The sequence below is a fragment of the Corynebacterium ihumii genome (assembly GCF_028609825.1).
In the GTDB taxonomy this organism is placed as follows: Bacteria; Actinomycetota; Actinomycetes; order Mycobacteriales; family Mycobacteriaceae; genus Corynebacterium; species Corynebacterium afermentans.
In genome coordinates, this window is the sequence record NZ_CP063190.1 from 2,206,700 (window position 1) to 2,264,370 (window position 57,671).

The 57,671-nt window shown below is 63.4% G+C and carries 45 protein-coding genes and 3 pseudogenes (2 of these 48 running past the window's edge); 18 read left to right on the top strand and 30 right to left on the bottom strand.

Annotated features, from left to right (window positions below; translation table 11 throughout):
• The 4 genes from CIHUM_RS10700 to CIHUM_RS10715 all read right to left on the bottom strand — a co-directional run.
• Positions 1-111 carry the 5' portion of an amino acid permease gene (locus CIHUM_RS10700; protein ID WP_074431949.1) on the bottom strand. 1,209 nt of this gene lie to the left of the window's left edge, so only the first 111 of its 1,320 coding nucleotides appear in the window; it begins with the start codon at positions 109-111; the stop codon falls past the left edge of the window.
• A 76-nt stretch (positions 112-187) separates the two neighbouring features.
• Positions 188-328, bottom strand: coding sequence for a hypothetical protein (locus CIHUM_RS10705; RefSeq protein WP_158293354.1), 141 nt, complete (start codon positions 326-328; stop codon positions 188-190).
• Positions 329-389: 61 nt separating this feature from the next.
• Positions 390-2,675, bottom strand: a complete 2,286-nt coding sequence (locus CIHUM_RS10710) for a LamG-like jellyroll fold domain-containing protein (protein WP_034996586.1) — start codon at positions 2,673-2,675, stop codon at positions 390-392.
• A gap of 261 nt (positions 2,676-2,936) precedes the next feature.
• Entirely contained in the window at positions 2,937-4,298 is a 1,362-nt protein-coding gene (locus CIHUM_RS10715; RefSeq protein ID WP_273680218.1) for an SLC5/6 family protein, read from the bottom strand.
• Between the two features lie 299 nt (positions 4,299-4,597).
• Here CIHUM_RS10715 and CIHUM_RS10720 point away from each other — a divergent pair, with 299 nt between their 5' ends.
• The gene (locus CIHUM_RS10720; RefSeq protein ID WP_034996591.1) at positions 4,598-5,233 is read left to right on the top strand and encodes a hypothetical protein; all 636 of its coding nucleotides are present in this window, start codon (positions 4,598-4,600) and stop codon (positions 5,231-5,233) included.
• Between the two features lie 26 nt (positions 5,234-5,259).
• Here CIHUM_RS10720 and CIHUM_RS10725 read toward each other — a convergent pair whose 3' ends face one another.
• Both CIHUM_RS10725 and CIHUM_RS10730 read right to left on the bottom strand, forming a co-directional pair.
• Positions 5,260-5,520 carry a helix-turn-helix transcriptional regulator gene (locus CIHUM_RS10725; protein ID WP_034996593.1) on the bottom strand — a complete coding sequence of 87 codons (261 nt, stop codon included), beginning with the start codon at positions 5,518-5,520 and terminating at the stop codon, positions 5,260-5,262.
• A gap of 108 nt (positions 5,521-5,628) precedes the next feature.
• Positions 5,629-6,435 (bottom strand): hypothetical protein, encoded by an 807-nt coding sequence (locus tag CIHUM_RS10730; RefSeq protein ID WP_148363807.1) that lies wholly within the window; start codon positions 6,433-6,435, stop codon positions 5,629-5,631.
• A 299-nt stretch (positions 6,436-6,734) separates the two neighbouring features.
• Here CIHUM_RS10730 and CIHUM_RS10735 point away from each other — a divergent pair, with 299 nt between their 5' ends.
• Entirely contained in the window at positions 6,735-7,352 is a 618-nt protein-coding gene (locus CIHUM_RS10735) for a LysE family translocator (RefSeq protein WP_262360341.1), read from the top strand.
• A gap of 297 nt (positions 7,353-7,649) precedes the next feature.
• On the opposite strand, the gene CIHUM_RS10740 is transcribed toward CIHUM_RS10735, so the two are convergent.
• The 4 genes from CIHUM_RS10740 to CIHUM_RS10755 form a co-directional block, all read right to left on the bottom strand.
• Positions 7,650-8,294, bottom strand: coding sequence for a hypothetical protein (locus CIHUM_RS10740; protein WP_034996600.1), 645 nt, complete (start codon positions 8,292-8,294; stop codon positions 7,650-7,652).
• Between the two features lie 306 nt (positions 8,295-8,600).
• Positions 8,601-8,795, bottom strand: a complete 195-nt coding sequence (locus tag CIHUM_RS10745) for a hypothetical protein (protein ID WP_148363808.1) — start codon at positions 8,793-8,795, stop codon at positions 8,601-8,603.
• 129 nt (positions 8,796-8,924) lie between these two features.
• Positions 8,925-9,149 carry a helix-turn-helix transcriptional regulator gene (locus tag CIHUM_RS10750; RefSeq protein WP_034996602.1) on the bottom strand — a complete coding sequence of 75 codons (225 nt, stop codon included), beginning with the start codon at positions 9,147-9,149 and terminating at the stop codon, positions 8,925-8,927.
• 223 nt (positions 9,150-9,372) lie between these two features.
• The gene (locus tag CIHUM_RS10755; RefSeq protein WP_034996604.1) at positions 9,373-9,759 is read right to left on the bottom strand and encodes a hypothetical protein; all 387 of its coding nucleotides are present in this window, start codon (positions 9,757-9,759) and stop codon (positions 9,373-9,375) included.
• A gap of 191 nt (positions 9,760-9,950) precedes the next feature.
• Between CIHUM_RS10755 and CIHUM_RS10760 the strand changes: the two genes are divergently transcribed.
• Both CIHUM_RS10760 and CIHUM_RS10765 read left to right on the top strand, forming a co-directional pair.
• The gene (locus tag CIHUM_RS10760) at positions 9,951-10,889 is read left to right on the top strand and encodes a GIY-YIG nuclease family protein (protein ID WP_034996605.1); all 939 of its coding nucleotides are present in this window, start codon (positions 9,951-9,953) and stop codon (positions 10,887-10,889) included.
• 132 nt (positions 10,890-11,021) lie between these two features.
• On the top strand, positions 11,022-11,909 hold the full coding sequence (locus CIHUM_RS10765; RefSeq protein ID WP_148363809.1) for a hypothetical protein: 888 nt from the start codon (positions 11,022-11,024) through the stop codon (positions 11,907-11,909).
• Positions 11,910-11,957: 48 nt separating this feature from the next.
• Here the strand turns inward: CIHUM_RS10765 and CIHUM_RS10770 are convergent, their stop codons facing one another.
• Positions 11,958-14,294 (bottom strand): 3'-5' exonuclease, encoded by a 2,337-nt coding sequence (locus tag CIHUM_RS10770; protein WP_034996609.1) that lies wholly within the window; start codon positions 14,292-14,294, stop codon positions 11,958-11,960.
• A gap of 6 nt (positions 14,295-14,300) precedes the next feature.
• Complete coding sequence (locus CIHUM_RS10775) at positions 14,301-20,624, bottom strand: DEAD/DEAH box helicase (protein ID WP_034996611.1); 6,324 nt, start codon at positions 20,622-20,624, stop codon at positions 14,301-14,303.
• A gap of 219 nt (positions 20,625-20,843) precedes the next feature.
• On the opposite strand from CIHUM_RS10775, the gene CIHUM_RS10780 reads away from it, so the two are divergent.
• Entirely contained in the window at positions 20,844-22,004 is a 1,161-nt protein-coding gene (locus CIHUM_RS10780; RefSeq protein WP_051106184.1) for a DUF262 domain-containing protein, read from the top strand.
• Between the two features lie 788 nt (positions 22,005-22,792).
• On the opposite strand, the gene CIHUM_RS10785 is transcribed toward CIHUM_RS10780, so the two are convergent.
• From CIHUM_RS10785 to CIHUM_RS10835, 11 genes are all read right to left on the bottom strand, one after another.
• On the bottom strand, positions 22,793-23,689 hold the full coding sequence (locus CIHUM_RS10785; RefSeq protein WP_148363810.1) for a hypothetical protein: 897 nt from the start codon (positions 23,687-23,689) through the stop codon (positions 22,793-22,795).
• A gap of 706 nt (positions 23,690-24,395) precedes the next feature.
• Positions 24,396-28,964, bottom strand: coding sequence for a DNA methyltransferase (locus CIHUM_RS10790; RefSeq protein ID WP_034996615.1), 4,569 nt, complete (start codon positions 28,962-28,964; stop codon positions 24,396-24,398).
• 4 nt (positions 28,965-28,968) lie between these two features.
• Positions 28,969-31,842 (bottom strand): DEAD/DEAH box helicase, encoded by a 2,874-nt coding sequence (locus CIHUM_RS10795; RefSeq protein ID WP_081634344.1) that lies wholly within the window; start codon positions 31,840-31,842, stop codon positions 28,969-28,971.
• A gap of 116 nt (positions 31,843-31,958) precedes the next feature.
• The gene (locus CIHUM_RS10800; RefSeq protein ID WP_034996617.1) at positions 31,959-32,504 is read right to left on the bottom strand and encodes a hypothetical protein; all 546 of its coding nucleotides are present in this window, start codon (positions 32,502-32,504) and stop codon (positions 31,959-31,961) included.
• Positions 32,505-32,566: 62 nt separating this feature from the next.
• A complete protein-coding gene (locus CIHUM_RS10805; protein ID WP_243427103.1) occupies positions 32,567-33,553 on the bottom strand; it encodes an ImmA/IrrE family metallo-endopeptidase in 987 nt (328 codons plus the stop codon).
• 51 nt (positions 33,554-33,604) lie between these two features.
• Entirely contained in the window at positions 33,605-33,940 is a 336-nt protein-coding gene (locus CIHUM_RS10810) for a type II toxin-antitoxin system HicB family antitoxin (protein WP_034996621.1), read from the bottom strand.
• Positions 33,933-35,099 (bottom strand): DUF3322 domain-containing protein, encoded by a 1,167-nt coding sequence (locus CIHUM_RS10815; protein WP_051106185.1) that lies wholly within the window; start codon positions 35,097-35,099, stop codon positions 33,933-33,935. Before CIHUM_RS10815 ends, CIHUM_RS10810 begins: the two co-directional genes overlap by 8 nt.
• Entirely contained in the window at positions 35,086-38,373 is a 3,288-nt protein-coding gene (locus tag CIHUM_RS10820; protein WP_034996624.1) for an ATP-binding protein, read from the bottom strand. Before CIHUM_RS10820 ends, CIHUM_RS10815 begins: the two co-directional genes overlap by 14 nt.
• Positions 38,370-38,969 (bottom strand): DUF4194 domain-containing protein, encoded by a 600-nt coding sequence (locus CIHUM_RS10825; RefSeq protein ID WP_034996626.1) that lies wholly within the window; start codon positions 38,967-38,969, stop codon positions 38,370-38,372. The genes CIHUM_RS10820 and CIHUM_RS10825 overlap by 4 nt, the downstream gene beginning before the upstream one ends.
• Complete coding sequence (locus tag CIHUM_RS10830) at positions 38,966-40,432, bottom strand: DUF3375 domain-containing protein (protein WP_034996629.1); 1,467 nt, start codon at positions 40,430-40,432, stop codon at positions 38,966-38,968. Before CIHUM_RS10830 ends, CIHUM_RS10825 begins: the two co-directional genes overlap by 4 nt.
• Before the next feature lie 192 nt (positions 40,433-40,624).
• Complete coding sequence (locus CIHUM_RS10835; RefSeq protein WP_074431950.1) at positions 40,625-42,064, bottom strand: hypothetical protein; 1,440 nt, start codon at positions 42,062-42,064, stop codon at positions 40,625-40,627.
• A gap of 103 nt (positions 42,065-42,167) precedes the next feature.
• Between CIHUM_RS10835 and CIHUM_RS10840 the strand changes: the two genes are divergently transcribed.
• Together CIHUM_RS10840 and CIHUM_RS10845 are read left to right on the top strand one after the other, a co-directional pair.
• Positions 42,168-42,623: a hypothetical protein gene (locus tag CIHUM_RS10840; protein ID WP_034996631.1), complete on the top strand. Its 456-nt coding sequence runs from the start codon at positions 42,168-42,170 to the stop codon at positions 42,621-42,623.
• 180 nt (positions 42,624-42,803) lie between these two features.
• Positions 42,804-43,271, top strand: coding sequence for a hypothetical protein (locus CIHUM_RS10845; RefSeq protein WP_051106188.1), 468 nt, complete (start codon positions 42,804-42,806; stop codon positions 43,269-43,271).
• Between the two features lie 64 nt (positions 43,272-43,335).
• Here the strand turns inward: CIHUM_RS10845 and CIHUM_RS10850 are convergent, their stop codons facing one another.
• Both CIHUM_RS10850 and CIHUM_RS10855 read right to left on the bottom strand, forming a co-directional pair.
• The gene (locus CIHUM_RS10850) at positions 43,336-44,043 is read right to left on the bottom strand and encodes a hypothetical protein (protein WP_051106190.1); all 708 of its coding nucleotides are present in this window, start codon (positions 44,041-44,043) and stop codon (positions 43,336-43,338) included.
• A 122-nt stretch (positions 44,044-44,165) separates the two neighbouring features.
• Positions 44,166-45,398: a dicarboxylate/amino acid:cation symporter gene (locus CIHUM_RS10855; RefSeq protein ID WP_034996634.1), complete on the bottom strand. Its 1,233-nt coding sequence runs from the start codon at positions 45,396-45,398 to the stop codon at positions 44,166-44,168.
• Positions 45,399-45,485: 87 nt separating this feature from the next.
• Here CIHUM_RS10855 and CIHUM_RS10860 point away from each other — a divergent pair, with 87 nt between their 5' ends.
• The 10 genes and pseudogenes from CIHUM_RS10860 to CIHUM_RS10905 all read left to right on the top strand — a co-directional run bounded on the left by CIHUM_RS10860 (position 45,486) and on the right by CIHUM_RS10905 (position 52,838).
• Positions 45,486-45,935: an SdpI family protein gene (locus tag CIHUM_RS10860; protein WP_238635415.1), complete on the top strand. Its 450-nt coding sequence runs from the start codon at positions 45,486-45,488 to the stop codon at positions 45,933-45,935.
• Positions 45,936-45,941: 6 nt separating this feature from the next.
• Entirely contained in the window at positions 45,942-46,151 is a 210-nt protein-coding gene (locus CIHUM_RS10865) for a winged helix-turn-helix domain-containing protein (protein ID WP_034996639.1), read from the top strand.
• Between the two features lie 223 nt (positions 46,152-46,374).
• Positions 46,375-46,857: pseudogene (locus CIHUM_RS10870) on the top strand (anthranilate synthase component 1); the annotation flags it as partial.
• Positions 46,858-47,034: 177 nt separating this feature from the next.
• Positions 47,035-47,895: pseudogene (gene trpD / locus CIHUM_RS10875) on the top strand (anthranilate phosphoribosyltransferase); the annotation flags it as partial.
• Entirely contained in the window at positions 47,888-49,192 is a 1,305-nt protein-coding gene (locus CIHUM_RS10880) for a bifunctional indole-3-glycerol phosphate synthase/phosphoribosylanthranilate isomerase (protein ID WP_034996641.1), read from the top strand. The pseudogene trpD and the gene CIHUM_RS10880, both read left to right, overlap by 8 nt.
• Positions 49,193-49,202: 10 nt before the next feature.
• On the top strand, positions 49,203-50,399 hold the full coding sequence (trpB, locus tag CIHUM_RS10885) for a tryptophan synthase subunit beta (protein WP_034996643.1): 1,197 nt from the start codon (positions 49,203-49,205) through the stop codon (positions 50,397-50,399).
• Positions 50,400-51,222: pseudogene (gene trpA / locus CIHUM_RS10890) on the top strand (tryptophan synthase subunit alpha).
• The gene (locus CIHUM_RS10895; RefSeq protein WP_074431951.1) at positions 51,219-51,584 is read left to right on the top strand and encodes a Rieske (2Fe-2S) protein; all 366 of its coding nucleotides are present in this window, start codon (positions 51,219-51,221) and stop codon (positions 51,582-51,584) included. Before trpA ends, CIHUM_RS10895 begins: the two are co-directional and overlap by 4 nt.
• The gene (locus CIHUM_RS10900; protein WP_034996649.1) at positions 51,585-52,526 is read left to right on the top strand and encodes a bile acid:sodium symporter family protein; all 942 of its coding nucleotides are present in this window, start codon (positions 51,585-51,587) and stop codon (positions 52,524-52,526) included.
• Between the two features lie 9 nt (positions 52,527-52,535).
• Positions 52,536-52,838 (top strand): hypothetical protein, encoded by a 303-nt coding sequence (locus tag CIHUM_RS10905; protein WP_034996651.1) that lies wholly within the window; start codon positions 52,536-52,538, stop codon positions 52,836-52,838.
• Positions 52,839-52,957: 119 nt separating this feature from the next.
• Here CIHUM_RS10905 and CIHUM_RS10910 read toward each other — a convergent pair whose 3' ends face one another.
• Entirely contained in the window at positions 52,958-53,212 is a 255-nt protein-coding gene (locus tag CIHUM_RS10910; protein WP_034996652.1) for a hypothetical protein, read from the bottom strand.
• A gap of 333 nt (positions 53,213-53,545) precedes the next feature.
• Between CIHUM_RS10910 and CIHUM_RS10915 the strand changes: the two genes are divergently transcribed.
• On the top strand, positions 53,546-54,808 hold the full coding sequence (locus tag CIHUM_RS10915; protein ID WP_034996654.1) for an HNH endonuclease signature motif containing protein: 1,263 nt from the start codon (positions 53,546-53,548) through the stop codon (positions 54,806-54,808).
• A 3-nt stretch (positions 54,809-54,811) separates the two neighbouring features.
• Here the strand turns inward: CIHUM_RS10915 and CIHUM_RS10920 are convergent, their stop codons facing one another.
• The 4 genes from CIHUM_RS10920 to CIHUM_RS10935 form a co-directional block, all read right to left on the bottom strand.
• Complete coding sequence (locus CIHUM_RS10920) at positions 54,812-55,240, bottom strand: hypothetical protein (RefSeq protein WP_034996657.1); 429 nt, start codon at positions 55,238-55,240, stop codon at positions 54,812-54,814.
• A 196-nt stretch (positions 55,241-55,436) separates the two neighbouring features.
• The gene (locus CIHUM_RS10925; protein ID WP_034996659.1) at positions 55,437-55,700 is read right to left on the bottom strand and encodes a hypothetical protein; all 264 of its coding nucleotides are present in this window, start codon (positions 55,698-55,700) and stop codon (positions 55,437-55,439) included.
• A 137-nt stretch (positions 55,701-55,837) separates the two neighbouring features.
• Positions 55,838-56,443, bottom strand: coding sequence for a YqgE/AlgH family protein (locus CIHUM_RS10930; protein ID WP_034996661.1), 606 nt, complete (start codon positions 56,441-56,443; stop codon positions 55,838-55,840).
• Positions 56,436-57,671: the 3' portion of a CCA tRNA nucleotidyltransferase gene (locus CIHUM_RS10935; RefSeq protein WP_034997715.1), read on the bottom strand. The gene runs 186 nt beyond the window's last position; the window shows 1,236 of its 1,422 coding nt (coding positions 187-1,422); the start codon falls outside the window, past its right edge — the gene reads right to left on this strand; the stop codon is at positions 56,436-56,438. The genes CIHUM_RS10930 and CIHUM_RS10935 overlap by 8 nt, the downstream gene beginning before the upstream one ends.

Genomic DNA, 57,671 nt, shown 5'->3' on the forward strand with positions numbered 1-57,671 from the left:
CCAGGACAGGGTGCCGCCATCGGGGACGGCGCCGGACCGGTTTTCCTCTACCTGCCGCTTGTCGGCGACGGTGAGGTGTTCCAAATTGAACTCTTTGCCCGCAGTGGTCAAAGGTACTCCTTAACACATGAGTGGTATACGCCACACGAATGATAAGGCAACACGACGCGCAGCGATAACCGGGGAGCTAGGCGCGTTGCGCCCACTCCACAACCGGGTCAAGGAGTGCCAGGTCCACACGGTCCGTGTCCCGGCCGTAGCTGTCCACCATCGCTTGTTCGTTTTCGGTGCGCTCGCGCTTGAGCCGCAGCGCAAACGTTTCCATCATCCACCGGTGGGTGGTGGTCAGCTCGTCTCCGTTCCACCGCCCGCTCCGGCATCGCCGGAACCTACATCTGAGGCAGGAACGGGCGCAGCTGATCCAGCAGCCACTGGAGCGAGCCGCCCGCGCCAGCGAGCATTGCTGCAAGCAGGCCAACCACACCCACCAGCACGCCGCCAGCGAAAGCACCGACGCTGCTGCCCACGTTGGAGGAGCCGTCCTGATCCTCCGCCGGCTTCGGCTCGGCGGTGACGGTGGTCGGCACTGCCACGGTGGTGGTGGCGGTGGTCGGCGTTCCGGACACAGTGCTGGTGACGGTGGTCGGCACCGAAACGGTCGTCGTCACCGGAGCAGCGGGAGCGGCCGTGGTGGTCGGCGCGGTCGTCGGGGCCGGGGCCTTGCCGCGGGCGGTCAGCCACTGGTCCGGGCCGATCGGGTGGTCCACCATGCGGATCTCGCCGATGTTGCCGAACCAGCCGTCGACCTTGTCGTTGTCCCAGGCGGAGGTGCCCAGAAGCCACTTGTCGCCGTTGCCGCCCATGCCCAGCGGGCCGTAGCCGTCGCGCAGGATCGGGGAGCCGTCCACGTACATGGTCACGGACTCGTCGGCCGGGTCGTTGACCACGGCGATGTGCATCCACTTGCCCTTCGGCACCTCGTGGGTCCAGTTGGAAAAGCCCTCGCCATTTTCGCCGTAGGAGTACCAGCGCAGCTCACGCAGGCTGGACACGCCGAGCATCTGGATCGGGTCGCCGTCTTCGTTTTCCGGGTGGGTGATGGTGCCGGAGGCGTCGCGGATCAGGGCGTTGGACCACTTGTTGTTGTCGGCGTTCCAGTCCTCGTCGAGTTTGAGGAATGCCTCCACGGTGTAGCCGTCCTTGAATTCCTCGGAGTTGATGTCGGCGCCGGTGGCGGTTTCGAACCAGGCGGTGGAGTGCTTGAACTTCGGGTCCTTCCAGCGCAGGGAGCCGCGGTCCGAAGACAGCGGGTGCTTGTCGTCGGAGAAGGTCACCGCGTCGGCGCCTGCCGCGATGCGGTGGCGTGCACGGGTCATGTCGTCGCCGCCAGCGACGTCGGGGATGACGGCGCCGGCGGGGGCGGCTTCGCCGTCGTTAAGCAATGTGCCCTCGACCTTCGTCTGGCCGGGGCGCCAGTGCACCACGGTGCCGTCCACGTAGGCGTAGTCTTGCTCGTTTTTCGGCTTGTCCTTCTCGGTGACCTCGTAGGCCTTGTAGCCGTCGGTGATGGTCTGCTTCAGCGCCTCGTTGTAGTCCGGGTCGTTCGCGTCGCCGGCCGTAAACGAAGGGGCGAACGCCTTGAAGCGCTCCGCGAAGTCGAAATCGATGGTGTAGGAGTCGCCCTCGCCCTCCATGATCAGGTGGTCGAAGGAGTTGAGCTGCTCGTACTTCTTGGACTTCACCCACGGCGAGTACGCGAGCATCTCGAGCTGGTTGTTGGTCAGGTCGAACTGCAGCTGGCCCATCAGGCCGTTGCCGCCCAGGTAGGCCATCTGGTAATCCTGCAGGATGTTGATCACGTCGTGACCAGCGTCGTTCTTCTCCACGTGGTAGCCCGCACCGTGGTGGTGGCCGGCGATGGTGAGGAAGATCTGGTCGTTTTTACGGATCAGCTTGTCCCAGAGGTGCTCGCCGTACTCCTTGGTGAAGTAGGTGGAGCCGTCGCCGTTGATGCCGGAGATCTCGTGCGCGCTGAGGATCACTGGCAGCTCCGGGTGCTTATCGATGACCTGCTGCGCCCACTCCAGCGTTTCGTCGTTGGCGCGGAAACCGAGCGCAAGCACCAGGTACTTCTGCCCCTCGGCTTCGAAGATGTGGTACTCCGAGTCGACGCTCTGGCCCGGGAAGGCGTAGCCGTCGCCGCCCGCGTGGATCTCCGTGGAGGCGGTGCGGCCCATGTAGGTGGAGTTCTTCTTCGCGCGCTCCTCCGGGAAGTACTCGGTGAACGCGGATTTCCCGTCGAACATGGTCAGGTCGTGGTTGCCCGGCAGCACGGAGTAGTTCACCCCGGCATCCTCGAGCGTTTTCATCGCGCGGTCCGCGATGTCCCAGCTGGCCCGGTCTGCCGGCTGGTCCACCACGTCACCCAGGTGGGTGACAAACTGCGTGCCCAGCTTCTTGTGGTTTTCAGCCAGGAACTCGGTCTGCACATCAAATGGGTTGGTGCCGTAGCGGTCGCCGAAGATGTCGCCGGCGGCCTCGGTGCCGTAACGAGCGTAGAACTGGGTGTCCGGCATGACGCCGAGGGTGAAGCGGGAGGCGAGATCCTCCGCGTTGGCGACGGGAACTGGGGTGAGCAGGGCGAGGGCAGTAATCGCGGCGATGTGCTTGCGCATGGCAGTCCTTCGTTTCTAGAGGGGCGGTAGGCAGTTGGAAACGTAGCGCCCTCAGGTTTCGCTGCGGTGAAATTCAGGTGAAATTTAAGCTTATCGACGCCCACGCGTCGCCCTTACCCATGTTTCCCCAGGGAATTCTTTTTTGACCCATTTTTCGGCTCCGAAAGATATAGCGGGGCGAATGCGGGCCGGAATTCGCTATTTCCCCTGGTCAGCGAATTGTTCCAATATCTTTCTATATCTTTTTGGCCGCGAAAACCCTTACCCCGCAACGATGTTGCGCACCGCCACGCCCATGATCACCAGGCCCACCACCAGCACGAAGATGGTGTCCGGGCGGCGAGCGTAGTGCTTGAACGCCGTGGCCTTGTGAAATAGCAACGACGGCATGATGTACACCAAAAACGCTACGAACACGCCGCCGACCACGGAGATCATGTCCAGAATCGACGGGTTCAACACGGCGACGATCACCGCGGTGACAAAGACGAAGACGTTGACCGCCCATCGAAGCGTGGACGTCGAGAAGCGAGCCGCAAAGTTCGGTGCCACACTGCGCACCAGGTACGCAGTGCCCTCCTCCGTGCCGAGCAAGTGGCCGAAGTAGGAGGTGATGATCGCCGCGATGGCGATGACCGGGCTGATCCAGGCCATAAACGGCGCGTCCGTCTGATTAGCCAAGTACGACAGCACCGGCACGTTTTGCTCGCGCGCGGCGTCCATCCCGTCGGCGCCCAGGGACAGCGCGCACGACCACACGAAGAACATGGTGAAGGTGACCAGCATCGCGGCGGTGATCATCTCCACCTTGGACACCTCGCGCTCCGTGGCGGCGACGTCACCGTCCGTCTTCTTCTGCACATCCAGCGCGAACTGGCTCAGCGCCGCCATGTGGCTGAAGGAAAACACCAGCACCGGAAGGATCAGCAACAGGCCCTGCCACACCGAATAGGAGGATTCGTAGTCGCGGAAGCTGGCGAAGTCCCAGCTCGGGATCAGGTAGAACGACACCGCCGCCAGGGCGATGATCAGCGGATACACCAGCGCGTTGGCCAGCCACAAGGTGAGTTTCTTACCAAAGGCGTACGCGCCCGTCATCAGACCAGCCGAGGCCGTGGCCAGCACCCACCGGCTCACCTCCGGGCCGCCGAGCTGGTTCACAATGAAACTGTCCAGCGTGTTGGTGATGGAGATGGCGTAGATCAGCACCGTGGGGTAGATGCCCAGCCAGTACACCAGCGCCGAGGCGAAGCCCCGCTTGCGGCCGGTCAGCGCCGTGATCACCTGCAGCACGTCCAGCCCCTTCACCGGCGAGGCGGAGACGATGCGCGCGTAGGTGCGGTGGGAGAAAAACACCATCGGACCGATCAGCAGCGTGGCAATCACCAACGGCCAGAACCCGAAGCTGCCTGCATTGATGGGCAGAAACAGGATGCCCGCGCCCACGCCGGTGCCGAACAGCGTGATCACCCAACGCATGAACGAGCCGTCCGGTTTGTCACCCTCGCGCTGCTCCTTGATCTGCTCGATGTCGGCATCCGAGAGGTTCTCCCGGTCGAACTCTTGGCGCGAGAGCTCAAGGTGCTCGTCGCTGTGCTGCTCCGGCAGCTCGGCGTTAGTCATGCTGGTTTAGGTTACGCGTGTTGCTGTAGGGAGCGGTGTTTTGCATTCGCCTATCGACGGGCCTCCGGTTGACCACCTCGCAGTTCACGCCAGCAGCGCCGCCATTCGCGCAGATGGTGAAAGGCTAATGGTGAAAGTCCGATAATTTTCGCGGATTCACCATCCCTCATTCACCATCTGTGCGGTCTACCGTCTGATCGGGAGGATCTGCGGCACCACCACCGGACGTCCAATTGTTTTGGTGATCTAGATTTTTAACTCGTCACCGTTTGGCCTGTGTCCCGAAGGATCGCACCACCATGTCCCGTTCCCGCATCGCAACCGCCACGCTCGCCTGCGCGCTCGCCGTCGGCACTGTTCAAGTCCCCGTCGCTGAGGCGCAGTCGTCAGGGAGTTCGACCAGCACCGTCGACCAGCAAGGATTCGACAAAGCGACCGCAAAGTGGCAGCCGCTTTTTAGCGACGCATCCGCCTCACTCCAACAGGCCGAACGCGACGCCAAAGCAGCGAAGGCGCAGCGCGACGCTACGAACGTCGCCGTGCGAAACGCGGAGGCTGCAGTCGGGGAGGCGGAGGCTGCGCTGACCGCGGCTGAGGCGGAGTTCGCGTGGGCGCAGGCCGCGGACCAGGACGCGCTGGCGGCGGCGGTGGAGTCCGCTCGGGAGCGCCTGGCCGGTGCGGAGCAGGGTGTCGAGGACGCGTACGAGCTTGCCGCCGCCGAGCAGATGACCCTCGACGAGGCCGAAGACTACGTCGCCGAAGCCGAAGCAGAGCTGGCGCAGGTCAACGCGCAGCGCCCGACTCTGGCGCAGTACACCACCACCGAAACCAACACCGCAGCTGTCGTGCTAGGTGTGCTGGCTGCGCTGGCGGTCGTGGGCATCGGCGTGGTGGCGTTGGCGCCGCGCCTCGGCATCGAGCTGCCCTGGCAGTAGCGACTCAGCCCCAGGGCACACCAAACTTATCGACGGCTAAAGTGCTCCCACGCCCGGTACGTGTCCTGGAGATTGAGCCACAGCTCTGCCGAGGTACCAAGTGCTGCCCCGACCAGCTCGGCGGATTCCCGCGTAAGCTCCCGCTCGCCCGAGATGAGCTCTTCAACGAAGCGCGTCGGCCGTCCCATGATCGCGGCGAAATCTGCTTCGCTCCAACCACGTTCTTCCAGTTCCTCCGCGAGGAAATCTCCTACTGGGAACGCCTCTGCCAAGGGTTGAGTAGCCACTGTTCACCTCCGTCAGTGGTAGTCGACCATTTCAATAACAACTGCGATGCGTCCATCTTCGCTAGTTTCAAATCGAATAACAAGGCGATATTGCTTATTCAGCCACCCCTACGCCGGCCGCACGCGCGCCCGCTCTAGCCGGTGCGCCTGCACAACCTTCTCCACCGCGTACACGATCTCCCGCAGCGCGCCGAACCCGGAACGCTTCGTGGACAGATCCACCGTCACTTGCACGCTGCCGACCCACATCTCCAGCACCACGTCCGGCTCCGCCTTGTTGGGTCCGAACAGCGGCAGCGGAAAGTAGATGGTGCTGGGCTCGGGCACGATCTCGACGCCGCGAACTTCTTCACACTCGAAATCCATGCGCATGCCCGCAAGACCTGCGCGCTTCGGGCCTCCAAGTTTCGGAAGCGTCACTTCACTGATTTCGACCCGCATTGCATGGGCTACAGCGCCCAGACGCACCGGCTGGGGCAGAGCCCACGAGATGCTGGTGCACAGCACCGGCATAAATTCCATGATCCCCTGTTCAGCCTGCTCACGTGCCGTGACAGCAAGCGAGTAGATAGCAGCGAACCTCGGCTCAAGAGCCATCGCTTCCCTACATATCTCCGCGAGCATCCCCGCAGCACGCGCCGCCCTGTTCGCAGTCCTCGCGTCGCGCAGCATCATCAACGGGACGCCAGCCATCACGGTGTAGCTGACCAGCTCCTCAGCGCGCTCCCCGGTGACCGGCTGACTATTGTCCACCGTCCGCCACTGCCTCGCCGTGCGGTTCACGGCATCCACAATTTCCTGCCCGAGCGCCCGCGCAGTCGCGTTCAGCTCGCGCCCCGGATTCTCAACAATTACCCGGCCCCCAACGTGCGTTCCCGCCGCCTTGGCCCCAATTTTCCAAGTTTTCATCCCCATGCCGCGCAGCCTACGGGGCAGCCTGCTCAAGCACAGCCCCTCGAGTGCTCATTTCAGTGGACATTTGCCTATCGACGCACCAAAGGTTTCCAACGCCCAACAGTTGGTGCGCACCCAGTTGTCCGCAATGCGGAGTCCGCAAAGCCCTCGGGCAGGTGGCGGATTTCTATATCACAGAACTTATCTGTTTCGCTGCAGGTGAGAGCGCCGTTATAGTGTCATGCGCAAATCCATTAGCAGGGAGGTGTTAGGTGGCTTTTAGCGCCCTAGTGACCCTTATGGGCGTGTGGTTCGCGGCGATGGCGTCGCCGGGCCCAGACGTAATGCAAATCATTCGCTTAGGTGCGCGCTCTACCCGCGCAGCCGTATGGGCGGCGCTGGGTAGTACCACCGGCCTTACCATCTGGACCGTGGCCTCCTTGGCGGGGCTGTCCGCATTGATTTCTGCGCACCCTGGCATCCTCGTGGCAATGCAGGTTCTCGGTGGCAGTTACCTGCTGTGGATGGCCTATACCGCAATTACCGGTGGCATCAAGGAGCGCCGCGCGCCCGCAACTGTAGTGGGTACCGAAACCCGCGCCCCGCAGCCGCGCGGGTTTACACCGGACGGCATCATCAAGGCGGCCACCGCCTTTCGCATGGGATTTATCTGCGATCTTTCGAACCCCAAGGTGGTCATTTTCTTCGGCGCCATCTTTGCCAATTTCATTGATCCCGACATGGGCATCGGTGCCAACCTCATGGTGGGTGCCGTATTGATTCTGGAAAGCCTCGTGCTCTTAGTGGGTGTGGCTTTGGCTACCCGCGCGGTTGCGAAGTGGATGTCTAAGAACTCCGCCTGGGTGGATATTGTCAGCGGTGTGGTCTTCCTTCTGCTGGGTGTGATTATCCTTTTTGAGGGCTTACGTTCTCTTTGAAGGCTTTGACCAACACAATCGAGCCGAGGAAATATGGCTCCTCCGCCCGCCACGCTACCGTCCCGGCCGGAGGCCTCGGCGAACTCGTCGAGCAACGCGAGAACGTCGGGGTAGCGCTACCCACGATGGCGTTTATCCAACTGCGCGGAGGTGACGAGTCCGTCGTCTTCCAGCCTGTCCAGAGCATTTCGGGCAGTGCATACGAGGGCGTCTACCAAACTTATGTAGTTATCTTCGGTGGCTGCTCACGAACACCAAACTTATCGACGGTTAAAGCGGTGCCCGGCTCAGACCCCCTCACGCCGGTCGCACGCGCGCCCGCCCCTGCCGGTGCGCCTGCACAACCTCCTCCACGGCATAGACCATGTCCCGAAGGGCACCGTACCCAGCGAGCTTCGCCTCGAGGTCCACGATCACCTGCAGGCCATCGACCCACATCTCCATAACCACGCGCGGTTCCGCCGTCCCCGGCGCAAACAGCGGTAGCGGGAAGTACGCTGAGCCGGAGTCTTTACCGATTTCGCTGCCATCTACCTCGCTGCATTTGTAGTTCAGGCCCATCTCGGCCAGGCCGTCGCCAGCCAATTCAGCGCTAGGTTCCGGGAACTCAACCTCCCGGATTTCCACCCGCATCGCGCGATCCGCCTCGCCCGCGTGGGAGAGAGGTTTCGGCAACACGCTGGAGATGGTGTCGCAAAACGGCCCCATCATGTCCAGACGGCCGGCGTCGGCGCATTCCCGGGCGGAGATCGCTAGCCCGTATACGCCAGCAAACCGCGGTTCCTGTGTGAGCGCCTCCCCGCTGATCTCCACCATCAACCTGGCCGCCGAGCCCGCTGATTCGACGGTTGTTGCTTGCCGCATCAGCAGCAGCGGCAAGCCAGCCATCAAGGCAATGCCTGCGAGGTGCTCAGCCACCTCACCTGCTTCCGGCTGCTTCATACTGACCGTCCGACACTTTCTGGCCGCCCGATTTAGTCCGGCAACAACCGCTTGCCCAAGCTCCCGCCCAGAAGCGTCAATCTCATCGAAACGGTTCGCAACAATTACCCGGCCCCCAACGTGCGTTCCCGCCGCCTTGGCCCCAATTTTCCAAGTTTTCATCCCCATGCCGCGCAGCCTACGTCGCACCCCGCGCGAGCACAGCCCCTCACGTGCTCATCTCAGTGGACATCCGCCTATCGACGCACCAAAGGTTTCCAACGCCCAACAGTTGGTGCGCACCCAATTGTCCGCAATGCGGAGTTGCTAGAGCCAGTCTGCGCCCTTGTCATCGAGATCGACCAATGGCGGCCCACCGCAGTCGTACGCTGGTAGCTCACCCGCAGCATTTGACCCCGCCGATTCCCCAGACCGCCCCAGCGCCTGACGAAGGTCGCTCTTTACAGCCGCCACCTTGGCTGCCTCGAGAATGTTCGAGGAGAGATTGATGGAGGTGCTCATGCCGAAGAGCCTATTGAGCGTCAACGCTTCAGGCAATAGCTCCATGTCCGGCAGTTTCAAAACTTGGCGGACTCAAACAGTTGGTGCGTACCCACTTGTCCGCAATGTGGAGGCCGCCGAGGGCGACGCTCAAAATCGCCCCAGCTCGTCAGCTCTATGCACGACGGGTTCAAGGTCGTACCCGAGCACGGCAAGAACGTCGATCACCTTGCCAATCTCGGCCGTCGGCTTACCGTGCTCCAGCTCCCGAAGGAACCGGTCCGACACGTCGGCAAGCTCGGCGACCTCCAGTTGGGTCAGCCTCCGCTCCTTACGCTGGGCGCGCACAAAGCTGCCGAGTGCCTCTATGTCCACGTGTCACGTCTCCTCGCTGACCGTATGCTGTTACGGAACGTTCGCACCGAATCTGTTCCTATAGGCCGTGAGGTTAGCGCAAAACAGCGCATTTCGGTGTGTTCGCTCCGACTTGGAGGCACGCGCCCTCAATTTCAGATCGGCACGTTCGTTCCGCCGATGGCAAGCTGGCAGGGTGGTCTCGGCCGCATACACGCAGCGATCTGCCTATCTACGCACCGGCTTAGCCCAGCGGCGCGTAGCCAAAGTCACCGCGCTGCACCTGACTGCGGGCATTCGGGTCGAAGGTTGCGCACAGGGCTGCCGCCACGTAGCGCACACCGCCTGCCGGCGAAGAGGAGCCGACGCGCTCGGCGCAGTTCTCCAGGGCTGGCAGGCCGATACTCTCCCCGGGCGAAGTCATGGAGAAGAAGGACGCGGCCATCATGGTGTTGCCATCGGCGCGCACGTATTCCGAAGAGCCCTTAATAGCTTGCCAAGCAATCGCCCCGACGGGATCGGTGCGGAACTGGTCCCGCTCAGTTGGGGTCAGCTCGGCGTTAGCAGCAGGCGCGGACAGTGTTGTGATGAGTAGTGCTGCTGTTGCAGCAAGGAGAGGAAACTTTTTCATAGGAACACTCTATCTCCCGCGCCACAGTTTTCCTCGGCATTGCCGACCCCGGCTTAACTGATGGCGCTGCGCAACTGTCGAATCTCGGCAGGCCCCACACGGCGCAATGCGGAGTCCGCACGGGATGACGCATCGACGACCTCCGCCACCTCAAGCTGAGTCAGCTTGAGTTTCGGATTACGCTCAACTGCATGGGTTCGCCAAAGACGCTGCAGCTTTTCATGATGGACGGCACCGCTGACGGGCCGATCAAGGCCTCGATTAGAAATTGGGTCGGCCGGGTCTATTCAATCCCGCGCACCGAGCTCAATTCTGAAGAACTCCGAGGGCGTCCGGAGCTGAACCACCCCGCGGTGTATTTCCTTGTTGGCACGAACCCGGAGACGGACAAGCCGCGCATCTACATCGGCCAAACCGCGCCCCGCCAGAACGGCGTCGCATTTGCAAGGGCCGCCGAGCATTCACGCAGCGCGGACAAAGACTTTTTCAACCGCATCATCTACGTGGTTGTGGTTGACGATTCCTGGGGCGCCACCGAGATCACCTTCCTGGAAAACGCGTTCCACCAGCGCGCCATTAGGGCGGACCGTTACGAGGTCGCCAACGGCAACACCCCGTCCGCTGGCAGTGTCAGCGAGGAGACCCAAGCGGAGCTGGACGAGTTCATCGAGAACACCAACCTCATCATCAGCGCTCTGGGCGTTTCCGCTTTCCAGCCGAAGGCAACTTCGTCGAAGACCCGCACCTCGACCAACACGGCTGCAGACCCGGCGCGCCCGAGCGATGATGAGGAACCGGTCTTCGAGCTCACTGTTCTCAGCCAAGGTGTTCAGGGCCTGGGCCAGCGCACCACTTCCGGTTTCCTCGTCCTCGAGGGATCCACGTTGCGCCCGGAGCTGCGTCCGAGCGCCCCGCGAGGGGTCCACGCCACCCGGGAGCGCTACGCGGACCAGATCCAGGACAACACGCTGACCTCTGACTTGGAGTTCACCAGCCCATCCGCCGCAGCGGCGTTCCTGGTGGGCGGTGCCGCAAATGGCAGAACGATGTGGCACCTGCAGGATGAGCCGTCTACCACGCTCGCAGCCTGGGAAGACCGCGAGGGCAAAGAAGCTGATCGGTTCGATTAAGGTCAGCTGTCGGGCACGGCACCGCGTTTTTCCTAAAGCCTGCGAAAGGCTAAGAACGACCGCATATTGCCCCCCTGCTGCAGACCTTTAAAGCTCAGTTCTAAACTAGCGGATCCCTCTACCATTTAGGTCATGAACTATATGGTCTCCCCCGTTTGGCGAGCTTTGATTCTCGAGAACTTAAATGCCAGCAGGATGATCCAGGAAGGCCTACAGCGTCTCTGCTGCGTTTACGTTGAGGAGATTATCGGGCTAAGGCCCGTCGGGTGGGTTAGCCCGCTTTACCTCGGGCTGCTGGATTTCACCGCAGGCCTGGAACGCTTAGCCAAAATCACCATCAGCATCTCTGGACTGCTCCATGGTGACTCCTTCACTCCGGTTCGGAGATACGGTCACAAGATATCCAAACTGTTGGATGCTGTAGAAGCTATTCAGCTCCCTGCTGGATTCAGCTCCGAGCTTTTTGCTCGACCGACTATTAGCCAAGAGGCAAAGTTATTGGAGCTCATCGACAGATTCTCTGTTGGAGCGGGGCGATATGAAAATATCGATTCGCTTACGGTACCGGATAGAACCCCTGAGCTCTATGACGCGTGGTGTGAAATCGCACGAAACGAGCCGGTCCCAAAATTTGTCGAAGACCTAATCATTCTCCGAAAGGTCATCGCTGAACAGACACTCGACGCAGCAACTTCGGGCGATTTCCCAATCGATCTGGAGACCATAATCTTAAACTGGATCGACTTAGAGGATGCCCACCCAGTTTTCGCACCGTCCTCTGCGGTGGCTGTTCAACTCTCTATTTTGACTCGCTGGGTGGCGGATGCGCAGGAGAGAATCAACTTTGTACTATTCCGTGCTAAACCAAGCACCACCGTTAAGATCCCCTATCTTTACGAAGCAACCGTCAATCTGCGGCTAAGCCCTGAGCCCTTTTTCGAGCACGTGGTTATGGAGTACAGCAGCGCTGACGCACTTCTTGACGCGATAGGCAATGAGAACTCTGAGAGTTCAGAGTAAGAATCTTTTCGGTCGAAACCGCCTTTTCCAATAGATCGTGATGCCACCCTAACCCTCCGGCAGCAGCTCCGACCGCTCGCCGACCGTGGTCACCACCAGCGCGTCGCGGGCGCGCGAGGCTGCCACGTAGAGCAGCGAGCGCTCGCGTTGCAGGGCGGCGCGGGCGTCTTCCTCGGAGAGGTTCTTCAGGCGGAAGCGCAGCGGCATGATCTCTTTGCCCACGCCCATGAGGATCACGTGGGTGAACTCCATGCCTTTGGCGCCGTGCATGGTCATCACACTGACCTGCTCGTGGGAGGCCAGTTCGGCGTTTTTGGTCTGGACGGCGTCGATGCCGTGGTCGGCAAGACCGGAGACCACACGCGAGAGCTGCCCTCGGGTGCGGCACATCACGCCGACGCGGACCTCCTTATGCGTGCCCTCCTCGGCCGCACGCTCCGCTTCCTCCAGCCACACGTTGATCAAGCCAGCGGCTACGGCGAATTCTTCGTCCTCGGACGCCGCGGTCACGATCATCGGCGCTGGGCCGGACCTCGCGGAGCGGTATTGCCCGACGGAATCCTTATCACCCTCGGCGTCCAGGAACTCCATGTCGCCGCCGACCAGGATCCGCAGCGCGTAATCCAGGTTTTCCTTGGTGGTGCGGTAGTTCAGCGTCAGGCGCTGAGATGCTCCCCCGCGGGTGGAGATGCCGAAGTGCGACAGAGTCAGCGGATGGCCGTAGATGCGCTGGTGGGAGTCCTCGGCCAAGAATACGTCGTTAGGCCCTTGCGCCACACACGCGCGCAAAAACCGCCAGTGCCCCGCGTTGAAGTCTTGGGCCTCGTCGACCACGACGTGGTCGAACAGCGACCCGCCGCCGCGCTCGTAGCGCACGTTCAAAATCTCCGCGCCCACGGCGGACATGGTGGGCCAGAACAGCTGGCCATCGATGGCCTGGGTCTGCATCAGCGACTCCAGCACGGTCCACACCTGCTTGCGCTGCTTACGGTTCAGGGGCGTGCCGCGACCGGTGCGCGCAACCTTCAGGTACTCCGCCAAAGACACAATCCCATTGGCCAGCACCACGGTCTCGTACTCGGCCTGCAGGAACGCCTCATTAGCAATCTCGCGCGGCAGCTCCTCCGGGGCGGACTCCACCGCGCCCTCCCACACCTGGCGCGCTGCCATGTCGGTGTACGGGCGCACGCGCGGGGCGGTGACGCCGAGCACGCGCCGGGTGGCCTCTTCCGTCTCCTCCACAGAGCCGAGGGAGACCACCTTGCGCACCACGGCATCGATGTTGTCCACCCACACGCCGTCCTCGCCGGGCTCGCCGGCCTCCGGGTAGGAGGGATTCAACGCGTTGAGCTGGGACTTCAACCCCTGCGCCAGACCCTTGGTAAACGTGGTCAGCAGCACGCGCGGGCCGGCTCCCGCAATATGTCCCGCAGCCAGGTTGTTCGCGCGGTGCACCGCCACCACCGTCTTGCCGGTACCCGCGCCGCCGAACACGCGCGCGGACCCGGAGTAGGAGTTCTCCGCCATACGGCGCTGTTCCGGGTGGATGTACACGCGCCATTGGTCGAAATTGCCGGACTCGATCACGCTGCGCAGAGACTCGGTCTCCACGTCGTCCACGTACGCGAACTCCAGCTCCGCAGCCGCCTGCCGCAGGCCCGCCAGCAGGCGCGCATCCTCGGACTCGGCAGCCTCCGCAGCCGAGACCTTGCGCAGCCCCAGCGACTCGCGCGTTTCCTCCACCGAGTACCCCGCCACCAGCGCGAGCACCGCTTCGTGCTCCCACTTCGGCCGGGGCGCAAGCAGCGCGTCCAGCCCGTCCTCGGACTCGAGTGCGAGCACCTGCTCAGTCAGCGCGGGATCAATGCCCAGCTCGTCCCACAGCATCGAAGGCGTGAGCCCTTCCAGCGCCTCACGGGGCGCGGGCGATGGCTTATCCGCGAGCTCCGCAACAACCCCCTGCTGCGCCGCCAGTTCACGCGCGGCCTGGGCTGCAGCTTCCGCCTTCGCCTGCGAGTCCTCGACAGACTGAACACTCTCAACCGCGTCTTCCTTGATCAACGTCGTAATACCGTTGATCGGGTTCACGTCCAGACGTAGTCGCGCGGGGTCCAACCGCTCGGCCTTGAGGTTGCCTTCGTCGTGCGAGTCCACGTCCACAAGCACGAAGTGGTGCGTGTCTTGGTCGCGGATTTCAAAGAGCACCGCCCGGAACTGGTCGTTGATGCGGCCGGTGCGCACGCGCTTGTCCACGGCGTTCGTGAGCGTCTTTATCTTCAGCGACGGGTTCGTCGGGTCCGCAGACAGCTTCTGCAGGAAGTTCATCGTCGGCTTCATCAGTGCGCCGTCGAGGTCCAACCCGCTGTACAGGCTAAACGTCACCATGGTGTCTTACTCCTTACCCAGCAGCGCGGCCGGGATCGTCTCTGGCGAGAGTGTATCGGGGTACAGCAGCGTCCAGCCTTGCTCGCGAAGCTTGGCTTCGGCACCCGCGTAGGAGGCGTCCTGTTCGATCAGCAGCGCGATGCGCAGCTCGGTCCAGGACACGGCGGTGGGGATGGAGCCGATTTCCTCGCCGATCTCCTCGGTCGGTGCCGCTCCCGCGTCCACGAGGGTGCGCAGCGCGCCGGCCACGTCGGCTTCGTCCTCGAACTCCTCGATCGCCTCGGCCCACAGCCCACTCACCGCGGTCTCGACGGCACTTTGCTTCTCGACGACCTCCGGTTGCCCAACCATCTCACCATCACCAACCGCAACAGTGACGGCGTTGTTGGCCAGCCACATGATGTTGGCGAAGCGCAGGAAGTCGCGCCAGTTGTCGGTGGTGATGGAGCCGGGTTCGGTGGCGTCGACGTGCAGGCGGCGCAGAGCCACCGCACCATCCGCCAGGGTTCCGTCGAAATGGACCTCGCTGCGGAAGGTCAGGCGCCCACCACCCGGGATGCGCGAGGGGCGAAGCGACCCGCTCAGCATCCGCAGCAACGCCTCGTCCATAAGCGCGTACGAGGCCCTGTTCGGCTCCGCCAAGTAGGTCAGCAGCTGGGTGATGGGGGAGGCCTTGAGGAAAGCAATCTCGTTGTTGCCGATGCCCTCCATCGCGCGCGTGCGCTTCTCCGCTTTCTCGCTCACCCACGTCGGTGCTGCGGCACCGACCTTCACCTCCTGCGCGAACCAGTCCAGGCCGGCATCGGTGACGTTCCACGGCAAGATCTGCTTATCGGTGTGATGCAGGCTGTTGCGCTTTTGGATGTCCGAGGGGAAGCGGTAGTGCTGCGGGCTGAAGTGGAACGCGGCGCCGTCGGTGTACACGGCCACCGGCCGCACAAGCGGGTTACGGCGGTGCTGGAAGAGGAAGTCCGGGCGGGTGTAGCCGTAGTCGTGCTGTTCGCGCATGGACCACTCCTCACCGGACGAGAACGTGATGTGCCACTCCACACCGCCGGCGTTGGCGATGTCCTTGACGGTGGCGTGGCGCGCCTCCAGAGCCTCGCGCAGCATCTCGCGGAAGCGCACCTCCAGGTTGGAGGACTGATCCAGCTGGGGCGCCTCCGTCTGCGGCTCCCACGTCACCTGCAGGGGATCGGTCTCTGCCGAGGGGTGGTCCTGGTTAGTCAAAATCGCACGCAGCGCGCGTTCCGCGGCGGCGCGGGAGGTGACGTCGATCTGCTGCCAGCGGGTGTACGGCAACAGGCAGTCGGGGCAGGCGAGGCGCTCGTCGTCCTGGCAGGCGCACTCCGCAACCTTCGTGAACGCCTTTTCCAGCAGCCGGCGGACGTCTTCGGGCGAGGCGAACTGGGAGAGGTAACCGGTGCCGCCGGGGACGTTGTCGTGCATGAGCAGCGCCTCCACGGTGCCGCCGCGGTCATCTGGTACGCGAACAGTGACCACACCCAGGTGGTCCGGGTCGCCGCCCAAAACCTCCTTGAAGCCGAGCTTGATCGCGGCGGTCAACGAGGGGATGGTCGCCTTGTCGCCCGCGGTGAGCATCACCGGCACGTGCAGCAGCACGCCCTGGGTCTGCAAGGTGCGAGACAGCGCGACGGTGACGGACTCCTCCTCGCGGGCGTTGCGCTTCGGGCACCAGGGGCGGTGGTCCCACTTGGAGTTCGTGCCCTTCTGCGAGTCCAGGTGCCCGCAGTAGTTGCAGACGGTGAACATGGGCGCATCGATCTCAGTGTTGGCGAAGATGCGCTTCATTGCGGGCCCGCGGCCCAGGTTGAACCAGCTTAGGTTCACGTACCGCAGGTACTCCGCGCCGAAGCCTTGGGAGAGGAACCATTTGCCGCCGTGGCCGCCTTCCGGCACGGAGAAGCTTAAAGCAGTGTGGTAGTTCAGTTCGCGGCGGTCGTCGCGTGAGTCGTCGATAAGCGCATTGCCACGATCCACCTCCGCTGACACGCGGCGCATGCGCACCGTATCCAGCACCTGGCCGTTGTCGGCGAAGGTGTCCGCACCGCAGGAGGGGCACGCGCCGGCGGCCCCTTCGCGCACGGGCTCGGCGTAGGAGCACTCGGGGCACAGGCGCCACCGCTCGATGTCCGCGCCGTTGAAGCCGACCTCGACCGCGTCCACGGTGGCGGCGATGCCGCGGGCGTAGAAGGTGTTGCCCGGCGCGAGCTCGTGAAGCGCGGAGGACACACCGCGGGAGAGCTCGAAGGAGTCCGGGTCGATCTGCATGGTGGTCGGGTTGAGCTGGGAGACCACCACGGACAGCTCCACCGCATCATCCAACAGCGTGAAGTTGGGCAGCAGCCCGTAGCGCTCCATGGAGCTGATCCAGTGTTCGCCGAGCAGGATGTCGTTGAGGTCCTTGGCGGTGCGGTGGTACGCCGCCTTCGTGCTGCGCTTGTCGCGCTCCAGCTCGGCGTCGGCGTTTTCGGTGCCCGCGTTCGGGTCCACCTTGGCGTCCAGGGCACTCAGCTGGTCTTGGAGGGTGCTCAGCCGCGTGGTGAACGCCTTGACCTCGCCGTCCCAGAGTCTGCGGGTGCGCTCCATCTCGCCCGTGAGCGAGTCGGGCCCCTGCCCGCACGCCCACGCGCGCACCCCGTCCACGGTGGCCGCGTCCACGGACCCTGTCACCGTGGCCAAAAACGCGTCCACGCGGTCCTCCACACCGGCCGCGATGTCCTCGCCGAGCACCTCGACCAACGAGACCTTGCGGGTGCTGAACACGTCGCGAGAAAACTTCACATCCAGCCCGCTGTTGCGGAACGACAGTGTGTCCACCAAATACGCCGTGGTCTGCCGGCGCAGGATCTCAGTGGCAGAGAGGAACGCCGCCGGCGGCACCACGGTGCCCGCGATGACGGACAGCGGCTGGTTCAGCTTCGGCAGCATGCTCCCGCGGCCCTGCACGAAGGCGAGCACCAGCGAGTTGCCGGTGAGACGCCCGGCGCGACCCACACGCTGCACGTACGAGGACACGGTGGTGGGCAGCGAGGCGAGCATGACCGTGGACAGGTCGCCGATATCGATGCCCATCTCCAACGTCGGCGTTGCCACCAGCACGTTCGGCGCGTTCGGAGCCTCAGCGCCGCCGCGGAACGCCCGCTCGAGCGCAAGGCGTTCCTCCTTCGGGATCAACCCGGTGTGCTCGCGCGCCACCACCGCGCGCGGGTTGGTGGAGGTGTACAGCTGCGAGTAGTAGTTCGCCTCGATCGGCTCGTCTTCGAGCTCGCCGGGGCAGCCGGGCGTGGGGCACGGCAGGCCCGCGAGCAGCGAGCGCAGTTGCCTATCGACGCCCAACGGTGCATGACACACTCCACACTGCAACATCGCCGGCTCACCTTCACCAGCCACCACCACCTGTTGCGAGGCAATGGCGTACATCGTGCCGCCGGTGTCCGTGGACACGGCCATGAGCACCTCGCGCCGGGCGAGCTCGCGGAACACGTTGGTGAGCACCGTCGCCGCGTCGTGGGTGCCGATCCCCAGCACCTTGGAGGTCCACCGCGCGTAGCGCCCGCGCGGGCTGCCCAGCGGGGTCACGCCGCGGTCTTTGTCATCTACCGCCGGCCCGGAGCGCGGGAACTCCGGCGCGCCGCCCTTGGCAAACCGGCGCATGCCGCGCGCCTTGGCGTAGCGGTTATGCAGGCGCCACGTGTTGCCGTCGTCCTGCAGGTAGGACTTGAACATTGGCGTGTACACGCCGCCGCGTGCGCGAACCTGCTCCAACAGCCCGCGCATCCAGCGCAGCCGCACTTGCGGGTCGGCGGCGTCCACCACCTCGAACAGGCCGCTGTCGATGCTGCGCAGCGCCTCTTCCGCCGCCTCGAGCAGCACTGCGTCATCCGCATCCACCCGCGGTGTGAGTGCACCCGTGGACACCAGGGAACGCGGCAGGTCCGCCTGCTGGCCGAACTCGAGCGCCGCATCCAGCTCAAGGCGCTCCAGCACCGCCGCGGTGGCCGCGCGCCGGGACGCATCGTCAGCGTCCTTCTCCCAGAACGCGCGGAACGTGGGCGTCTCCGCGATCTCCTGGGGCAGCAGCTCAAACCGCGCGCGCAATGGGTCCTCAGCGGCGTCCGCGCGCTCGAGGATCCGCAGTGGCAGCTGCGCCACGGAGACCTCACCTTGTACTCCATTGTCGGAGCTTGCGACGACGCTGCGCATCAGCGCGCGGATGCCAAACGCGCGCGCCCTGGCCTGCACAAACCCCGCACGGTGCGCCGCGTCCTGCACGGAGTCCGCGAACACGAGGGTCTTCTTCTCCTCCTGCTCCAGCTGCGGCATGCCGAACAGGTTGGACAGCCCCACCGACAGCAGCGTGGCCACACGCGAGCCGATGTAGCGGATGGTGTCGGTCTCCCCGCACGACGGGCACACCTGCTCGCGGGCATACTCGCCGGCGTCGAGACCGGCGTAAGTGATCACAGGCACCGACAGGCCCTCCGCCCGCTCCCGCTCGTCCGGCTCACTCGCGGACAGCGTGCGGGTCTGCGTGTGGAACCACATCAGGGCCCGCTTGCCCTCGTCGTCGCCGAACTCTTTCATCTCCTTGCCGTCTTTGAGCGCCCGGCGGTACTCATTGGTGGCATCGATGAGAGGGCGCACGAGCTCAGGCTTATCGACGCTCGCCTTACGGATCTCCCCGCCACCAAGCACCACCGCGTCCGTGCCGGGCTCCAACGCCGTCATCCACCCGGCGCGCCCGCACTCGCGGCAGTAGATGGCTGGCAGCCACACCGAAGCGTCGTCCCCGCCGAGCTGGCCGTCATCCGCGAAGCGAAACACCTCGCCGTCCTCAGTCGGCGTCACCGTGCGCTCGATGCGGGAGACCTCACGCAGCCACAGGTGCGTTTCCACGCCCGGCAAGCGCTTGCCGCCGAAGCCGTACTTCTCGTCCGCCAACGCTCGCGCGTGCGCAACCGCGGTGAGTAAGTGGGTGACAAACTCCCGCGCCGGGCCCTCCTTGAGGCTGCGCACCACAATCTCGCCGAGCACCGCCGCCGGCACCGTCGTTTCCTTCTCACCTTCGCGCTCGATAAGCGGTGCCGCGTTTTTGGCCGCCTCCAGCAGTGCGCGGGTCAGCGGGTGCACCGCGTACGCCGCAATGATCTCTTCCAGCGTCTCGCCGGCGTCCCACAGCTGCGTGCGGAAGACCTCAAGCACCACGTCCGCGTAGTCGCGGTCCGAGGCATCGTCCGCAATCGTGCTGTTGATCTGCTTGATCTGGTCGATGTCCGGCAGCGGAGTAGGGGAGTGGCTTCCGAATGTCTCCGCGATCTCGTCCACCCACTGCTCGTACGTCAGCGTACGTTCGCCGACTAGCGCGTCCGCACTGAACTGCTCCCCGAAAATTGTGCCCGCGAAGTCAAGCACCTTCTGCGTGTCGTCTTTGCCGCCGAGCGTTGCCGATGTCGCCGCCGGCGTGACCCGTCCCAGCGGATTGGATGCGTACTCACCGAGGAACCCCTCCGGCTGGTGGGCTTTGAGCATCAACCCCAACCGACGAAGCAGCAGTGCCACGTCCGTGCCCTGCGCGCCGTCGTACGTGTGAAACTCATCCAGCACCAGGTACTGCAGCGACGTTGCGGACCGCTTCCAGATCTCCCGATCCTCTTCGCGCAGCAGCAGTTGGTCCAGCATCTTGTAGTTGGTGAGCAAGATGTCCGGCGGATCCGCGCGCATCTGGTCACGGTCAGTGATCAGCGAATCCCTCGTGACCTTGCGGACGGTACCCTTCGACTCACCCGTGTAAATACCCGCAGTAACCCCAGCCAACGCCGGCTCGCTGGCGAGCAGCTTGGCCAGGCGGTCCGCCTGGTCGTTCGCCAGCGCGTTCATGGGGTACAGCAGCAGCGCCTTGGTGCCGCGTTGTCCCTCCGCTCGGGCCCGCGCTGCGTGGTCCAACACCGGGTAGAGGAACGACTCTGTTTTACCCGAGCCAGTACCCGTGATCACCAACGTCGGCTCCGGGCGCCGCGCCCCCTGCTCATCCCGGCTGCGCAAGCGCCGGAACGCTTCCGCCTGGTGGTGGTACGGCGTGAACCATTCCGGCATCCAGTCCAGGATCCCGTCCCACCCGATCGCGCGCGCATACGGTAACCGCGTGCGCACGTACGGACCGTGGAACATACCCCGCTCGGTGTCCTCCAGAAACGCCTTCAGCGCGTTAGACGTCTCCGGATTCGCAAGCGAAAACGCGGTGGCCAGATACTCGGAGACGCCCCCGAGGACGTGCTCCGATGCGTGGACGGGGATGAGGGTAGACACGAGCACCTATTTTAGAGACCAATGGATGCAAAGGGCTTTCAAAAGGTTTGCTCAGCCACATGGAACTCAACAGCTAGCCCCTAGTGAAACACCCATAGCCGCGCAGATGCCCGTTGATTCGCCACCCGCCAAAACCGCCATTCGGCGGAGGTACAAATGGTTAAAAGCTTTCTTGTTGTTGACGGGCGGGAACCTGAATGTTGCCTTAGTATCGAGGGTATGCCTGAAAAAATTATCGCAGAGCCAACGGAACCCAAAGCCCCTTCCGCAGCGCCAGATGAGCTCCTCGCCAGAACTCTGACCAGAGAGGAGATCGAAGATCAAACCGATCCGTCAGGTCGGGATATACCGGTCACATTCCAAACCATCGATTATCCGGTCGACGCTCTTGTGAAACGACTCGAACGGGGCACGATGATTATTCCGCAGTTTGATGCCCCTAACGAAAAAGTACAAACCACCCTATTCCAAAGACAGTTTGTGTGGACTAAGAAGCAGATGGATAGATTTATTGAGTCGCTTCTAAGAGGATACCCTGTCCCGGGAATCTTCCTCGTCCGCCAGAACCCAGACAACAAACTTCTAGTTTTGGACGGCCAACAGCGACTAGAAACGCTCAGGCGTTTCTACAGGGGGGTACACAATGAAAAAGTTTTTTCTCTCCAGTATGTCGCGCCTGAGTTTCAAAAACTCACGTATGAGACGCTTCCCGAAGAACTTCAGAACATTCTTGACGATTCTTTCATGCAGGCAACGATCGTCAGTGTGAGCGACGACGATAGTTACGAAGCTGCATACCAAATTTTCGAAAGACTAAATTCAGGGGGAACGCAGCTCACACCCCACGAGGTACGCATTGCCCTTTTCTCCGGTGACCTCATGGGAAGAATTGCCGAATTAAACGATGACTCCGCCTGGCGCTACCTCTACGGTCCCAGGAACTCTCGCCTTCGGGACCACGAACTAATCACTAGAATCTTAGCGCTGGCAGAACGTGAAGAAGAATATCGGCGTCCTCTGAAGACATTCCTCAACGACTTCACACAGGATTTCCGAAACGCCCCGGATCGCCTAGAACCATTATCGGAAGGCTTCCTGGAGACAGCCAAACTATTGGCTGACCAAGTTGGCCCTTCGGCTTTTCGCAGAACCGAGAACGGCCAAGTAAATGGTGCTCAGGCGGAAGCGATCATGGTCGCCTTGATTACCGCCGAAGATCGAAGCGAGTGTGCAAGCGACCTAGCCGAGCGAGTCCAGTTGCTCCAGTCGGACCGCGAGTTCGTGAACGCAACAACAAAAGCAACTGCGGACAACGAAGCTGTAAGGTCGCGGCTTGAACGCGCCCGCGACATCCTCCTCGCCAACGGGGACCAAGAATGAGTCAGACCTGGCCCCCCGTCGCAGTAAGTCAAAACCTCCAACTGCACGCCAATTTAATTGAGCTTGTAAGATCTAACACCAATTTCGAACTGGACGTGCCGTTGGGTCACCACCTCATAATCCGGTCCACGGGTCTAATAGAAACCACCAGGGATACGGTCGCTCGCGATTACGCCCAATCGGTTAGTCATCCACGAGTACATCGCCGAATTAGCAACACATTCGTTAAGGGGCAAGGCTGCGAGCCGAAGCAACTTACGGATTTTATTAAATCGTTCGACGAAGATTGGGCTGACAAATTCGATCAATTCCTACAGGAAGATGATCAGCACCGAGGAAATCAGCTATCTATGATGGTGGGGCAGCGGAAGCGGATCGCCCACGGGTTGGGTGCTGCGGCTAAAGGCAGTCAAGCGCTGCAGTGGAGCGAGACCGCCAGGGACATAACCAAGTGGCTGATCGATTGTTTCGATCCTAGGTAGTTGCGTACGCAGCCCAAGCTAGAACTTGAGCTTATCGAATCTTTTGAAGTGCAGATACATCCTGGAGTATTGGTCCACGCCGTAGCTAGAAGCTAGCTCAACCTCTTACGTCTAGGACTCACCGTCAAAGAAAGTCTATAGGGCGATCTCGTCGACACAGCCCAGGCGACGATCATGGCGACCGCCACCAGCTAACTGCCTAACGAAACCCCGAACTTCATGCCGAACCGAAAGCTCAAACGGCTTCGCCACTACACGGGAGACCCTGTAGGGGATTCTACCTACAACGCTCGCATTCGTACCCCATCAATCGTTTCCGTATTCCGCGAAATCATACGGCCCAGGTTCCTCTATCGTCAGAAATTCCTCATTCAAATTGGATACTTCAACCAGTTCGAATCTGTCGAGTGTGAAATGACATTGGCCACAATAGAAAAGGTCTGGGTAGAAAGTTACCTCGACTACCGGATCTTCCGCATCCCAAATTAACTTCCGGTCAACTTCGTCTTCTGACCCAACACTTCCAGAGGCGCCACAAACGGGACACACGGCATCTGCAATGTATCTGGCATTGGGTATTCCCCAGGATTGCCGACGCAAGTTTTCCATTTCGACCGCAGAAAGACTTCCCGCTTTTATCCTTCGCAGCCGGGTTGCAGCTGCAGCTTCTAACGCTTCATATTCATTTGCAATTCGCCGTTTGTTTCTCTCCAACTCATGTTCAATCAGCGAGACTCTCGTGTGATCGACCAAGTCTTCGAAGCTACGCTGACGCGAAGTCAGGAGGATGTGCATCAACGACCAGTATCTCGGCCACCACGTCTCATCGGGACTGATAACAATGCCTATTCCTGCACCATGTAGATAGTCATTCCTATCTGCAGCAATCCTCGTGGCCTCTTTGAAATCAAAGGGTTTCAAGATGTCAGCACAACGCTGGAAAACCGTGCTAGCTGAAGCGGTGACAGGTCTCGATGTTTCCTTGAGATTCAAAGCGTGAAGCAGTTGGTTGCCCCCATCGTTGACGGGATCGGCTACCAGCGCAGGTGAAATGTCAGCGAGTGCCCATTTCGCTGCTTGCTCCAGCGAAAGTGAAGCCCACAGTCGGGCCTCATCGATCGTGCGATAACCGGTTGGTTCGGTCGCTCTGTTAACGAATAGGACGGCTTTGTTCCAAAAGCCTTCCGGGTCGAATGGGTTCATTGCTCAATCCTTCGTAAGGCGACTCTGTTTAGCACTCTTTCACGGTCTGATCCCGAAACTTGGGATCTGCCATGCAGTACAACTCCGTTACGGATCAGCAAAACGGTATTGGGAGAATCCCACCGGAACTCATGTACTTCGTCCTCTGGAGGATTTAGAAAACGCTCACTCAACAGTTTCGCATAATGATCTAGCGGATTCATACAACCTGGATCGAACCGGTAGTTGCCACGACTGTCACGGACTTGACCAACCCATGCCCGTTTTCCGTCCGTTATCGAGAACATCCCCCGCAACTCTGGTGAGTTAATATCTCTTGGCTTCCAGATGCGAGTAGGTACGTTGTTCGGTTCCTTTGCCCACAATAGGACCAGGTCCGGTGGTTCAAGTTGATGCGCGCCATCTGTATGCAGGGGTTGTTGTCCGAGACCGTACCGGGCGCTTAGGGAGTTTGGGTGCGCCACTGATGAGCGTTTCGGTCGCAAGGTATCCAACGGATCTTGCCCGCTGCGATTCGCCACAAGCTGGTATCTGGCGGTCTCAGCTTGGGCGCGGATGCTGGTTGCCAACTTAGGAAATAGGTTTTCGCTCACGCTTGTTGAACTCCATCCAGCGTCAGCAGATTGATCGACTAATGCTGAAAGTGAAAAGCGACTACGAGCGATTTCAAAAGGGGCATTCCGCCGAAACGAATGGTGAATCATGCTCACTCCCGTACCATCCCCTCAAACCGCGCATACGCCTCCCGCATTTCCGCCTCCCGGTCCAACTGCCTAAACGGATACTCGTACACGTACTCCACACCCGACTGCGGATGCACCCACGTCCGATCCGCCACCGACAACTCAGCACCGTCCTTCAACTTCGCATCAGCCTTCACAATCTCCTTCGGCACCTTCCGACCATTCGCATCAAACCGATCCTCCTGGTCATAACGACGCATCACCGGAAACTGCGTCCGATAAATCATGCACAACTCATCCGCCGTCACACCCAAAGACAACGCCACAATCGCATCAATCTCCACCTGCGCAGCACGCCGCTCCTCATCCTTCCGCAAAGGCGTATCGACGCCCCAAGGTTCCCCCACAACCTCCTCCCACAACGGGGCATAGGCCTCAGTGAGGCAGTTAAGGCGGAGGAAACGAGAGCGTAACAACGTGACGCACCCTGACTCTTCAGTCATCGGTAACCCCTCAAAGCTGCCCGAGCGAAGGTTACTGGCACCTGTCGCTCGAATCATGAAATCGGCGGCAATCGAACTGGAGAAGGCACCCGCGTCCGTGGTCACTTTCACGTCTCTCGTGCTGGCTGCACTCACCACGCCATCGATGTGAGCAGCGCCGGGCGGAATAATTGCAGGATAAAGCGTCCTATATCCCGTTGTCGCAGCAAGCTTCCGCCACGCAACCCGGTAAACAGACCTAATGGGTTGGCTCGTATCACCTTCAATCCAATCGCCGTAGTCAGCATCATAAGTTGCAACGGTGGCACGATCAGGTTGATATGCCGTTGCGGGCATGAAGTCCGCTGGCATGGCCTCGAGATCGACCCCGGACCAATCCTGGTTGTTCTTCAGGGTTGGGTTCGGTTGTTTGATCATCGGGGTGGATACGCCGAGGTGCGGTCCCTGAAGGATGATGTCATCCCAGGAATCCGGGTGGGCCCAACCGGTATCGAAATAGCCTTTTTTCTTGTCGATAGACTCATCCCAACCCCGCGAAAACTGCACGCCAAGTTCACGTATGCGCGGGGCCGATGCTAGCTTTTCCAAAACTGCTGCCGCTTCGGTATTGACGGTGTAGACCAAACGAGATTCGATAAACGGCACCGAGTCATCTTCTAGGATCGAGTGCCATACTTTGAGCACGTTCTCGTCGACAGTTTGGATGCGATCACGGTGGGGCCGCAGATCCCAATTTGCATTGTCGTCCTTCAAGCCCGGCAAACTTCCAGCTCCATTATGGGAGAGCGACTCCTGCACGGTGGAAGGGTGATACAAGGAGGCCGCATGTTGGAAGTCTGGCGAATCCTGCTGTGGTCCGTAGACATGGACCCCATAGCCGACCAGGTGGTGCACATCAAACAGAACAAGCTCGTTGATGAACTGCCAGTGGCGCCTCAACCGCACATATGCGCCTCGACGCAGGGGAGCAGCCTTCTTCTCTGTGAAGTGAGACTCCGGGTGAATGAGCGAGATAGCACCTTCTTCTGAGGTATTGCCCCAGGTGCGGTCCATGAATCCGCGGTAGAGGTCTGGCTGTTGACCGACGAGGTGTGGGTAGCGGGTGATGTCGGTGAGCACTGCGGCGGTTGCGACCGATTCGCCGAGACCTCGGTACACGACTTCCCGAGTCGGCCCATCATCGTTCCACTGTTCCCGGCGTGCCTTCTTTTCCGCTTGCGACGGTTTATGGGCGAGGGAGAACCACGGGTCGGCCTCGGAATAGAGCGCATCCAAGTCGGTACGTGGCCGCACCCACGGCGGGTTGCCCACCTGCAGGTCGAAGCCACCGCGGGCGAAGACGGCGGCGAAGTCGAGGTCCCAGTGGAAGAAGCCCTGGTCGGCGGCGACAGACTGCACCACGCTAAGCCACGGATGGTTCTCCAACACGGTGTCGATCTTGCGGGCGCCGGAAAGGCCGATCTCGGTGCGCTCGAGCTCGACCAGCTCGCCCCAGTTGGTGGCGCTAGCCAGGCGGATCTGGCTGGCGTCGCGGGCTCGGGTGTCTACGCCGAGGAGGTCGATGAGTGTTGCCAGCCACTCGTCGAGGTTGGGGAGAGCATCCACCTCGGTCAGGGGCCAGAAGGTCAGGGCGTTCCAGGCGTCCATGGCGAGGCGCAATCTCAGGTAGGCACCGGAGGCATCGTCAAGCAACTCCCGCTCGATCTGTTCGCGGCGCACATTCTTCGCGGTGTGCTCGGTCTCGCGGCCCCAGATGTCGATGTCGCGGCGGATCTGATCTTCCGCGATGCGCATCTTGGAAAGCGTGATGGCCCACAAGGACTCCACGCGTGCGGCGAGGTTGGTCAGCTTCTTCGCCTGCTCCTTGGTGGGGGCCTTGCCGGTGACGGACCGTCTCCACGCCTTCATGGCCTTGATCTCGTCGACGGCCAGCTTCTTCAGGTCCTTCGCATCCGCTGCCGCGCCCCATGTGGCGGACGGCAGGAGGAACTGGTGGATACGGCCGGCGGCGTTGAGGTCCTTGGTCTCGCCGGCATCGATAGCCTTGGCCAGGTTCTCTACCGGCTCACGGCGGGGGACCGAAGAAAGCCACTCGCGCTTCTTCAGCTGTGCGGAAGAATACGTGGAGCGCAGCGCACCGATGAGCGAGTTGCCGCGGCGCAGGTGCAGGCCGAACCACGGGGCCTTGAGCTGGCTGGTCATGGTGTCCAGCCACAGGGAGATCTCGGCGAGCTCCACGGCGGTGGGGTTGAGGTCCACGCCGTAGACCTGGTGCAGAGCAATGTGGGCCTTGACCTGCTGCAGCTCAACGGCGCGGGTCTCGGGGTCGACCTGGGTGTCTAGCTCGTCCTCGCGCAGCTTCAGGTACAGCTCCGCGAGCTGGCGGACGGCCTCGACGGCGAAGGCGCCGGAGCCCATGGCGGGCTCGCAGATGGTCAAGCTGAGTACGTCCTCGGCCGTTTCGATGCGGCCTTCTTCCTGGAGGACTTCGATAGCCTGGCCGACAGTGAACTCGGTGAGCACCTGCGGGGTGTAGAAGGACGCGGAGCGTTCACGGTCACGGCTGGACTGGCGGAACACGAAGGAGCCGGCCGGGTGCTCGCGGCGCACCTTGGAGGTGCCGCCTTCCTCCATCTGCTTGGTCTCCATGACGAAGCTGTCCTGCGGCACGGTGTCCGCGGCGTGGGTGGGCAAAACCCAGGAGCCCTTGGTGGCGTCGCCCTTCGGTGCGACCTCGTAGAGGTCTTCCTGGGCGATGAAGCCGTGGTAGGACATCAGGCCCTCGTAGACCTGACCGAGCTCGGTCACACCCAGGGTGGCGTACGAGATGAAGCCGCGGTCCTTGCCGGCGGAGACCTTGGACAGCAGCAGGTTCTGCAGGACGTGGGTGAGGGCGTCGTTGGAGAGCTTTACTTCGTCGATGAGCGAGGTGGCTTCACGCTTGAACAGGTCGGCCTCAAGGTTGCGGAAGGTCAGGCCTTCGTTCTGCGCATTCTCGTCGGCACCAGCGACTTCGTGCGGCTCGTGTCCGTCGTTGACCTGGATGAACAGCAGCTGCAGGGAGTCGTAGAGGTGGGTACCCCGGCGCGCCTTGTCGGTCACGGGCGGGTTGAGGATCTGGTCGCGGACGCGGTCCAAGCCGTAGCCCTCCACGTACTCCGGTGCACCGGTGGGCAGGATGGCCAGCTCCGGGGAGGCTTCGGCGAAGAGGAGGAACAGGATCCGGTAGAGGTAGCGCAGGGACTGGTGCGCAAGCTCGTTGCCGTCGACTCCGTCGAGCGAGAGGTTCTGGTCGCGGCGGCGGTCGAGGACGTCGTTACCGATGATCTCGATGGATTCGCGCACCGCGTCGCGCAGGTCGCCGGAAACCTTCACTGCGTGCTGCTGGGATTCCTCCCGGGTTTCGGCCCACCAGGTGGTGCCATCCGCTGCGCGCTCGAGGTTTTCTCGAGCAAGGATCACCGCGACGCGCTCGAGCTCGCCGGCCTTCTTGGTGTCGTTGCGCTCGACGGCGAGTTGCAGGTTCACGGCAAGGTAGCGCCCGAGCGGCCAAGACTCGCGCTCGGCAACGATTGCCCACGCGCCGGCGAGCACCACGATGAACTCCGGTGGTTCTGTGGCGAGGAACAAGTCGCCGACCAGCTTGGACACCTTGGCTTTCTCGGGTTCCTTGCCCTCGGTGGCGATGCCACCGTTGACCGGGAGCGTGGTCAGGTCCTCTTCGGTGGTGTCCTCGTTCGGCTTAGCGCTGATCACCACCAGGGTGCCGGCGTTGCCCACCCAGCCCTGGTAGGCGAACGTGTCCCCGGCGCGGGTGTAACGCTGCGTGGTGGGGGAGCCGTAGCTGAACGCGTCGCGCACGAGAGCGTCGGTGTCGGCTTCGGTGGCGAAGGCCTTCTGCAGCTCGCCGCGCTCGGCCTGGAAGCGCTTGACGGGGGAGGGGGTGTGTGATTCCTGCTCCAGCTGCGCCCACTCCTTGGTGCGGTTTTTCACGCGTTTGGTGAAGGATTCGCCCTTGGTCTCGTCGGTGGTGAAGTAGTGGTCGCTGATCCACTCATCGACGTTGATGATTGAGTCGTAGGTAGCCATTGGTCTACTGCTCCTTCGGCAGGACGAGGACGAGCGGGCGGATAAGTTCACGGTCTGGTTCAAGCGAGGCGATCAGCGCGCGTTCCTCGGCGATGAGGTTCGCGGAGCGGCCCACGCGCACGGTTGTCTGGCTGCCGTCCTTGGCGTGCTGCCACTGATCCGCGCGGTCGATCCAGTACTCGATGCGCTGTGATGCGTGATTGCGGGCCGCGGCCATCATCGGCTGGAGCTGGTTGCCCGCCACCTCCACAGAGGAGGCAACGAGTTCCTGCGCGTTGTCGGGCAGGGTGAGCGTCTCCGGGTTGATGGCGTTTTCAGTCAGCCCGACGCTGCGCAGCCAGGCCACTGGGTCCTCGATGGTCTTGGGCAATACGCCGCTGGCAACGGTGACAAACGCGCGGGAGACCACCTGGCCGCGCTTGTTGGTCAGGGTCGCCATGAGCAGCACGGTGGGCATGCCCACCTCGCCCGCGATAGCGGTGATCTGGCCGGCGGACAGGGACGCCAGAGCACGATCGGCGGCCCAGTCCGTCACCGGGTGCAGGGGGCCTAAGAAGTGGGCCTTGGGCCACGTGGAACCGTCCTGGCCCGTGCGGGCGTTGCGCAGAATCGTGTTGCCCACCGCAGTGTTGGTGGCCAGGAGGAACTTCTCGCGCACCTTGCGGTCTGCCAGGTAGTCCTGCGGCAGGATGTCCAGGCGGCGGCGCAGGTCCTCCGGGGGAGCGAGCTCCGCCACGCCGTTGTTGCCCATCTCGTAGCCCACACCGTTGGCGCCGAGGGGTTTCTCCGGGGCACCGTAGAAAGCCTCTTTCAGAGCGTCTTCGAGGTAGCTGATCTCCGAGGCGTACAGGCTGGTGGTGTGCGCTGGTGTGGCGGTTTGGCCTGGGGCGGGGGTGTCCGAGGGGTCGCTGCTAAGCCCAAAGCCCGACAGCCAGAAATCGATGAGGTCCTCCTCCGACTCCGCGTCGGTGTTGGCGATCTGCTCCGGGGTCTTCACCACATCGTCGAAGCCGGCCTGGTTCTGGATGACCTTGCGGATCTCCTCTTCCTCGCCGTTGATGGTGTGCTTGCCGATGAGGGAGCCGACGTCTCCAAGCAACGCATGCGCCTCGTTCTCACGGTTGATCAGCTTGGCCAGCACGTGCAGCTCGCCCACGTAGCCGCCCTGCTTCGTGTTCAACAGGAGTGCCGCGATCTGCGGGGGTTCCGTCTGCCCGTAGCGGTCCACGCGGCCGTTGCGCTGCTGGATGCGGATCAGCGACCACGGGATGTCGTAGTGGATGAGGTTGTGGCACAGGGTGTGCAGGTTCACGCCTTCCGACGCCACGTCGCCAGTGATGAGGATGCGCAGCTTGGAGTCCTCGCGCTTGAACTCGTCTACAAGCCGCATCTGCTTTTCGTCCGAGAGACCACCGTGCATGACCGCTACCGCAGCTGCCGGCATCTTCAGATCCTTGGTCAGGTGCTCCTTGAGCCAATGCAGCGTGGCCACGCGCTCCGAGAAAACCACCGCGCGGGTTTTCTTGCCCTTGCCCACGCCGATGTCTTGCAGGTAGTTCACCAACGCGGCGTACTTGTTGGAGTTCTGACGGGTGACCTTGGCGTTGAGCTCTGCCAGGCGTTGAAGGGCCTGACGCTGATTGGTGTCAGATTCTGGGACGCGCTTGAGACGGTTGTCGATGGTTTCACCGAGCGCGGCGGGGGAGGACAGGAAAGCCTTGACCAACGTCCAGGGGAACAGGCGGTCCTGCGCCGGGTTGGCGTTCGTGTGGATCCAGGTCTGCTCCAACTCGCCGGCAACGGCGTTTTCCTCCGCGGAGGCTTCCACCGGGATGTTTTCGGGCTCCTTGCGCTCCGCCCACTGCTCGCCGACCACGCTGGCCACCTCGTCGCTGTGGCGATGGCGACGGATGAGCAGGCGGGACACCGCGTCTTTGTCGATCTCGCCGTTGGGTAGCACCGCGGTGGGATCCAGCAGACGCAGGATCTCCTTGAAGCTCTCCGGGTCGCCGTTGTGCGGAGTGGCAGAGGCCAGCAGCAGCGCCTCCGTGGTGGGGGCAAGCGTGCGGGCGAGCTCATTGTTCTGGGTGCCCACGTTGGTGGCGTTGTGAATCTCATCGATCACCACCGCATCCCAACGCACCTTCTCCAGCTGCGCCCGGTACTTCGGGCTCTTCAACGTGTCCATGGACACGATCACACGCGGGAAGTACGTAAACGGGTTGCGGCTAGCCGGGAGCATCTGGCGCACGCGCTGGATGCCTGTGGAGTCCAGGCGCACCAGCGGGATGGCAAAACGGGACCAGAGTTCCTGCTGGAACTGCTCCATGATGTGCTTCGGCGTGACCACCAGGATGCGCTCGCCGCGGCCGCGGCGAATCAGCTCGGAGAGGATCATGCCGATCTCGAGAGTCTTGCCCAGGCCGACGGCATCGGCGATGAGGACTCGGGGGCGGAGGTTGTCGTCGGAAAGCGCCTTGCGTACAGCGGTGAGCTGGTAATCCAGCGGATCCATGAGCATCTGATCCGCCACCGACAGCTGCTCCTGGTACAGCGGCACCGGGGTTTGGCGCAGGGTGGTCTCCAGCCACAGGCGCGTGGTGCGGTAGCCGGGGGAGCGGTCTGGGACGACCTCCACCTTGGCAGGGTCGAAGACCTCCACGTCGTCGATGGCGGTGTAGAAGCTCGCCGTGGTGTCGCGCACGTAATCCGACAGGCCTCGGACCTTGAGCAGGTAGCCGTCCACGGACTGGGTGACGCTGGTGATCAGCCACAACTCGTCGCGGACCTTGACCATGAGGCCCGGCGCGTAGGCGGTGGAGTTCACCGCGTTATCGGTGCGCGCTTCCGGCGCTGCTTCCTGCGTGGGAGAAGACATACTAGGCAGGTTATCCGGCGCGCCCGATGCGGGGGAGGTTTATATCGGACGGGTGTTTGAGCTAGGGATGACGACGGGACGTTTCACGTGAAACTGCGTTGGTGTTGGGGCGCCAGCTAGATGACTGGCTGGTGGGTGTAGCCAGCCTCTGGCGTGTAAATCCACTGCTCATTGAGATGGTCGATGAAGCTGATCTTGTCCACGCGCCACGTGTTGGCGTACACCACGGGCTTGAACCGCTCGTTCTCGTTGATGGAGACGAGGTTGCCCCAGCCATACTTCGTCGTTTTGTGCTCGATGAAGAACTCACCCACGGGCAGTGCGACCATATGGTGCGACTCGTGGCAGGTCCGCTCCTTGTCCTTGCACTTGACCTCCACCCGGAAGTCCTTCACCACCGTCGCACGCGGGCCCTTGTTACTGATCACCACTCCCCACTGGTTGTCGTCCCGCTTCGCCCAGTAGGCGTAAACACTCATCGCAACCGCGTTGCGCCGTTGCTCCTCGTCCTTTTCACGTTCCTCGTCCTTGAACTTCTGGCTGTCGTCGCGGGTCTTCTCCGCTAGCTCGTTGGCCTGCTTCGATGTCTGCAGAGCCATGGCGGCCAAAACTGCTGCGGCGACGGCTGCGATCGCCTCAATGAGTGAAATCAAAATGGTCATGCTGGTGACGGTAAAGGGCAAACGCGGGTGCTGCAGGGTAAGTGCTGGTCCAGAGCACGGCATTACGCACTCACGAGCTTGGAGAGCGTCGCATAAGTACTGACCCCGAGGTGGCGGGACACTTCGCTATCTGCGATTTGCCCATGGCTCCAAGCATGAGTGATCGAGTCGAAGAAACGACTGCCTACGCGCGAGCACACCACTGTGCGAAATGGGGGAGCGCCCCCGCTTTCGTGCTGGTCGGCTGGATGCGCTTCGTGTACCCCGGCCGCATTCGTAGCTTCTTTGCGTGAGGTGAAGGCCAACTCCACTGCCTCCGCCGGAGCGATAACCGCAGCTGCGAACCTGTTGCACCAACGTTCAACGTCCGCATGCTCGGAATGGTCAGAGATACCGGTGCGTCCAAGAACAACGTGGCCCAGTTCGTGGGCCAAACTGAACAACTGGGCAGTTTTGGCGTCTGCGGTGTTAACAAAGACCAAGACGTAGCCGCCGTCTTCGATTGTGAAGCCTCGGAACTCGCCGACGCTGAGCCTTCTCGAAGTTGTGTTCCCGACGATCGAGTTTCTCGCCACCAGGATTCCGTCTTCCTCCATGGCCGCAGCAAGTTCGGCTACGTTGTCGCTTCCCGGGAGTGGTTTGCCTCTCTCGATACCAAGAAGTTCCCTGGTTCGCTCTGCCGTTTCAGCCGGATCCTGCTCGATCGTGGCCGAGGCATACATCGTCGGCGGGGCGATGCCCTCTTCGGCAGCGAAATCGGCGTACCAAGCGAGCCTGTTCTGACTCGAGCTGATAGTTTCCCGCAAGTCGGCACTCACGGTGCACATCGCCTTGTTCCCGACGGTCCGAAAGTCAGTCACACCCACTCGCTCACCCGACGGCTCGTCCAATAGCAATCGGCCAAATGGAATGCGGGCAAGCTTCGCGAGCTCCCTCGCCTGCTTCAGCGTTGGGCGAGTCTCACCCGAGTGCCACTGTGGAAGCTTGGGGAATCGCTTCTCCAATTCAGCTTCCGGCAGGCCAGTGCTATCCAGCGCCCATGCAAGCATGTGAGGCTGGATATTGACCCGGACAACGCTCATCCCGACCGAAGTTCCCGTTTATGCGCTCGCGAGCTTCTGCGTCACCCACGCGTTCAAGGAGACACCTTCTCTCGCGGCGTCCATGGCGAGGCGACGGTGAAGCGAGCTGCTGACGCGCACGTTAAACCGTCCGGAGAAATCACGTTGACCAAACGGCTGGGGGACTGGCTCCCCGGTTTGCTGCATGTCCGCGATTACCTCAGCAACAAGCGACCGGAGCCCGGCACTCGACCGCTGGGCGTCCTCATCGAGCCAGCTCAAGGACGGGAACTCGGCAACGGTGGACACGTACTCACCGTCCTCCTCCGACCAGACGGTTTGGTAGGTGTACTTGTCCGACAAGCGTTCAGTCATCGTCTACTCCTGCGTCGGCAATGGTACCGCCCATGGTACCACCCCACACCGCCGCGAACTCCGGCATCGCCAGCGCCCACTCCAAGGACACGCGCTCCTGCTCCAGGCGCTTCATACCGGAGGCGACCAGGAACCGGCGGGCGCGTTCCTCGTCATCGGTGAGGTGGGGGAGCACCCGGGTTGTGTCGCCGGGGTCGGCAACCGCGAGGTGCAGGAAGCGCTGCACCGTGTCCACGTCCATGGCCACGCTGACCACGGGGACGGAGGCGCCGTCGGCAGCCAGGCGGGTGCGCAGCGCATTCAGGATGGCGTAACCGTCCGCATCCGCGTCGCCCCAGTACAGCACCCGGCGCGCCGCGCGCACCCTCGGCAACTCCGGAAGCGCGCCTGCGGTGTACCCGGAGCCCCACACCAGGACCGCGCCCGACCCGTCGGGGGCTTGGGGCAGCGCCAGGAACGTCTCTTTGTTCTCCACCACGATCACCAACAAACCGTCCGGCAACGCCAACGACCCGAACGGCACGGCCACATCGACCAACCCGGGCGCGGGCGCGAGCGCGCCATCCAGAAACCGCACGCGCATCAGCCGGTCACCCTCGGCAAGGCCCAGGTCAGGCACCCCGAGCAGGCGCTGCAGCAGGCCGCGGTGGGAGGCGATCCACTTCGTGTCCAGGCCCTCGATGGGTACGGCGCGGGCGCGCAGACCGGAGGAAGGTTTCACGTGAAACCATCGCAGAGCAAGGCACAGGCGGGTGAAGTCGTCATCCTCCAACGCCAGCCAGGACGACCACGAGTGCGCCGCCCGCTCCCGAAACTCCGGCCAATCCGGGAACAACCCAACCAACACCGCGAACCGCTCCCGGGCCAGCGCCACCTCCCCGGCGCGGCCCGCCACCTCGGCCACGCGGTCCCACCCGCTCAACGTCACGCGCACAGGCACGTCCTGTTTGCCCAGTCCCGCCCAGGACCGGGTGGCCCACTCCACCTCCTCAGTGGGCTGCCAGGCTTGCCAGGCGCGGACGAACTCGCGGGCACCGGCCTCGTCGGCAAGCACCTGCGCGCGTGTTGGGGGATGCAGTGGCACGGAGACGGCCGAAGGTTCGTCGAGAAGCAGAAGCTCCATGTTGAACTTGACGGGCAACTGGTCAGGCAGGCGCATGAGTATCAATGAGCTCGAAGGTGGAACGCGCGACGGGGTCCTCGGTGTAGTGGACCACGATGGTGCCGTCGACGTAAGGGGAGAGGGTCTTGATCAGCTTCATCGGCGTGGCCAGCACCATGTGGAAGCCGAAGCTTTCAAACACGTCCATGGCGGTGCGGGTGAACACGGGGTCGGCGCGGTCGAAGGCCTCGTCCAGCACCACGGTGGCGTAGCGGGGCACGTCCGCGTCCACGCCCGCAAGGCGGTAGCGAAGCGCCGCGGCGAGGCAGAAGAACACCAGCTTCTGCGCCTGGCCGCCTGACAACGACGCGGAATCCACGTGGGTGTTGTGCACCGTGCCCTCGGCGTCCACCTCGTTGCCCACGAACTTCACATGCCTGCGGGTGTCCAGCACGACGGTGCGCCAACTGCGGTCAGCGCGCTCGGAGGAGCCGAGGCGGTCCATGATCTTGGCCAGGCGGTGGTAGCGCTCGATGGCGGTCTTCTCGTCCGCCTCGCTCAAACTGCCGGCGGTCGCTTCGCGCAGGTCCTGTAGGAAGTCACGCACGACGCGGTCGCGGTTGTCGCGGACCTCAATCTGCAGGTAGCGCCCCTCGGTGTACGGGGAGTGGCGCAGCGATGCGTTGATGGGGCCCAGGTTGGTCTCAATGTCGCTCTTCGCGCGCTGCAGCTCCTTGTAAATCGTGTTCAGGTGCATCACGGACTGGCCGTTGAGCAGGTCCAGGAAGCGGCCGCGGAACTCTGGCAGGCGGTCCGAGCGCAGCATCTCCAACCGCGCGATGGCCTCGCCGGCGAAATCGGCCGTAGCCTGCAGCTCCGCGGACTCCGCGGACCACTGGGACTTGTAGTTGGACAAGATGTTCACGACGGCGTTGCTGGACTCCGTGATCGTCTTCGCCGCCTGCTTCGCCTGCGCGTCCAGCTGCGCGGTGACCTTGAAGGCGCTGTCGCTCAAGTTCTCCGGGGTCAGGCGGCGCGTGGTGGCCGCCAGCATCGCCTCCAGCTGCTCCGCCAGCGCCGGGTCCACCTCCACGTGCTCCGACTCGATCCGCTTCAGCCGCGCCTGATCGTCCTGCAGCGCCCGCGTGGCCACGGCGAGCTCGTCGCGCACCTCGCGCAACTCCTGCTCGGTGGCCTTCAGCGTGTCGACGGCCTCGCGCCACGCCCGCTCCAGCTCCTTCGCTTCGGGGGAGGAGGTGAGCCGTTCAAGCTCGGCGCGCAGGCCAGCCAACTGCTCCTCGACGCTCGCGGTGTCCACGCTGGCCCACTCCATGGCGGCAATATCACGCGCCTTCGCCACATCACTGGCCAGCGCCTTCTGCTTGCGCTGCACCTCCGCCAGACGGTTGTCAGCCGCCGTGGTTGCACGTTTCGCCTCCGCCAGCTCCGCGCGCAGCGCCTCCACCTTTGCATGGTTGGAGGAGCCGAGGCGGTAGTTGCGCCGCTCGCCCAGGCGCAGCCGGTCGTTCTTCACGTACCGGGCGGAGCCGGTCCTATCGGCCGGGTTGCGCTCCAAGCCGTCGATGGTGGCCGCACGCTGGTCTTGCCGCTCCAGCTCGTCCACGGTGCGCACCAGGGCGTAGTCGAAGGTGCTGGCCAGCATGCGCATCAGCCACGGGCGCATCGGGTGCTCCACCACGCGCACCTTATGAAACAGGCTGAGCGGGTTCTTCGGCCCGCGCGGCACCTCCACGCCCTCAGGCACGGTGCGGTACTCAAGTCGCATCCCGAGGTGACGCCCGTTGACCCAACTGCTCACCTCGCGCTCACGCTCCGCCGGCACCAAAAGAGTCGCGGCAAACCCGCCGAGCAGGCGCTGGATCACGGGTTCCCATTCGGCGTGCTCGGGCAGCACGTCGATGAGCTCGCCCACGTACGGCAGCTCACGCACCGTCAGCCCGGTATCCGCGCACAACTGCGCGCGCACCTCCACGTAGCGCTGGTCAATGTTGGAGGAGCGGTTGCCTAACGACGCCAACTCCGCCCCCACCGCCGCCTCCGCGCTAGCAAGCCGATCCCGCTCACTTCTCGCGCCAAACCACTCTTCACGCAGTCGCTCTTCTTGCTCCGGCGCGGCCGCCAGCTCCGCCGACGCCTGGGCTTTCAGCTCCGCGAAACGCTCGGTGTCGAGCGCACCGTCCAGCTGCACTAGGGCCGCCAGTTCGCGCAGCCTCTCGCTCCGTACAGAAAGTTGGTGCTCCTCACGGGCGATGTTGCGCTCAATCTCGCCCAAGCTCTGGCCAGCCACCTGCTCCCGCTGCACCGCGGCGCGCTGCACCGCCTCCTGCTGGACGTCCTTGCGGGCTTCGAGAGATTGCGTCTGCACTTCGAGGGCGGCGAGTTGCGCGGAGCTGACGTCGATACGCTCGCGCAGCTGCTTCGCCTCAATCGCACGCCGCACGTTGGGCAGGGCGGCAGACAGCGCGGCAGTGTTCTCCTGCGTCGCCTGCGCATCCTTGAGTTTGGTGTTCAGCCCCGGCAGGGGAGCGAGCGTCTCAATCTGCTGGTGCACGTCCTCGAGCCGCTCGTACGCTTGGCGCAGATCCTCGTGCGTGGCCACGGCATCTTCCGCGACCTGGAACGTGCCCGGTACGTCCAGCATGTAGTTGCGGAACAGTTCGTCCATGCTGGACAAGGACTTCGCGGACTGCGTGCGGTGCAGCAACATCTGCGCTTCCTCGCTGCCGATACCCAGCTTCGAGCGGAAGCGGTTGGCAAACACGGAGTACTGGTCCGTGAACGTCACGCCAGCAGTCTTGTACTTCGCCTCCAGCTTGCGCTTGTCCAGGGAGTTCTGCAGCAGCGGCACGAACCCGTCCACGTCCACCTCGCTGGGGAAAATGCCGTAGAGCGTTTTCACCTGCGCTTCCTGCTGCTGGCCCGCGTTGAGGCGGTAGATCGCCGCGAGCGTGAGCACCTCGTTCCCGGCGCGGTAGGTCAACGCGACAATGCTGGCAGTCGCGCCTGAGCGCAGGTACTGGCTGCGGATCTCGCCGGTGGCGGGGTCTTCACTACGCCGCCACGCGCCGCGGATGTAGGAAACGCGGCTGCGTCCCTTGTCGCGGCCCGTTTCCTGCTGGGCGGCGGCGTTGAACCGCAGTTTGCCAGGCGGGACTAGTACGGCGGAAAATGCGTCGATAAGTGTGGATTTGCCCGAGCCGGACGCTCCAGTGATCAAAAACCCGCGCTCGCCAACGGGGATGTCGTAGTAGCCGTCGAACGTGCCCCAGTTGACCAGCTGCACGCGCGCGAGACGAAATTGCTCTATCACTGTTCTTCCCCTTCCTGTGCCAGGCGCAGGTACTCCTCGCGCAGCGCGTGGACCGTGTCCGCGTCGAAGATGTGGCGCAGCACGGGGGAGACCTCCCAGCGCCCCTCGGTCTCCGTGTCGGTGAGCAGGCTGTACTTGCGGATGGTGTTCACCGCCGCGGTGAACCGCTTCTTAAACCCGGACTCGTCGCGGTTATCCACCGCGCGGACGTAGCTAATGGCGCCGTACAGCTCGTCTTCGCCCACCACCACACGCTCGCCCGGGGTGGACATGCCCAGCTCGTGGCGCAGCTGCAGCAGGATCGCGGTTTGCAGGTGCGTCAGCGCCTCTGTGCGCAGCACCGGCGGCACCTTCACGTCCTCGTTGTCCGGGCGGACGTGGCGCGTGAACGCGATGCCGGCATCCTCGTCCACCACCAGTTCCAAAAACACGTCGTGCAGCCGCGAGCGCAGAGTCTCCGTGTCGGTGGTGATGGCGTGCCACGTCTCCTTCTTCCGGTCCGCGGTGATCAGCGGGCCTTTGAGCAGGTCCACCAGGGCGCGCCGGGTTTCCTCAGACAGGGTGCCTGTGTCGCCCGTCCACAGCGGTTCCGTCATTGCATCTCCTTTACTGCTGCGGCGTCGAAGTGCCACCGCGGGACCGTCGCTAAGCGAATGCTCCCATCCTCTTCCTCGAAGCGCACCTCTTCGCTGCCGTCTTGCCGCACCCCATGCTTAAGGGCCAGGTAGACAAGGCCCACCACAGACCCCAGGCCCTGGGTGGCGGGGTGGCGCTCGAGCACCTTGCCTATCGACGCCCCTCCGGCCCGCCCAACCGTCTCCCCAACAGCCGCAATCAGCTCCTCCAAATCGATCTCGCTTTCACGTACCGCCTGGTAGAGCGCCTCCGCGTCGCCCTCGCCGGGTTCGAACGCCTCCACCTCTGTGGTGATGACCTCCGCGCCCGGGTCCGCGAGCTTGATCTGCGCCACCGAGGCGATCTGCATCCCGATGCGCTGCAAGGGCGTGTCCATCTTGTGCGTGGCCGAAAGCTCCTCGCGCTCCGCGGCGTCGGCGGCGAGCTTGCGGGTGTCGCGCAACAGCTCGATCATGCGGCGGTCCTCGGCGAACTGCTCGCTGGCCACGTAGTTGCGCAGGTTGCGAGCCAGGCGCGTCATCATGCGGTTAACCTCGTAACCGGCATCCTCCATGTCGCGGAACAGGGTGCGGAACTGCGCACGCTCTTCTGCCGTCATCGCCGTGTTGTCGGTGCGCTCGAGCACCTGCCCGATCCACGTGTCCAGCCACGCGCCGCGCTCCGGGTCCACCACCAGCGAGTAGAACGCGTTGAAGCTTCTGCCCGCGTCGGATTCGCCGATCAGGTCCACGCCGGCAAAGATCTCGTCCAGCACGTCGCCTCGCGAGCCCTCCGGGTCCAGCAGCTGGCGCCGCAGCTGCGTATTCAGCGTTTCCAGCTCGTGTCTCACGCGGGCGAAGTCGCCCGGGATCGCGCTCGCCTGGCCCAAGATGTCGCCCACCCGTTCGCGCACGGTGGAGGGGGAGGGCAACTCAAACTCACCGCGTTCCACCTGCTCAATCTCCGCCTCGATGCGGGCGCGTTCGGCCTCGAGGTGCCTCAGGCGGGAGTCGATGTCCGGGTCCGTGTCCCGCGCGAGCGCTTGCAGGGCATTGCTTATCGACGCCACCCGGCTCGCCGTCACCGCCGACCTCGGTGCACTGACCCTATCCATCATCTGCAGCGCGGTGAGCGCTTGCTCGCTCGGCTCCAGCGTTTCGCCCGTTTCCTTGGTGCCAGATTTGCGCACGAGCCACCCGGCCTTCACCCAGTCGTTGCAGTACGCCTGGGGTGTTTTCGGCAGCTCGAAGGTGCCGCGCAGCACCGCAAAATCGTCCGCCATGAGCTGGTAGAGCTGCTCCGCCGGCCTCGCCTCCGCGCCGCGCGGGAAGTGCTCCGCCACAACCGCGAGCAGCACCGGGGCGTTGTCCGCGTGCAACAGGCGGATCGCGGCCGACTGCTCCTTCTCACGCTTATACGTCAGCGCTCGGGCCTGGATGGTCATGCCAGCTATCTTCCCATAACCCCCTCCCACCTGCTCCGAGAAACTTTTTTGCCCTACATGTAGACACACTGAGGGCGATAGTCTATATTCGCTTTTGGGCCCCTCCGCCCACGGTCCATCCCCCCGAGACCGGTTGAGCACTCACCCACCCCCCCATTTAGAGTGCGAGAAGGCGGAGGGGTTTCCGCTTGCTTAGAAGCTGGAGCTGCCACCTCCGGCGCTAAATCCCGAGGAAGACACGGAGCTGCTGCTCGACGACGCCGCCTGTTCCGCCTGCACGTTGGACTCGTGCCAAGAGTGCATGTGCACGTACGGCACGTACCCGCCGTACCAGAACCCGGACTCGTACACCGCGGGCGCCGTCAGCTTCTCGTGCTCCTTGACGTCGCTGAACTGCTTCTTCTTCACTTGGTCCAGGATCACGCGGTAATCGCCCAGCACGCGCACGAAGTCATCCAGGTAGGTGGGGGAGGAGGGGTTCGCGTCCAGCACCTCGATGCGCTGCATCAGCAGGTCCAGCTCGCGGCGCAGGCCGGAATCCCTCACCTCGCTGCGGGCGCGAAGCACATCCTCGCGGATGGTGCTCAGGTCCGCCCGGCGCGTGGCCGGGTCGCCGTGTTCAACGCCGAAGAGGCGGTCGATGTTGTCCTCGGCGTTGGAGACGTGGTCCACGCTCTCCGCGGCGTCCGCAAGCTGCTTGTGGTGCTTGTACACGTCCTTGTCGTCGTCCATGTTGATGGAGCTGAGTCCCTGCGCGCCGTGCACCAGCTCGTTCATGCTCAGGAAACGGTCGCGCACCTCGGCCCACTGGCGGCGCAGCGTCTCGTCCGCGAACGCCGAGGACAGCGAGTTCGCCCGGACATCCACCTCGTCCAGGCGGCCCGCGAGACGGGTGTACTCGTGGGTGACAAGCTCATAGTCCTCGTGGGCTTTCGCAATTGCTTTACGACGGTAATTCCGCACCGCCACCACACCCGCACCAACCGCCGTGGTAGCGCCGAACCCGCCCAGGGCGGAGCCGAAAACCGCCCCAGAGCGTTCGCCCTGCGCGTCGCTGAACTTCCGGTCCGACAGCCCGTCCGCGTCCATGGCCAAATTCGCCGTGCGGAACAGGCCCGAGGGGATGTTGCCTTCCTTCACGCCGGGTTTCATGGCATCCAGCAGGGATTCGCGATACGTGACGTCGTTAAGCATGAGCTCCTCGGAGACATCGTCGCCGCCGTAAATGGACGCCTGGCGCGGATCCAGGCCCAAGCCCACGATGAGCACTCCGTCGGCGGGGCGGCCATTTTCGCCCTTGGACTGGTCGATCAGCTCGGGGTACTGCGAGCGCAGCAGCTCCTCCACGTCGTCGAGGATGTTCTCGTGGTTGGTTTTGAACACCATGTAGTGGAAATCCGTGACAACATCGGCCGCGTTGATGTTGGCGGTGTCGCGCAACAGGCGCTGCTCGTCTTCGGGGGTGAGGACGTCCTGCGGGTCGTCGATAATCGCGCTCGGCGCGCCGGCTGCCTGCACGGTGAATTGATCGCGCTCCGGGACGTCAATGCTGGTGTAGGCGGCAGCCGCCCCACCTAGGCCGACGAGGGTGGCGACACCAAAGATGGCTGCTATCTCTTTCATCATTCCCATGTGCTCAGGGTAACCCGTGTAACGCGATGTGATGGTTTGGCGATACGCCTTTTACACGTGCCAGATCAGTGTCAGGTACCCGATTCACTAAAAGGAGATTGCCATGAAGCGCATCGCCACCGCTGCCGTTGCAGCAACCCTGTCCCTGTCCGCACTTTCCGCTCCGGCACTCGCAGCCGACGCTGACACCGCTCCGGCCAAGGAGAACCAGGGCAGCTCCGCCCAGGCTGAGGGCGACCAGGCTGCAGGCGAGAAGGTCGGCTCCTCCGAGGTATATAAGCAGTGCAAGGAGGGCAAGAAGGCTGAGTCCGAGCAGGGCAAGGACGCCACCGCCGGTAAGGACGGCGACAAGGCCGAGCCGGGCAAGGAGAAGGGCTCCAACAACGCCACCGGTGAGTGCATTCAGCAGCTCATCGACAACCCGGAGACCAAGCCCGGCATCCTGGGTCTGCTGATCGGCGTGCCGCTCGCCCTCGTTGCACTGCTCGGCGCAGCAGCAGCGTTCTCCGGCTCCATCCCGGGTCTTTCCCTCCCGGCTCTGCCGGGCCTGCCGATGTAATTCGGCTATACAAGCCTTCTTCTAACCCGGTTCCCGCAGCGTGGGGGCCGGGTTATTGTTTTGCTACGTACCAGTACGAGAGTTCTCCCTCCGCTCACAAGGGTTTCGCAGACAGGCTCCGTAGAAAGTTTGTGATCCGGGCGAGACACCCGGGATGAATCCGACACGAGAAGGAGAATTATGTCTGCAAACACTCGTATTGCCGCATCGGCTACCGCACTCGTGCTGGCTGCCGCCGGCCTCACCGCCTGCAATGACAGTGACGGCGACACGGACACCACCGGCGTGAACCCGTCCGGTGCCGTGACCTCCGAGGACCCGGTGTCCGGCGGTTCTTCCTCCGGCGGTTCCATGTCCGACAGCTCCGCTGGTGGCTCTTCCGCGGGCGGTTCCTCTGTCGGCGGTTCCTCCGCAGACGGCTCGGTGTCTGACGGTTCCGCAGGTGGCTCCATGTCCGGTGGTTCTTCCGCGGGCGGCTCCGCATCCGGCGACACCGGCCTCGGCGGCGCGGAGATGACCGATTCCCCGCTGGGCGACGCTGAAATGTCGGACTCCCCGCTGGGCGACGCTGAAATGTCGGACTCCCCGCTGGGTGGCGCTGAGGCCCCGGAGGCGGTTGACCCGCTGAGCCCGCAGGTCACGCCGTAAACACATCGGCCTAATGGCGTCGGCGCGGAGATTCCCTTCCTCCGCACCGGCGCCTTTTTCGCAGTTAGAACGGCTCCTGCACCGCGCGGGTAATCACCACGGCATCGGTATCAATGCGTTCGTGCAACTGCCTATCGACGTCCTCCGGTCCATCCGACGTCAACAACCATCCCGCCCACGCATCCTTGCCGGGGGAGAAGTGCCCGTCGCCTTTACCGATGATGTTTAACGTGGCATCCCTCAACCACAGCGGGCCGACCAACCCCGCATGCTCCGTGCCCTCGAGCGGGGCCACGTACGGCTGGTAGGCGACGGCGTTGAGGTCGGCCACGGTGTCGTCGAAAAGCTTCTGCGCCAGCAGCATGTGCTCGGGCGAGCCGAGGTAGACGATGGTGGTGAGTGACAGGGGGCCCTGCGGCTCGTCGCGAAGTGTGAGGTCCATGAGGCCCCCGAGGCTGGCAGGGAGGTGCGTCGGCGCGTCGTGGTCCTCGAAGAAGAATTTTTCGATGGCGTTGTCGCGGTTGGTGGTGGCGAAATCCACGAGGGCGTTGAGCTCGTACAGCCGCATCTGGTCCGGGGCGGGCAGGTTGTCGTAGGCCGCTTGGCAGCGCAGGTCCCAGAGAGTGAACTCGTCCTCGATAGGGTGGGGGCGAGGGGAAACCGTCGAGATGACAGCGCCGCTCGTCTCAATGCGCTGTCGGTAGAGCGCGTACGCCTCCTCCAGGTCGCGCTCGTGTGCCACAAAATGGGTGGTGACGATCTCGAAGGACATGCGCAAGAGGGTAGTCGATTGTGCAGGGCAAGGAGTGGTGCGGAGATCAGCGATGTTTCACGTGAAACATGGCTAAAAGAAAACCGCCCCGGAGGGCGGTTGAGCGTGATAGTAGGGGACTGCTACACAGCGGTAGAGCCGGTGGCGGGGGAAGCCGAAGGCTCGTCGATAGGCGATTGCTTGTGGATCTTGCCCGACGCGAACTTGTTCACGATGAGCGCGACCGCGCCGTCGCCGGTGACGTTGGCGGCGGTGCCGAAGGAGTCGACCACGATGTAGGACGCGATCATGAGCGAGAGCATCGAGTCGTCGAAGCCCAGGTTGGACTGCAGCAGGCCGGCAGCCGCCATGATGGCGCCGCCCGGCACGCCCGGGGCCGCGATCATCATGATGCCCAGCAGGAGGATGAAGCCGAAGATCTCGCTGCCAGAGACGTCCAGGCTGGCCATGTACACGATGGATAGCGTGTAGAGCATGATCTTCATCATCGAACCGGACAGCTGGATGGTGGCGCATAGCGGGACCACGAAGCCGGCGACGTCCTCGTCCACGTTGTTTTTCAGCGTGGACTCGTAGGTGACCGGGATGCTCGCGGCGGACGACGAGGTGCCCAGGGCGGTGAAGTACGCCGGCAGCATGTTCTTCAGGGCCTTGAACGGGTTCACGCCCGCGACCGCGCCGGCAACCAAGTACTGCATCAGCACGATGGCCACGGTCATGACCACGGACAGCAGCAGCACCACACCCATGGCGGCCATGGTGTCGGCGAAGTTCTCGTTCATGCCCAGGCCCAGGAAGGTGCCGAAGATGTACAGCGGCAGCAGCGGGATCACGAACGTGACCACGACTTTGAGCACGACGTCGTTGAGCTCTTGCAGCACGTTGTGCAGGTTGTCCGACTTCACCGCCGTCATGGCCAGGCCCACCACGAAGGCGAGTAGCAGCGAGGACATAATCGCCAGCGGCGGCGGCATCTCCACAGTGAAGTAGGGGGTCAGGCCACCCTCGTCCGGGTCGGCCACGTTGGTAATCAAGTCCCTGCCGGCCAGCAGCTTCGGGTACAGCGCGGTGCCGGTGCCCCAGGCGATCAGGCCGGAGATGACGGTGGAGCTGAAGGCCACGCCCGCGGTGATGCCCAGCCACTTGCCGGCGCCGCGGCCCAGGCCCGCGATGGCGGGCGCGATGAGCGCGAAGATCAGCACCGGGACGAAGAAGCCGAGGAAGTTGGAGAACAGTCCGTTGAAGGTGATAAAGATGCGAGCAAGCCAGTCCGGGAAGAACAGGCTGCACAAGAACCCGAGGATGATGGCGACAACTACCCAGAAGAGTAGCGACCCTAAAAGCTTACTTTTCATGTGTCCAGAGTAGCCGGTGATTATACAGCAGACTGCATTTTTGGGGGCTTTTCTTTCGTGTCTACCCTCGCCGTATGCTTGGGAGCCATGAGCCCGTTTGAAAATATGAGCACTCTCAACGTCGTCGTCGGCATTATCTTTATCCTGCTGACCCTGCTTCTGCTCATCCCCGGCGCGCTGGCCTCTCTGGGCAACCTGCCGGGCAACAAGTGGTTCGGTCTGCACGTTCCGGCGGTGCGCAAGGACCGCGCGATTTGGGACCAGGCCCACAAGGTTGCCGGCCCGTTCTGGGTGTTGGCGGGTGTGGCGCTGGCGTTCGGCGCGGCGTTTTCCTTCATCGCCTCCGGGTGGATGTGGGTGCTGCCGGCGGTGGCGTTGGTGGCGGCCGTCGTCGCGGCGTCGTTGGGCGGCAACTTCGGCGCGCGTGCGGCCGCGGCGGTGGAGCAGGCGCGTGAGAAGCAGGCGGATGAGCCCAAGCCCGCAGTGAACATCGATGCTTTGCGACGAGCCGCCGGCCACGCCGACGAACAGAAGTAGGTCCCCATGAATTGGCAAGAAGCGATCCTGACCGTGTTGCGCAAGGCGGGTGAGCCGATGGCATACAAGGACATTGCCGCCGAGATCGTCCGCCGCGGTTTAGTGGATGCCCCGCACATGAACCCGGAGATTGCCACCCACGCCGCCATTACCGGCCTGAAGGTGGACGGCGTGGTCGCCTCAGCGCCACGCGGAAAGTACCGTCTCCCTGAATAAAATTCCCGGTGGAATACCGGTTCCGCTATAGTTGTCAATTGTGACGTACATGACTTCTTTGAACTGGTGGTGGCTCGCCTAACTGGCGCGCCCCCTTCGAAGTCACGGCCCGCCAGCTTGCACCCCAAGCGCCGCGGGCCTTTTTCACCCTCGGTGCAATGAATACGCCAAAACCGAGGACCACATGCATTACACCCACCGCGAGGTGCGCTACCACGAGGACATGGCCAGCCTCTTCGCCCACGTCGGCGGACTCGACGCGGAAGATTCCGTGCTGCTCGAGTCCGCCGACATCACCACCCGTAACGGCCTGCAATCCGTGGCGGTGCTGCGCGCGTCTGTGCGCGTGACCTGCACTGGCAACCGCGTGACGGTGCAGCCGCTGACCCCATCCGGCGAGGTCATCGCAGCAAACCTCGGCCTGGAGGAGTACCGGGTGGGGGAGGGCGTCTACGAGTTTCCCGCATCACGCGCCGCCGACGAGCGCGAGCGTCCCACCGCCCCGTCTTCCGCGGACGTGCTCCGTGCGCTGTCCACGCGCGCCAGCTACGGCAACGAGGACTTCCCGTTTCTCGCCGGCGGATTCGCCTACGACTACCTGGACTCTTTCGAGCCGCTGCCCTCTGTGGAGGTCGGCCCGAACACCTACCCGGACTTCCAGTTCGTGCTCGCCGAGGTTCTCCTGCGCATCAACCATGAAACATCCACGGCGTACCTCGCGGGCGTCGATGCGCATGGCGAGGGCATCGATCTTGAGCCGCTCGCGTCGCTTATCGACGCCCCCGTGCCAGCCTACGAACCAACCACCGGGGAGGCGGAGCGTGCCGTCGTCAAGGCGACTGTGCCCGACGCCGACTTCCGCGCAGACGTGGAGGGGCTCAAAGCACACATCGCGGGTGCGGCCAAGGCGTTCCTCGCCGCGGGACGGCCCTTCCCGGTGACGGGCAAAGGGATCATGGACACCGCGGGCACCGGCGGCGACGGCGCCAACACCATCAACATCACCACCGCCGCCTCCCTCATCGCCGCCGCCGGCGGGGTGAAGATGATCAAGTGCGGCAACCGCTCGGTGTCCTCCAAGTCCGGCTCGGCCGATGTGCTGGAGGCGCTGAACATCCTGCTGGACCTCGACCCGCAGCGCGCGGTGCGCCAGTTCGAGTCCTCGAACTTCACGTTCCTGTTCGCCCCGGCGTACAATCCAGCGATCGCTTTCGTGCAACTGGTGCGCAAGAAACTTGGGGTGAGCACGCTATTTAATACGATGGGCCCATTATTGAGTCCCGAAAGACCTGAATTCCAAATAATGGGGATTGCCAATCATAAGCTGGGGACCACTATTGCGGAGACCATGAAATCGCTCGGCCGTTCCCGCGCGCTTGTAGTGCACGGCGCCGGCACGGACGAGATCGCGGTCCACGGCGAGACCCTCGTCTGGGAGCTCAAGGACGGAGCGATTTCTCACTATACCGTGGAGCCGGCGGAGCTTGGCGTCGATACGCATACGCTCGAGAACCTCCGCGGGAGCGACGGCGAGCACAACGCCGCCGCCATGCGCGCGACCTTCGCGGGGGAGGGGCCGGCCGCGCACCGCGACGCCGTGGCCGTGAACGCGGGCGCGATGTTCTACCTCTACGGCATTGCGGACTCGCTCGCCGCCGGCACGGCGCATGCGAAGCAGTTGCTTGCCGACGGCTCCGTGTCCCAGTGGCTCACCACCCACGAGGAGGCGGACTACAGTGGTTAAGATTTTGACCGAAATTGTGGCCAACCGTAAGCGTCACATTGACGGAATTAGACAACGTATCGGTCACGTTGCTTTCGACACGTTACGTTCTTCTGAGCGGTCCCTCTACGACGCACTGGCCGCCCCGGGCGCCTCCTACATCATGGAGTGCAAGTCCGCCTCGCCCTCGCTCGGCACGATCCGCGAGGACTACAAGCCGGGGGAGATCGCAAGCATCTACTCGCGCTACGCCTCGGCGATCTCCGTGCTGTGCGAGCCCGACCACTTCGGCGGGGACTACGACCACCTCGCCACCGTCGCCGCCACCACGCACCTGCCGGTGCTGTGCAAGGACTTCATCGTCGACGAGGTGCAGATCTACGCCGCCCGCTACTTCGGCGCGGACGCGGTGCTGCTGATGCTGTCGGTGCTGTCTGACGAGGAGTACACGCACCTGGCCTCGGTCGCGGAATCGCTGCGCATGGACGTTCTTACCGAAGTCATCGACGAGGACGAGGCCGCGCGGGCCGCGAAGTTGGGCGCCAGGATCTTCGGCGTGAACCACCGCAACCTCCACGACCTTTCCATCCACCTCGACCGCTCCGCGCGCCTGGCCGACCTCGCGCCGGACGGGGCAGTGGTGGTGGCCGAGTCCGGTATTCGCGACGCCGCGACCGTTCGCCAGCTCGGCGGACACTCGGACGCGTTCCTCGTCGGCTCGCAGCTGACCTCCCAGCCGGACATCGACCGCGCCTGCCGCGATCTGGTGTACGGGCCGAACAAGGTCTGCGGGCTGATCTTCGAGGAAGCCTCCCCACGCAATGTTTCACGTGAAACGGCCGCGGAGATTATCGCCACGGAGCCGGGGCTGGACTACGTCGCGGTGTCGCGCCGCACCGATGGCTACGCCCAACTGGCCCAGCCCGGCATCACCGCCGTGCAGGTCCACGCCCCATACCAGGGCTCGATCGAGGCGGAACGCGAACTGCTTGCGCGTGTGCGTGCCGAGGTCGATGTCCAGGTGTGGCGCGCTATTGACATGACCGGGCCCAATGATGCGGCGGGCGTGGCGGAGCTCGTCAATAAGCTTGTGCTCGATTCCGGCGCCGGCGGGACGGGGGAGCGGTTCGACTGGTCGCGCATTCCCACCACCGACGCGCTGCTCGCCGGCGGCCTGACCCCCGACAACCTCACCGACGCGCTGGGTACCGGCTGCACCGGCCTCGACCTCAACTCCGGCTTCGAAGACCCCCTCGGCCACAAGGACGCCGCTGCCTTGCGACGAGGACTTGCCACCATCCGAAACTTCCACACTTAAGGACAAAAACATGACCCTGCTCCCTGCCTACTACGGCGAGTTCGGCGGACAGTTCGTCCCTGAGTCGCTCATCCCGGCGCTCGACCAGCTTGAGCGAGCCTTCGTCGACGCGTTCAACGACGAGGCGTTCATGAGCGAGTACCGCTGCCTGCTCCGCGACTACCTCGGCCGACCCACCCCGCTCACCGAGTGCCGCAACCTGCCGCTGGAGGGCAACGCGCGCATCTTCCTCAAGCGCGAGGACCTCGTCCACGGTGGCGCGCACAAGACCAACCAGGTCATCGGTCAGGCACTGTTGGCCAAGCAGATGGGAAAGACCCGCATTATTGCGGAGACCGGCGCCGGCCAGCACGGCACCGCCACCGCGCTCGCCTGCGCGCTGCTCGGCTTGGAGTGCGTGATCTACATGGGCAAGACTGATATGGAACGCCAGGCACCGAACGTCTACCGCATGCGGTTGATGGGCGCGGAGGTCGTCGGAGTGGAATCCGGCGCGGGCACGCTCAAAGACGCGGTGAACGAGGCGCTCCGCGACTGGACCGCCACCTTCCACGAATCCCACTATTTCCTTGGCACCGCGGCCGGGCCGCACCCGTTCCCGAAGATCGTCAAAGAGTTCCACCGCGTGATCTCCACCGAGGCCCGCGCCCAGTTCTTCGAACGCACCAACCGACTCCCGGACGTCGTTGTCGCCTGCGTCGGCGGCGGCTCCAACGCGATTGGCACATTCGCCGACTTCATCGACGACACCAGTGTCGAGCTCGTCGGCGCCGAACCCGGGGGAGAGGGCTTCAGCCTCGGCGCCCACGGCGCGGCCATCGCCCAGGGCACGACCGGCCTGCTCCACGGCACGTACTCCTACCTGATGTGCGACGAGGACGGCCAGGTGCAGGATTCCTACTCCATCTCGGCCGGCCTGGACTACCCGGGCGTGGGCCCGGAGCACGCGCACCTGGCCAAGTCCGGCCGCGCGAAGTACGTGCCCGTCACTGACGACGAGGCCCTCGACGCCTTCCAGGCACTGTCGCGCCACGAGGGCATCATCCCCGCGCTCGAGTCCTCCCACGCTCTCGCATACGCCCTCAAGCGTGCCGCCGACCACCCCGCCGACGTCGAGCCGCTGCACATCCTGGTCACCTTGTCCGGCCGCGGCGACAAAGACATCGCCCACGTGCGAGCTTCGCTCGCAGATAGAGAGGAGAAGTAAATGAGCCGCTACGACAAACTCTTCGCTAGAGAAGAAGGCGCGTTCGTGCCCTTCATCATGCTCTCGGACCCGACACCGGAGGATGCGGTGGAAATCGTCTCCGCCGTCGTCGATGCCGGCGCGGACGCCGTTGAGCTCGGCGTGCCGTTCTCCGACCCCGTCGCAGATGGCCCCGCCATTCAGGGTGCGCATGTGAGGGCGTTGGCGGACGGAGCGACCGTCGAGAAGGCGCTTGCGCAAATCCGCACCATCCGCAGCCGCTACCCGGAGCTGCCCATCGGCATGCTGGTGTACGGCAACGTTGCGCGCGCGCGGCCTCGAACGCTTCTACCGCGAGTTCAAGGAGGCGGGCGCGGACAGCATTTTGCTTCCCGACGTCCCCGTGCGCGAATCCGCCCCCTTCAGCGCAGCCGCCACCGCGGCCGGCATCGACCCGATCTACATCGCCCCGGCGAAGGCCTCGGAGAAAACGCTCGAGGCGGTGGCCGCTCACTCGCGCGGCTACATCTACGCCATCTCGCGCGACGGTGTGACCGGTGCGGACAAGGAGGCGACGGTGCAGGGCCTGCGCGAGGTCGTCGACAATGTGCAGAAGTTCGGTGGGCCGCCGGTGCTGCTGGGCTTCGGAATCTCGAAACCGCAGCACGTGCGCGACGCGATCGCCGCGGGCGCCGCGGGCGCCGCGGGCGCGATCACCGGCTCGGCGATCACCACCATCATCGCTAAGTACATCGAGGGCAACCGCGTTACCGACATGGACGCGCTGAAAACCGAGCTCACCGAGTACGTCCAGGCCATGAAGGGCGCTACGATCGCATCATGACCTGTTCACGACGCATGTTCCTGCTCGGCACCGCAACCACGTTTGCCGGTGCGTTCCTCGCCGCCTGCGGAGAGGCGGCCCCTGAAGAAGTTGCCAAGACCGATGTGCCCGTCGGCTCCGCGGTGATCCTGGACAAGTTCATCATCGCCCAGCCCACCGCCGGCACCTACGTAGCGTACTCCAGCGTGTGCCCGCACCAGCAGAAGAAGATCACCAAGGTCGAGGGCGACACCGTCAAGTGCACCGCCCACGGCTCGGTGTTCAATATCGCCGACGGCGCCCGCGTCTCCGGCCCGGCCGTCACAGGGATGCGCGAGGTCCCCGTGACCGACGGCGGCGACAAAGTCGCCGTTTCCGAGTAAATGAAGAAGCTCGACCCGCTTCTCGTCGGCATCGTTGTCGCGGCGGCGCTCGCGTTCGTGCTGCCCGCCCAGGGCGCGTTCGCGGACGGGTTCGCCGTCGCGGTGAAGCTGGGCATCGCGCTGCTGTTCTTCCTCTACGGCGCGCGCCTGTCCACCCAGGAGGCGCTGAAGGGCCTGACCAACTGGCGCCTTCACGCGCTGATCCTGGCGTTCACGTTTGTCATCTACCCGGTGATCGGCCTCCTCGCCCGCCCGACGGTGTCGTTCATGTCAGAGGACCTGTACCAGGGCCTGCTGTTCATGACGTTGGTGCCGTCCACAGTCCAGTCCTCGGTGGCGCTCACCGGCGTCGCGCGCGGCAACGTCTCGGGCGCGGTGGTGGCGGCGTCGGTGTCCTCGCTGGTCGGCGTAGTGGCCACGCCGCTTTTGGTGATGTGGCTGATGGGTGCCGGCGACGGGGTATCCGTGGACGCCTCCGTGTTCGGCGACATCGCCCTACAGCTTCTCCTTCCGTTCGTCCTGGGCCAGCTCGCGCACAACTTCGTCCCGCGAGTGGGGGAGCTGGCCAAGTCGAAGGCGACCAAGATCGTTGACCGCGGCTCCATCTGGATGGTGGTCTACTCGGCGTTCTCCCGCGGCGTCGTCTCCGGCGTGTGGTCCAATGTCTCCGCGTGGGAGATCGTGTTCCTCACCGTGTTCTCGTGCGTGCTGGTCGTCGCTATGCTGTGGCTGACCCGCATCCTCCCGGAGGCGCTGCATTTCCCGCGCGAGGACCGCGTTGCGATCCAAATGTGCGGCACCCAGAAGTCGCTCGCGACCGGCCTGCCCATGGCCACCGTCATCTTCGGCGGCGCCTCGCTCGGCGTGCTGATCATCCCGCTGATGATCTACCACATGTGCCAACTGGTCATCTGCTCCGCGTACGCCTCCCGAATTTCTTAGGAGTTTCACGTGAAACATTTCGTCCGCATCCACTACAACGTCCCCGAACTCGGCGGCGAGCTGCTCAACATCGCCGAACTCGAGGAAATCTCAGCCCACGAGTGCACCATGGTGCGCATGATTGAACTCGACCCAGCCGAGACCATCACCGGCATCTACGTCGACGGCCGCGTCATCGGCCAGGCAAACCAGCCCATGGGTACCGTCCCACACCCGCGCACCTACGACTCCATGGAGGGCATCACCGCCACCCACCTCAGCGAGGATGAGTTCGAGGGCCTCTGGTCCGAAGCTCAAGCAAAGTTGCTATAGCCTATCGACGCACCTCCGGCCCGCCCCGCCACCGGCGCGGGCCTTTTTCGTTGGTGGACCCCAATAGTTGGTGGTGCCGGAATTGTCCGCAATGCGGAGTTGTGGGGGGACAGGGCCCGTCAGGCAAAGGGACCGGACGACAACGCCACCACGAGAGTAATCGGCCAGGCAAACAGGGTAAGAACAGACAATACCCCCAGCAGGGGGCGCTTATCCCGCACCGCGATGACAAACCCCAGAACTGATACCGCGATCAAGACAGCCCAATAAAGCCATTGGCCCCACACGGGAACGCGGTCCCCCATAAACGGTGTTGCGATCCAAACCGCGACAAAAATTGGGTAGATAAACGCGGTGCGGTGAGCTTTCTCCACGATCGGGCGCCTCCTTTCGTTGATAGACCCCACAATGCAGTCTCCCGCATCTGTCCGCAATACGGCACCGTTTCGTTGGCCCCTACCAACTATTGGTGATGGCGGAGTTGTCCGCAATGCGGAGTTGCGGAGTGGTCTGAGGGGCGGGCATGGGCGGAGCTGACGTCGATATGCAATAGCCAATAGTTGGTTCGCCCCCGCTTGTCCGCAATGCGGAGTTGCGGACAACTTATAGCGCGAGTTAATAACCACATTTCAGCAGGTCAGAGGAATGTCGGACACGAGTTTTATAATGCCCGCAATCGAACTCGCATTCGCCTCAAGGGGGCCAAAATGACCGCCGCAGTTGCCACAGAATCCAACCCACTCGCCATCGCATTAAGCCAGCAAATTGAAGACTCGCACCGCGCAATGACCCAGAACAAAGCAGAGCTGCTGTCCGCAATACAAATGTTTGATGAACTCGCACTTGCTATCGAATGTGGCTCGTCAACCACCGCGCACTTCCTCATGCGACGCCTGGGCGTGTCCTCCTCGACCGCGCACGAATACGTCAGCGTCGCCCACCGCCTGAGGCCCTTCCGTTACCTCCACAAACACTTCACTGCCGCTGCGCTGAGCTACTCGGTGGTGCGGCTGCTTCTGAAGTACATGACGCCCGAAAATGAGCGTGAACTGGTAGATCTCGCCCTCGGAATGGGTTACCACGAGCTCGAATGCGCGCTGGCGGGGAAGAAGCCGCAGGACGGGGAGGACGACGACAGCCCGCAGTACTACCTGAGCCTGCACAAGCGCGACAACGGCGATATCGCGTTCCACGGCAATATGAATGCAGCGGACGGAGCCGGGTTCATCGCAGCGTTGAAGATCGGCGAAATTGCGTACTGCAGCCTCGACGAGGTGCTCGAGGACCTGGACCCTGAGGTAAACGGCGAAATCAACATTGCCCTCGAGCGAGCCGAGGAGGTGGAGGAGAACCGCCCCGCGCGGAAGACAGTCTCCGGCTACGGGCTGCCGATCGGGCGGATGCTGCTGCGGGCGCTCATGGGCATCGTCCACATGGCACGAACGACGCCACGCAACACTCTGACCACGCCGGGTGCGCACGTGAACATTCTGGCCACTCCGGACGGTCGAGGGTATATGCCCAACAACGTGGGCGCGCCGTCGAAAGCCATTGCAAGCTTGCTGGCTAATGCGGACATACGCCTATCGACGGTCAACTCCGACGGCCTCATCCTCAACACCGGACGCAAACAGCGCCTGGCAACGAACGGGCAGGTCAACGCGCTTTTGGCGATGTGGGGCGGGCAGTGCGCGGCACCAGGGTGCACGCACACGCGCTTCATCGAGATCCACCACATCGAGGACTGGGCCAGCGGCGGTCTCACCGACCTGGAGAACCTCCTGCCGCTGTGCTCCGCCTGCCACTCCTTGGTTACGGAGGGGTATCTGCAGACGTTGAAGGAGCACTCCGACATCCACTTCGTCTACCGCGACGGGACGCGCTTCGTGTCCACGAACTACTCCCTACCGCAGCGCAACGACACCATGTGGACCATGGAGGAGTGCAACTGGTCTTTCAACGACCAGTGAGGCTTAGAAGAACTGCTCAACGGCCGGCGCACCCGGGACACCCGGGATCTTGCCCGCTGCGGCCGCGGCGGCACCAACGAGTGCCAAGACGCCTGCGGCGATGCCGGTGCCGACGAGGATGTCGTAGGTGGTGCCGAGCTTGTAGCCACGTGCGACATCGTTCTTCAGGGAGGACTTAGCGCTCTTCGGCACCAGGTTCTTCTCAGAGGAGCTCTTGTACGGGCCCGAGTAGCCAGAACCTTCGTTGCGGAGCTCACGGGCCTCGGCCTTCAACTTGGCGGCAGCAAGGTGGCCATCGGTGACGTCGGAGGCGCGATCCGGGCTCACGATGTCGGAAAAGTCCTTCTGGTTGCCCTCCTCAGCCTGTGCCGGGACGGCCGCCAGCGACAGGGCGGTGGTTGCCGCCAGAGCAGCTGCGGTAATGCGCTTCATTGGAAACTTCTTTGTACGAATCTGACGGTAAATTACCCGGAACCGGGCTCGGGACAGTAAAACACACGTTTCCGCAGGTATTCAAGACTTTCCGGGGATGTAACGTCTCCACCTTCTGTGACGATATACATACCTTCAAATGCGGAAAACTCCCCTCCCGAGCAGGGGAGAGGAGTTCAGATATTGGCGCTGGGACTTAGAACGGGAGCTGGCCAGCCAGCTGCGGCGGCAGAACGCCAGCAGCCTTTGCGCCGTAGCCGATCAGGCCGAGGCCAGCGACGGAGACAGCGATGTTGATGCTGGAGCCAGCATCAACAGAGCCCTCGACAGTGGCGATACCCGCGCGAAGCGCCCCCTCAGTGTTTGGAATCAAGCCTTCGGCGTTCGCCGGAGAGACGGCGATCCCGGCGGTAAGGGCAGCGGTTGCAGTGGCGATAGAGACAGCGCGCTTGACGTTCATGAGAGCTCCTCAAGGATAGGTTCGGGCCAGCTGTGAATTACCTGGCTACCATCTATTAGACACGACCACGGTCGCCTGTCTCGAGAACCGCGAAATTTATTCCTGCTAGACAATCGCCGCCGATGTTTCACGTGAAACTAGTTGTCCTCGAGGTTCGCGGGGAAGGTGGCGAACAGGGGCAAAGGCATTGCTTGCCGACGCATCACGTCTCCCCACAGATCCGCACCCGCGGGAGCGACGACGTCGGAGGGCAGGGCGGGGGTGACAAACCAGTCACCGCGCAGGATCTCGTCGTCAAGCTGGCCCGGCGCCCACTCGGCGTAGCCGGCGAAGATACGGATGCCGTCGAGGAAATCGCCGACCTCGAGGGGAGAGGCGTTCAGGTCCACGAGGACGAGGCGGTTGGCCAGGCGGTTGAGGTAGGGGTGCTCGGGCGCGCCGGCCGTCGTCACGCCCAAGCCCACGGCGGATTCCGCACCCACCGGCCCACCGATGTGCACGGCCTGCGGCTTGGCGGCGAGTTCGGCCCAGCCCGCGTCCATCACGTTGGCGACGGCGACCTCGCTGCGGCGGTTCAGCACCACGCCGAGGGTGTGGTCCGTGTCGTGCTCCAGCACGAGCAACACAGTGCGGGCGAACTCAGGCGAGAACATGCCGGGCGCGGAAACGAGCAGCATGCCCGGCTCCGGATCCACCCGCTCCAATGCGTTGAACAGGCGGTCTGCGTAAAAATACTCAGGCATTTTCCTTCTCCCACCAGGCTTTCAGCTCGGCGACGGCTTCGTCGTGCTCAAGTTCGCCGCGCTCCAAGCGCAGCTCCTTGAGATACTTCCACGCCTTGCCCACCTCCGGGCCGGGTTTGAGGCCCAGGATCTGCATGATCTCGTTGCCGTCCAGGTCCGGGCGCACGCGCGCGAGGTCCTCCTTGGCGGCGATGTCGGCGATGCGCTCCTCCAGGTGGTCGTAGGTGCGCTGTAGGCGCGCGGCCTTCTTTGCGTTGCGGGTGGTGGAGTCGGCGCGCACGAGTTTGTGCAGCTTGGGCAGTAGTTCGCCGGCGTCGGTGACGTAGCGGCGCACTGCGGAGTCGGTCCACTGGCCCTCGCCGAAACCGTGGAAGCGCATGTGCAGGAACACGAGTTGGCCCACATCGGTGATGACGTGCTTCGGGTACTTCAGGGCCTTCAAGCGCTTGCGGGTCATCTTCGCGCCGACCACCTCGTGGTGGTGGAAGGTCACGCCGCCGCCCTCCTTGGGCGCGCGGGTGGCGGGTTTGCCGATGTCGTGCATCAGCGCCGCCCAGCGCAGCTTCAGGTCCGGGCCTTCGTCCTCGAGTTCGGTGGCCTGGCGCAGCACGGTCAGCGAGTGGCGGTAGACGTCCTTGTGCTGCATGTGCTCGTCGGTCTCCAGCTGCAGCGCGGGAATCTCGGGCAAAATATACGAAGCCAGACCGGTGGACACCAGCAGGTCGATGCCCTCCCAGGGACGCGCGCCGAGCATGAGTTTGTCCAGCTCAGCCTGTACGCGCTCGGCGGTGATCCGCTCGATCTCCGAGGCCATGTCGCACATCGCGTCGAACACCCGGTCGGCCACGCTGAAGCCCAGCTGGGAGACGAAGCGGGCCGCGCGCAGCATGCGCAGCGGGTCGTCCCTAAACGACACCTCGGGCTCCTGCGGGGTGTCCAGCACCTGCTGCACGAGGTCCGCGAGTCCGTCGACGGGGTCGTGGAAGGTGGGGGAGAGGCGCAGCTCGTCGTTAAGTGAAAGCTCAATGGCCATCGCATTGCAGGCGAAGTCGCGGCGGACCAGGTCGCCCTCGAGCGTGTCGCCGAAGGTGACTTCGGGGTTGCGGGTCACGCCGTCGTAGAGGTCGGAGCGGAAGGTGGTGATTTCCACGGTTTCGCCGTGGCGGATGGCGGAGACGGTGCCGAACTCGATGCCGGTGTCCCACACCTTCTCGCCCCACTCGTCCAG

Excerpts from the sequence above, each read along its gene's own strand:
- CIHUM_RS10855 (WP_034996634.1), bottom strand. The coding sequence starts at position 45,398 with ATGAAAAGTAAGCTTTTAGGGTCGCTACTCTTCTGGGTAGTTGTCGCC.
- CIHUM_RS10915 (WP_034996654.1), top strand. The coding sequence starts at position 53,546 with ATGACCGCCGCAGTTGCCACAGAATCCAACCCACTCGCCATCGCATTA.
- CIHUM_RS10840 (WP_034996631.1), top strand. The coding sequence starts at position 42,168 with ATGAAGCGCATCGCCACCGCTGCCGTTGCAGCAACCCTGTCCCTGTCC.
- CIHUM_RS10765 (WP_148363809.1), top strand. The coding sequence starts at position 11,022 with ATGAACTATATGGTCTCCCCCGTTTGGCGAGCTTTGATTCTCGAGAAC.
- CIHUM_RS10730 (WP_148363807.1), bottom strand. The coding sequence starts at position 6,435 with ATGGGGATGAAAACTTGGAAAATTGGGGCCAAGGCGGCGGGAACGCAC.
- CIHUM_RS10860 (WP_238635415.1), top strand. The coding sequence starts at position 45,486 with ATGAGCCCGTTTGAAAATATGAGCACTCTCAACGTCGTCGTCGGCATT.
- CIHUM_RS10865 (WP_034996639.1), top strand. The coding sequence starts at position 45,942 with ATGAATTGGCAAGAAGCGATCCTGACCGTGTTGCGCAAGGCGGGTGAG.
- CIHUM_RS10785 (WP_148363810.1), bottom strand. The coding sequence starts at position 23,689 with ATGAACCCATTCGACCCGGAAGGCTTTTGGAACAAAGCCGTCCTATTC.
- CIHUM_RS10715 (WP_273680218.1), bottom strand. The coding sequence starts at position 4,298 with ATGACTAACGCCGAGCTGCCGGAGCAGCACAGCGACGAGCACCTTGAG.
- CIHUM_RS10795 (WP_081634344.1), bottom strand. The coding sequence starts at position 31,842 with ATGTCTTCTCCCACGCAGGAAGCAGCGCCGGAAGCGCGCACCGATAAC.
- CIHUM_RS10835 (WP_074431950.1), bottom strand. The coding sequence starts at position 42,064 with ATGGGAATGATGAAAGAGATAGCAGCCATCTTTGGTGTCGCCACCCTC.
- CIHUM_RS10740 (WP_034996600.1), bottom strand. The coding sequence starts at position 8,294 with ATGAAGCAGCCGGAAGCAGGTGAGGTGGCTGAGCACCTCGCAGGCATT.
- CIHUM_RS10920 (WP_034996657.1), bottom strand. The coding sequence starts at position 55,240 with ATGAAGCGCATTACCGCAGCTGCTCTGGCGGCAACCACCGCCCTGTCG.
- CIHUM_RS10790 (WP_034996615.1), bottom strand. The coding sequence starts at position 28,964 with ATGGCTACCTACGACTCAATCATCAACGTCGATGAGTGGATCAGCGAC.
- trpB (WP_034996643.1), top strand. The coding sequence starts at position 49,203 with ATGACCCTGCTCCCTGCCTACTACGGCGAGTTCGGCGGACAGTTCGTC.
- CIHUM_RS10925 (WP_034996659.1), bottom strand. The coding sequence starts at position 55,700 with ATGAACGTCAAGCGCGCTGTCTCTATCGCCACTGCAACCGCTGCCCTT.
- CIHUM_RS10810 (WP_034996621.1), bottom strand. The coding sequence starts at position 33,940 with ATGACTGAACGCTTGTCGGACAAGTACACCTACCAAACCGTCTGGTCG.
- CIHUM_RS10850 (WP_051106190.1), bottom strand. The coding sequence starts at position 44,043 with ATGTCCTTCGAGATCGTCACCACCCATTTTGTGGCACACGAGCGCGAC.
- CIHUM_RS10770 (WP_034996609.1), bottom strand. The coding sequence starts at position 14,294 with ATGGTGACGTTTAGCCTGTACAGCGGGTTGGACCTCGACGGCGCACTG.
- CIHUM_RS10760 (WP_034996605.1), top strand. The coding sequence starts at position 9,951 with ATGGGTTCGCCAAAGACGCTGCAGCTTTTCATGATGGACGGCACCGCT.
- CIHUM_RS10710 (WP_034996586.1), bottom strand. The coding sequence starts at position 2,675 with ATGCGCAAGCACATCGCCGCGATTACTGCCCTCGCCCTGCTCACCCCA.
- CIHUM_RS10825 (WP_034996626.1), bottom strand. The coding sequence starts at position 38,969 with ATGACGGAACCGCTGTGGACGGGCGACACAGGCACCCTGTCTGAGGAA.
- CIHUM_RS10705 (WP_158293354.1), bottom strand. The coding sequence starts at position 328 with ATGATGGAAACGTTTGCGCTGCGGCTCAAGCGCGAGCGCACCGAAAAC.
- CIHUM_RS10720 (WP_034996591.1), top strand. The coding sequence starts at position 4,598 with ATGTCCCGTTCCCGCATCGCAACCGCCACGCTCGCCTGCGCGCTCGCC.
- CIHUM_RS10830 (WP_034996629.1), bottom strand. The coding sequence starts at position 40,432 with ATGACCATCCAGGCCCGAGCGCTGACGTATAAGCGTGAGAAGGAGCAG.
- CIHUM_RS10755 (WP_034996604.1), bottom strand. The coding sequence starts at position 9,759 with ATGAAAAAGTTTCCTCTCCTTGCTGCAACAGCAGCACTACTCATCACA.
- CIHUM_RS10930 (WP_034996661.1), bottom strand. The coding sequence starts at position 56,443 with ATGCCTGAGTATTTTTACGCAGACCGCCTGTTCAACGCATTGGAGCGG.
- CIHUM_RS10780 (WP_051106184.1), top strand. The coding sequence starts at position 20,844 with ATGCCTGAAAAAATTATCGCAGAGCCAACGGAACCCAAAGCCCCTTCC.
- CIHUM_RS10800 (WP_034996617.1), bottom strand. The coding sequence starts at position 32,504 with ATGACCATTTTGATTTCACTCATTGAGGCGATCGCAGCCGTCGCCGCA.
- CIHUM_RS10805 (WP_243427103.1), bottom strand. The coding sequence starts at position 33,553 with ATGCTTGCATGGGCGCTGGATAGCACTGGCCTGCCGGAAGCTGAATTG.
- CIHUM_RS10745 (WP_148363808.1), bottom strand. The coding sequence starts at position 8,795 with ATGAGCACCTCCATCAATCTCTCCTCGAACATTCTCGAGGCAGCCAAG.
- CIHUM_RS10900 (WP_034996649.1), top strand. The coding sequence starts at position 51,585 with ATGAAGAAGCTCGACCCGCTTCTCGTCGGCATCGTTGTCGCGGCGGCG.
- CIHUM_RS10735 (WP_262360341.1), top strand. The coding sequence starts at position 6,735 with ATGGCGTCGCCGGGCCCAGACGTAATGCAAATCATTCGCTTAGGTGCG.
- CIHUM_RS10895 (WP_074431951.1), top strand. The coding sequence starts at position 51,219 with ATGACCTGTTCACGACGCATGTTCCTGCTCGGCACCGCAACCACGTTT.
- CIHUM_RS10845 (WP_051106188.1), top strand. The coding sequence starts at position 42,804 with ATGTCTGCAAACACTCGTATTGCCGCATCGGCTACCGCACTCGTGCTG.
- CIHUM_RS10815 (WP_051106185.1), bottom strand. The coding sequence starts at position 35,099 with ATGCGCCTGCCTGACCAGTTGCCCGTCAAGTTCAACATGGAGCTTCTG.